The organism is Pseudomonas sp. DCB_AW, from assembly GCF_026240895.1.
Taxonomy (GTDB): domain Bacteria; phylum Pseudomonadota; class Gammaproteobacteria; order Pseudomonadales; family Pseudomonadaceae; genus Aquipseudomonas; species Aquipseudomonas kermanshahensis.
On the sequence record NZ_JAPFCE010000025.1, the window covers coordinates 1 to 57,671 of the forward strand.

Here is a 57,671-nt window from a genome sequence, read left to right on the forward strand (position 1 = left end):
TCAACCGCTGACGATCTTTCGATCGAAGCCCTTACAACACTACCTGAATCGATTAACTCGTTGATACTCAAGGAGTTTCTCGTTCCAATCACGCTGGAAGTGGGGCGCATTATAAGGGGATTCGAAATCCCGTCAACCCTTTATTTCAACAATGTTTCACACCACCCTCCCCCGCTTGCTGATCACCCGAGGAACACGCCGTGCAACTGCAGGAATACGCAGCGCCATCAACACGGCACCAATGCCGGCATAGATAGCCCACTCGCGCAGATCTGAGCGCACGATCCACAGGAAATGCAGCAGCCCCAGGCCGAGAATCACATACACCAGCTTATGCAGCTTCTTCCACCGCGCACCCAGCCGGCGCTGGCTATACCGATTCGAGGTTACCGCCAGCGCCAACAACCCGAGGAAGCCAAGCGCCCCCACAATAATGTAGGGCCGCTTACGCAGCTCGACAGCGAACTGCCCCCAGTCCAGCCCCAGAATAAAGAAGAGGTAACAAAGGATGTGCAGCACGATGTAGGCAAAACACCACAACCCCAGTTGGCGGCGCACGACGATCCAGCCCGACCACCCTGTCAGCCGCTGCAACGGCGTCATGCTCAAGGTCACCAGCAGGTACGTCAGCGCGCCCAACCCCAGCCGGTCCATCAGGATCTTCCCTGGGTCCGGCCCCAGCAGGTTCATCGCAGCCTCATACAACCACCAGAGTGGCAGCACACACCCCACTATAAAGATGGCCAGGCGCAACCAGGGATAGCGCATCAATAGTTCTTCCGCAGGTCGAGGCCGGCATACAGCGAAGCCACCTCGTCGGCGTAGCCGTTGAACATTTGCGTTGGGCGTACGTTGGGGCTGAACAGACCACTTGGCAGGCGCCGCTCACGCGCTTGGGTCCAACGCGGGTGATCGACCTCGGGGTTAACGTTGGCATAGAAGCCATACTCATCTGGCGCCAGCCCCTCCCAGGTCGTTTGCGGGCGCTCGGCCACCAGGCTGATCCGCACGATCGACTTGATGCTCTTGAACCCGTACTTCCATGGCACCACCAAGCGCAACGGCGCGCCATTCTGGTTGGCCAGCTCGCGGCCATACATACCCACCGCCAGAATCGCCAACGGGTGCATGGCCTCATCCAGGCGCAGCCCTTCTCTATAGGGCCAGTCGATCAAGGCGAAGCCTGAGCGTTGCCCTGGCATATGCTGTGGGTCTTTCAATGTTTCGAAGCGCACGTAGCGCGCGTTGGATGTCGGTTCCACTTGCTTGAGTACTTGCGCCAGCGGGAAGCCAAGCCAGGGGATGACCATCGACCACGCCTCGACACAGCGCAACCGGTAGATGCGCTCTTCGAGCTGATAAGGTTTGACGAAGTCTTCCAGGGCATAGCGCCCGGGCTTGCCGACCTCACCATCGATCACCACAGACCAAGGCTCGGTCTGCAAGCTGCCGCCATTGGCAGCCGGGTCACCCTTGTCGGGCCCGAACTCATAGAAGTTGTTGTAGTGGGTCGCGTCCTTGAAGGGGGTAATCGCCTCATCCTTGACCGTTACCGCCTGCCACCGCGTCGCCGCAAGCTTGTCACTGAACCAGGCGGGTGCAGCGCCCGCCTCGACATCGGCGTAGCGACTGACCTCGGCGGCATGCCCCAGGCTCGGTAGCGCGCCCAGGGCAAGGCCCGCCAGCGAGCCACCGAGCACGGTGCGACGAGAAAGATAGAGACCTTCGGGCGTGATCTCCGACGCCTTGCACTCGGATGACCTGGGAAGCTTGATGAGCATGGACGGCTCCATAGCACTGGATAACGGATGTACCAGTAAGACTATGGAGCCGGAGGGTTATTCCATCATTAAATCATTGTCACGACTTGCGACGGCGAGACCGCAGCAAGAACTGGATCGGCCCCGAAGCCGCGTAGGCAAGGAAGATCAGCAGCAGGATGCGGGGCGGGTCGCTGAATACCACCGCGAACACCAGGACCACCGCCAGGATGGCCACGAACGGCACACGCCCTTTGAGGTCGAGTTCCTTGAAGCTGTTGTACTTGATGTTGCTGACCATCAACATGCCAGCCGCCGCTACCAGCAGCGCCACCAGGAACGACAGCTTGGAGCCCTGGATACCGTAGTCACTGAAGGCCCACACGGTGCCCGCGACCACACCTGCAGCCGCCGGGCTGGCCAGGCCGATGAAGTAACGCTTGTCGGCGGTGCCCACCTGGGTATTGAAGCGCGCCAGGCGCAAAGCAGCGCCAGCCACATAGATGAAGGCAACCATCCAGCCGACCTTGCCCATGTCACCCAACGCCCAGCCAAAGGCCAGCAACGCCGGGGCAACACCAAAGGCGACCATGTCCGACAGCGAGTCGTACTCGGCCCCGAAGGCGCTTTGGGTATTGGTCATGCGAGCCACACGGCCGTCCAGGCCGTCGAGCACCATGGCGACGAAGATGGCGATGGCGGCAAAGGCGAAGTACTTGCTTGCCTCGCGCGGGTCGCCAGCACTCAACGCGCTCTGCGCGCTCATCGAGTTGATGATGGAGTAGAAGCCGGCGAACAGGTTGGCGGTGGTGAACAGGTTAGGAAGCAGATAGATGCCGCGATGCCGGACCTTGCGCCCTTCGGCGTCATGGCCCTCTTCAATGTGCTCATCGACAGGTAGCAGGCTTTCGGCGTCGGAGGGCTTGTTCGGCTCTTCGGGACGTTCGCTCATGTAGGGTACCTTGCAACAGGGTGGAATATGTTCGACACGGGCCTGCGAAACAGGTTCTGACGGCAGGCCACTGGTCTGCTTTATACCAGATGCCGGCTGCCTAAACGAAAAAACGCGGCCGAAGCCGCGTTTTTCATGTTGCAAGAAACTTAGTTCTTGGCTTTGTCGACGATCTTGTTCGCCGAGATCCAAGGCATCATCGAACGCAGTTGCTCGCCGATGATTTCAATGCCGTGGGCAGCGTTGTTACGACGCTTGGCGGTCATCGATGGGTAGTTGGTAGCACCTTCGGAGATGAACATCTTCGCGTACTCGCCGTCCTGGATGCGCTTCAGAGCGTTGCGCATGGCCTTGCGGGATTCTTCGTTGATGACTTCTGGGCCGGTGACGTACTCACCGTACTCGGCGTTGTTGGAGATCGAGTAGTTCATGTTGGCGATACCGCCTTCGTACATGAGGTCAACGATCAACTTCAGCTCGTGCAGGCACTCGAAGTAGGCCATTTCTGGCGCGTAGCCCGCTTCAACCAGGGTTTCGAAACCGGCTTTGACCAGCTCGACGGTACCGCCGCACAGAACAGCCTGCTCGCCGAACAGGTCGGTTTCAGTCTCGTCCTTGAAGGTGGTTTCGATGATGCCGGTACGGCCGCCGCCCACGCCTGCGGCGTAGGACAGCGCAACGTTCTTGGCGTTGCCCGAAGCGTCCTGGTAGATAGCGATCAGGTCAGGGATGCCGCCGCCTTTGACGAACTCGGAGCGCACGGTGTGGCCCGGGGCTTTCGGCGCGATCATGATCACGTCGAGGTCGGCACGTGGCACGACTTGGTTGTAGTGGATCGAGAAGCCGTGGGAGAAGGCCAGGGTTGCGCCTTTCTTGATGTTCGGCTCGATCTCGTTCTTGTACAGAGCGCCTTGGAACTCGTCCGGAGTCAGGATCATGACCAGGTCGGCAGCAGCGACAGCGGTAGCCACGTCGGCCACTTTCAGGCCGTGGGCTTCTGCCTTGGCAACGGTGGCCGAGCCTTTACGCAGACCGACGGTAACGTCTACACCGGAGTCTTTCAGGTTGCACGCCTGGGCGTGGCCTTGGGAACCGTAACCGATGATGGCGACTTTCTTACCCTGGATGATGGAAAGGTCGCAGTCTTTATCGTAGAAAACTTTCATGAAAATACCCCTGGTTATATCTCGGCCCCTGCGGAGCCATCGCTAATTTTTGAATTTAGATGCTGAGCACTTTGTCGCCACGGGCAATGCCGGTGACGCCACTGCGCACGGTTTCGAGAATCGATGCGGTGCCGATGGCCTGGATGAAGCTGTCCAGTTTGTCGCTGGTGCCGCTCAGTTGCACGGTGTACACACTGGCGGTCACATCGACGATCTGGCCACGGAAAATGTCCGTGGTGCGCTTGATCTCGGCCCGCTGGGCTCCGGTGGCCTTGACCTTGACCAGCATCAGTTCACGCTCGATGTGAGCACTTTCCGACAGGTCGACAAGCTTTACCACTTCGACAAGCTTGTTCAGGTTCTTGGTGATCTGTTCGATCACTTCGTCATGGCCAACGGTGGTCAGCGTCAGACGCGACAAGGTCGGGTCTTCGGTCGGCGCCACGGTCAGGCTTTCAATGTTGTAGTTACGCTGGGAGAACAGGCCAACGACGCGAGACAAGGCACCGGGTTCGTTTTCCAGCAGCAAGGAAATGATGTGCCGCATATCAGGTACGCTCCGTCTTGCTCAGCCACATGTCACGCATCGAGCCATCCTTGATCTGCATCGGATAGACGTGCTCGGTACGGTCAACCGCGATGTCGATGAACACCAGACGGTCTTTCATCGCGAATGCCTCTTCCAGCTTCGGCTTGAGGTCTTTCAGGCTGGTGATGCGGATACCCACATGACCATAGGCCTCGGCCAGCTTGATGAAGTCAGGCAGCGACTCGACATAGGAGTGCGAGTGACGGCCGTTGTACGCCATGTCCTGCCACTGGCGGACCATGCCCAGCACGCCGTTGTTCAGGTTGACGATTTTCACCGGCAGGCCGTACTGCATGCAGGTGGACAGTTCCTGGATGTTCATCTGGATACTGCCTTCGCCGGTCACGCACGCCACGTCCTGGTCCGGGAAGTTGAGCTTGACGCCCATCGCCGCCGGGAAACCGAAGCCCATGGTGCCCAGGCCACCGGAGTTGATCCAGCGGTTCGGCTTGTTGAAGCGGTAGTACTGCGCCGCGAACATCTGGTGCTGGCCCACGTCGGAGGTAACAAAGGCATCGCCTTTGGTCACTTCGCACAGGGTTTCGATCACGGTCTGCGGCTTGATGACGCTGCCATCACCTTTGTTGTAAGGGAACAGGTCGCCGTCGCCACGCCATTCATCGATCTGCTTCCACCAGGCTTCTGCGGCGGCCTTGTCAGGCTGCTCGCCGATTTCCTTGAGGATGCCGAGCATCTCGGTCAAGACGCTGTCGACTGGGCCAACGATAGGCACGTCGGCCTTGATCATCTTGGAAATCGACGCAGGGTCGATGTCGATGTGGATGATCTTGGCATTCGGGCAGAACTTGGCCGGGCCGTTGACCACACGGTCATCGAAACGCGCACCGACGGCAAAGATGACGTCAGCATTGTGCATGGCCATGTTGGCCGTGAAGCTGCCGTGCATGCCGAGCATGCCGAGGAACTGACGGTCAGTACCCGGGAAGCCACCCAGACCCATGAGGGTATTGGTAACCGGCAGGTTCAGCGATTTGGCGATTTCGGTCAGGGCTTCGGAGCCGCCACCCAGAATCACGCCGCCGCCGGCGTAAACGATCGGGCGCTTGGCCGCCAGCAGCATCTCGGCGGCCTTGCGGATCTGGCCGGAGTGGCCACGGACCGCCGGACTGTAGGAGCGCAGCTTGACCTTCTTCGGGTAGACGTATTCGAACTTCTCGGCCGGGTTGGTCATATCTTTTGGAATGTCGACCACGACCGGGCCAGGACGGCCGGATTGCGCCAGGTAGAAGGCTTTTTTCAGAACTTCTGGGATCTCGGTGGCGTTTTTGATCATGAAGCTGTGCTTCACGATCGGCCGCGAGATGCCAATCATGTCGGTTTCCTGGAAGGCATCGGTACCCACCATGGTGCTAGGCACCTGGCCGGACAGAATGACCATCGGAATCGAATCCATGTAGGCGGTGGCAATGCCGGTAATGGCATTGGTCGCACCCGGGCCGGAGGTTACCAGCACCACACCGGCCTTGCCGGTGGCACGGGCGTAGCCGTCCGCCATATGGGTTGCAGCCTGTTCGTGACGAACCAGGATGTGTTCGACTTCCGGTTCCTTGAACAGGGCATCGTAAACATGAAGGAGAGCACCGCCAGGGTACCCGTAGATGTGCTTAACGCCTTCGTCACGCAAGAAGCGGACGACCATCTCAGCGCCAGATAAAAGCTCCACGTTGTTCACCTCTAAAACGCCAGAATACCGTCCCTAGTGGACGGGTCTTAATAGGTTTACTGCCAAGCAGAGCATGAGCGAACGTCAGCACTGACTGAGCAAGTATTGGGAGCGCCCCAGAGTGTTGCGGGGTTTTCCCACCCAGCGCGAGGTAACGCGTTGCGGGGTGTAACAGGTCGGCGCGGGTGTGCGCCTCATGATCTGCTTAGCGGGTCTGCTTCTGGCAGTCCCTCTACAGCGGAAGTTGGATTCTTGTGATTTGGCGGCTACAAGTCAAGAAAAATTATTGCCAATTTTTCCTCAAGATGAATTCCTGCCACCACTAAAAAGGATAGCAGCAGCAGAATTAAGAAGATTTCCATAAAAAAGGGCCACAATCTGCGGCCCTTGAAGGAAAAAGAGAAGAAATCAGGCTCCAGAAGCGATCAATTGATCGAACTCTGCTAGCAGGCGCCGTAGCTCGCGACTCTGCTCCGGGCGATCGGTGAACACCGTTTCAGCCATCACCAGGATGCCCGAGGCACTGGGCAGCGGGTGGCCGAGCTCGATGATGATCTTCATGCGGGGCAGGAAGATCCATTGCAGCCACTGCTCCAGGGTCATCGTATCGACCGCGAAGGGCACAGTGCTTTCCAGCGCTTCATCGCTGGGCGGCTCATCGTCCCACCAGCCTTGCACCTTCAACTCACGCTCGATCAGCAGCAGGTGGTCGGCGATGTCCAGAATGCGTTGCTCGATCATCAGGAATTCACTCGGGCCTTCTGCCGCGCCAGCGCCGCACCGGCACTGTCACCTTGCTTTTCACGGCACTGGGCAATGGTGTTCCACAGTTCGGCCTGCAGGTCGGGGCGGCCATTGGCGTAGGTCAGGGCGCGGCGAGCCAACTGCTCGGCCTGCGCTGCATCGCCCTGGGACAAACGCACCTGGGCCAGGCGGAACAGCACCTGCGGCTCGCGCGGGGCGATACGCTGGGCACGCTCCAGGCTAGACGAGGCACCGTTGAAATCACCACTGACCTGCTGTTGCTGGGCAGTGGTCAACAGCGCCAGTACAGGCCCATCCAGCTGCTCGTCGGCCGACAGGCCGCCAGATGCGCCACCGCTGCGCGGGATGCCGGTCGGCGCACTGCTGGCTTTCGGCGTGCTGTTCATCGAGGCGATATCGAACGGCTCGTCGGCGATCGGGTTCGGGTTGGTGGTCATCGGCCCGGTCGAGATCGGGCCCGGGGTAATCGGCGCGGTGCTGATCGGCGCCGCCCCATTACCGGCCGGGAACGTCTGGATGCTCGAGGCACCGGCGCCCTGCGGGATCATCACCGTCACGCCCGAATCCTCAGGCAGCGACTGCGCTTGTGAGGTGCCGCTGTTCATGCCAGCCGCCGAGCGGTTGGCCGTTACGCGTTCACTGTTGGACACGCGGGTGCTCGAGTCGACCACCGGGATATTGCCACGCTGGACGCTGGAGCAACCCTGGAGCACAACCAACGCCGTCAAGGCAGGAAACAGCCACTTATTCACTTCACACCTCATCAATGCAGCTCGTGCTTAATTCATCCAGCCTTTGACCCAGTCCATGACCGATTCTGCCGGATTCTGCTCACCGCCACAGGCTGCGCCGGCGGGCGGTTCGCTTCCGCGAATATACGGCATCTGCACGGCTCCCGGACAGCTACCGTCAGAGCCTTGGCCGCTGTACGGGTCGATCCAGGCTTGCACGACGTTGTCCGGTTGCGGCATGTCCAGCGGCAGCGGGTCGGCCTTCTTCATGAAGCTGGTCCACACCTGCAGGGCGCCGGTGGCACCGGTGAACGGCGTCTTGCCGTTATCGTCGCGGCCCATCCACACCACGGCCAGCAGGTCCTGGCTAAAGCCGGAGAACCAGCTGTCGCGCGAGTCGTTACTGGTACCGGTCTTGCCGGCCAGGGTCAGCGAACGCGGCAACACGTTGTACACCGAACGGCCGGTACCTTCGCGCATCACCCGCTGCATGGCGTTTTGCACCAGGTAGATGGACCCTGGGTCGAAGGTCTGCTGGATCTGGAACGGGTAGCGCTTGAGCGGCTCACCCTCGGCCGTCAACACGCTGCGGATACCGCGCATCGGCGTGTTGAAGCCACCATTGGCAATGGTCTGGTACATGGTCGCGACCTGCATCGGCGACATGCCACCTGCCCCCAGCAGCATCGCTGGGAAGGCTGGCCAGTCGACATTCACCCCCAGCCGACCGATGGTCTTGATCACGTTGGGCACACCCACTTCCAGGCCGAGCTTGGCGGTCGACAGGTTGTAGGAGTTGGCCAGGCCTTGATACAGGTAAATGGTGCCATGCGGACGACGGTCGTAGTTCTGCGGGCGCCAGATCTGGCCGTTGGCGCCTTTGACCGAGAACGGCTCGTCCTGCACCCAGCTGGTCAGGGTGTACTTGCTCGGCTGTTCCAGCGCGGTCAGGTACACCGCCGGCTTGACCAGCGAGCCAATCGGCCGCACCGCGTCGATGGCGCGGTTGAAGCCGGCAAAGCCCGACTGGCGGCTGCCGATCAGCGCTTGCACCTCGCCGGTTTCCGGGTTGGTCACGACCATCGCCGACTCGACCTCGTCAGCGCCCTTGCGCCCGGCCAGGCGCTTGAACGTCTCGTTCATGGAGGTTTCGGCCTTCATCTGCAGGATCGGGTCGAAACTGGTGAAGATGCGCAGGCCTTCTTCGGTCAAGTCTTCGTCGCGGTAGTCTTGGCGCAACTGGCGTTTGACCAAGTCGAGGAAGGCTGGGAACGAGCTGTCCGCCAGGCTGCCGCGCTTGGTCACACCCAATGGCATCTTCTTCGCCGCCTCGATCACGTCCTTGCTCGCCACGCCCTGCTCGGCCAGCAGGTCGAGCACCAGGTTACGGCGGGCCAGGGCGCGGTCAGGATAACGCCGCGGGTTGTAGTAGGACGGCCCCTTGACCATGCCCACCAGCAAGGCGATCTGGTGCAGCTTGAGCTCCGACAGCGGCTGGCTGAAGAAGAACTGGCTGGCCAGGCCGAAGCCATGCACCGCGCGTTGGCCGTCCTGGCCGACGAACACCTCGTTGAGGTAGGCCTCGAGGATTTCACGCTTGTCGTAATGCAGCTCCAGCAGCACAGCCATCATGGCCTCGGTCAGCTTGCGGCTGAGGCTGCGTTCGCTGGTGAGGTAGAAGTTCTTCACCAACTGCTGGGTCAGGGTACTGCCGCCTTGGCGCATGGAGCCGGCCGAGGTGTTGACCCATACGGCACGGGCGATGGACTTGGGCGACACGCCAAAGTGGCTGTAGAAGTCGCGGTCTTCGGTCGCGACCAAGGTTTCGAGCAGGTACGGTGGCACCTGATCGATTTTGATCAGGATCCGGTCCTCGAGGTTTTTCGGGTAGATACCGCCGATCATCAGCGGCTCCAGGCGCACCACGTCGAGCTTGCCGCCATTGGCACCGGCCAGCCCCGCCACGTAATCGCCAGAGAAGCGCACGCGGACGAACTGCGCGGGTTCCATCCCCTCGTAGAACTGGAAGCCACGGGTGTTGAGGTCGACGGTATTACCGTTGACCGCGGCCGCACCTGGGCCGTTGGCCGCGCTTTCACGGCGATAGCCCAGGGCATCGAGTTCGGTGAGGAAGTCGTTCTTGCTCAGCTTCTGGCCGACGAACAGCTCCAGTGGCCGGGCGTATACCTTGGCCGGGATGGTCCAACGCTTGCCAGAGAACTTCTCTTGGACGACAGCATCGAGGTAAACCGCGAAGCCGGCGAGGATCACCAGGCCGACCAGGCTGAGCTTCAAAGCCCAGCCCAGCCAGGCGCGAGAGCGGCCGGTCGGGCGTTTCTGAGGGGTACGAGCGTTTCGAGTTCGAGTCATGGCGGCGGATTATACGCACTTTGTAAAGGCTGGGCAGGCGCCCTCGGCGGTATGCAGGGACGGCACCATTGACCATAATGGCGCATTCGAATTCCCTGCCCCCGGAAGGATTTCCCGTGAGCCAAGCTCTTATCACTGCGTTGCAGAACCCGGCCCTCTACCCTCACCCCGTGGATGGGTTCCAACTCATCGAGACGCATATCTCATGGGTCCTGCTCACTGGCGAGTACGCCTACAAGGTCAAGAAGCCGATGAACTTCGGCTTCCTCGACTTCACCCAGCTGGATCAGCGCGAGCATTTCTGTAACGAAGAATTGCGCCTGAACCAGCGCCTGACCGACGGCCTGTACCTCGACGTGCTGCCGATCACCGGTAGCGCCGAAGCGCCGCAAATCGGCGGTGAGGGTGTAGCAATCGAATACGCCCTGAAAATGCGCCAGTTCCCCCAGGGGCAGATGCTCAGCACCCTGCAAGCCAATGGCGAGCTCAACGCCGAGCACATCGACCAGATGGCCCGGCAGATCGCCGAATTCCATCTGCAGACCCCCAAGGTCCCGGCAGCGCAACCTTACGGCTCGCCTGAAAGCGTGATGGCCCCGGTCGAGCAGAACTTCGAGCAGATCCGTCCGTTCCTCAGCGACAAGGCCGACCTGCTGCAACTGGATAACCTCCAGGCATGGGCGCGCAGCAGTTTCGAGCGCCTCAAAGGCCTGTTCGAAGCGCGCAAAGCCAACGGTTTCACCCGCGAATGCCACGGTGACATTCACCTGGGCAACGCCACCCTGATCGACGGCAAAGTGGTGATCTTCGACTGCATCGAGTTCAACGAGCCGTTCCGCATGACCGATGTCTGGGCCGATACCGGCTTCCTGGCCATGGACCTGGAAGACCGCGGCCTCAAGTGCCTGGCGCACCGCTTCGTCAGCCAGTACCTGGAGCTGACCGGCGACTACGAGGGCCTGGAAGTGCTCAACTTCTACAAGGCCTACCGCGCCCTGGTGCGCGCCAAGGTCGCCCTGTTCAGCATGCCCGCCGATGCCGATGGCGTGCAGCGCGCCACCACCCTGCGCACCTACCGCAACTATGCCAACCTGGCAGAAAGCTACAGCGCCATCCCTTCGCGCCTGCTGGCCATAACCCACGGCGTCTCGGCGGTGGGCAAGAGCCACGTGGCGATGCGCCTGGTCGAAGCCCTGGGCGCCGTGCGTGTGCGTTCGGACGTGGAGCGCAAGCGCCTGTTCGGCGAGCAGCAGGCAACGCTATCTGGGCAGCAAGATGCCGGCATCTATGACCAGGATGCCAGCGCCGCGACCTATCAGCGCCTGCACGACCTGGCCGGCACCATCCTGCGCGCCGGCTTCCCGGTGGTGCTCGATGCCACCTACCTGAAACATGCTCAACGCCAAGCGGCGGCAGAGGTCGCCAGCGCGACCGGCGTGCCGTTCCTGGTCCTCGACTGCCAAGCCCCGGAGGCGGTGATCGCCAGTTGGCTGGCGCAGCGCCAGGCGGAAAAAACCGACCCATCGGACGCTACCCTAGAGGTGGTCAAGGCTCAGCAGGCCAGCCGTGAGCCGCTGGATGCCACAGAACTGCAGCACGCCACCCGTGTCGATACGCAGGAAAGCGCCAGCATGGACCAGGTGATCGACCAGATCCGCCAGCGCTTGCCGGGCCTGTAAGGTCAGCATTGCAGCTTATCGCCGGCAAGCCGGCTCCCACAGGAGTTCCACAAGCCTCAAGGGCAGTGGTGTCCCTGTGGGAGCTGGCTTGCCGGCGATAGAGCCGTAAAAGGCGGCTCCCCTCCCCAATCGTCGCACCCGATGGCAAAAGGCCGCGCATTTTCCAACCCCCGCTACACTCCTCTCTGACCTGCTCGCGATTTATCCCCCAACACCCGTTCAGCCATCGCAAGGAGGCTCGATGAACGATGAATTGCAGCATCTGAAGAATCTTGGCAAGACTTCTGCGCAATGGTTGCATGCGGCCGGCATCCACAGCGCGTCGGATTTGCGCCGGCTCGGTGCGGTGGGTGCGTACCAAGCTGTGAAAACGCGAGGGTTCCGGGCCTCCAAAGTGCTGTTGTACGCCATTGAAGGTGCCTTGCTCGACATGCACTGGAACGATTTGCCGACCGAACGCAAGGAAGCGCTCAATCAACAGTTGGACGCGAAGAACCCGGCGCAAAAAAACGCGAAATAAACCGACGAAGGGGATTGACTCCGAAATGAGAATCGTTATGATTATCACAACTGGTCGCGAGACTGGTTGGATAAACTGAAAGCCCCTGGTTCGGACTCTCAGATTATCTCCTCATCAGGCTAATCACGGTTATTGACCCGGCTCTTTGCCGGGTCTTTTTTTGCCTGACGGTTCTGCACCGCGTGCGCGGTGACAACGCCGATACCCGTAACGTTACTTGCGCAGTTGAGCGCAGTAGTCCTGCTCCGGCATCGCCGCCGTGTACCACACATAATCGGCCATGCCCGCCTCGGCTTCCTCGCCGACCTCGGCCAACAACACGACCACGCTACGGCCCTGCGCGCCCAGGTCAACCAAGTGCAATGGCACACCCAGGTCCTTGCGGACGTGGTATGCGCCAGCCAATAGCAGGGCTGGCTGCGGCGCCTTCAGCAACTGCTCTGCCATTTGCCGGTCGCGCTGCTGTTGAACGGCAAGCATGGCCGGCAATTGGCTTTCCGGCAGCAAGCCGCAGTGCCCGGCACGCACCTGTTCAAGCAACGCGGCCTTGACCCTAGGCGCATTGGACTGTGCGCCCGGTAACGAAGCTGGGTGCCGGTAGGCGTGGCGCATCTGCCCAGGTGAAAGGTTGGCGGCCAGCAGCGGGATGCCGTGCTGCAAGGCCTGCGTGACCAACGGCCCGTACAACTGCCAGTCCCAGCCTTCTTCCCACGCTAACGCCTTGGGCAAGTCCGCGGGCAACGGTGGCTGAGCCTCAAGTTTGTCGACCAGCGGCTGCTGCTCAGGCTGCAGCATCTCCATCAACAGGCTGCCCTGAGCGCGCCGGCCCTGCAGGGCCTGCAACAACCACAACTGCAGTGCGTGGTGGTCAGGGTTGTCGTGCTTCTCCCCTACCAACACACGCGGGGCAGCGGCCAGCTGCGTGACCAGTTGTTCCGGGCTGATGAGCTGGCCGCTGGCCAGATCCTTGATGTGCCCCAACTGCGCGTGTTCGCGCCCTTCAGTACTCTGCCAGCCCGGTAACGGCGGCAGGCTGGCCTGGCATCCGCCCAGCGCCAGCACCAGGCACAGCGATAAACCGGACAGCAGTGGATGGCGCATCGGCAATGCCTCCTAGCGGGTGATGATCAGCGGGTGGCCACGCTCCGGGTGAGCCTGTACCAGCACATCGATACCGAACACCGCCTTCAATGCCCCAGGCGTCAGCACTTCGTCGGGGGAGGCCAAGGCATGGCAGCGGCCCTGCTCAAGCAACAGGATACGGTCACAGTAGCGTGCCGCCAGGTTCAGGTCATGCAGGATCACCAGCACCGCAGCGCCTCGGTCGGCAAAGCGGCGCACCGCTTGCAGGGTCGTGTGCTGATGCAGTGGGTCGAGCATCGACGTCGGCTCATCAAGCAACAGCGTAGTCCCCTGCTCACCTGGCCACAGCTGGGCCAGCACGCGCGCCAGGTGCACCCGCTGCCGCTCACCGCCCGACAGCGCCAGGTAGCTGCGCCCCTGCAGGTGCCAGGCATCCGCGGCACGCAAGGCTGCTTCGACGATCTCGGCGTCGCGCACCTGGCCACTGCCATGCGGCATCCGCCCCATGCCCACCACTTCCTCGACCCTGAACGAGAAGCCCAGGCTGGACACTTGCGGCAACACCGCCAGGCGCCTGGCCCGCTCCTGGCCAGCCCAATCGGCCAACGGCCGGCCCTGCAAGGTCACATGCCCCTGGCCGGGCGCCAGCTCGCCACACAGCACCCCCAGCAAGCTGCTCTTGCCCGCGCCGTTGGGGCCGAGCACGCCCACCACCTGCCCTGGGGCCAATTGCAGGTGGATGTCGTGGAGTACCTCGTTGCTTCCCCGCCGCAGGTGCAGGCCCTCGACTTGCAACATCAGCTGCGCCCTCGCATCAGCAGAAACAGGAAAAACGGCGCACCGATAAACGCAGTGACAATGCCGATCGGCAGTTCGGCTGGCGCCAGCACCAGCCGTGCCGCCAGGTCGGCAAACAGCATCAGTACGCCGCCCGCCAACAGCGAGGCCGGCAACACCACACGGTGATCAGGCCCTGCCAGCAAGCGCACCAGGTGCGGCACCACCAGCCCGATGAAGCCGATCAGCCCCGCCGCCGCCACCGCCGCGCCGACACCCAGCGCGGTACAGAACACCAATTCGCGCTTGAGCCGCTCTACCTCGATACCCAGGTGCCGCGCCTCCGGCTCCCCCAGCAGCAAGGCATTCAGCGCCCGCGCGCGCCGCGGCAACCACAGCGCCACGCCGGTAGCCACCATCAACAGCGGCCACAGCCGCTCGTAACTGGCACCGTTGAGGCTGCCCAGGTTCCAAAACGTCAGGGTGCGCAAGGTGGCGTCATCGGCCAGGTAGGAGAACAGCCCCACCGCCGCGCCGCCCAGCGCGGTCATGGCCACGCCGGCCAGCAGCATCGTGGCGACATTGGTCTGGCCATCGCGCCGTCCCAGGCGATAGACCAGCGCGGTCACCCCAAGCCCGCCAATGAAGGCGCACAGCGACAGCAGATAAGGCGCCAGCACCTCCGGCATTCCGCCAAACCAGCTGCCGCCGACAATGGCCACTGCAGCGCCCATTGCCGCCCCGGCGGCGACGCCTACCAGCCCTGGGTCGGCCAACGGGTTGCGGAACAGCCCCTGCATGGCCACGCCGGACAGCGCCAGCACCGCCCCCACCGCCAGCCCCAGCAAGGTGCGCGGCAGGCGAATCTGGCCGAGGATCATTTCCGCCTGCTGCAGGCCATCACCGGCGATCGGCAGCCCCAACAAGCGCAGCCCAGCGCGCAAGGTATCGAACAGCGGCAGGCTGACCGGCCCCAGGGCCAGGGACAGCCACACCGCCAACAGGCACAGCAAGCTCAGGCAGATGATCAATGTGCGTGGCTGAACGCGTTGTCTCATTGAGCGAAACTGCCCTTGGCTGCCGGGTAGAAGGTGGCAGCCAACGAGCGCAGGGTCGCTGGCAGGCGTGGCCCAAGGCCGCCAACCAGCAGCGTCGGGTCGAGCGACACCAGGCGCTGTTCACGCACGGCGCGGGAGGCCGCCAGCGCTGGGTTTTCCTTCAGCAGCGCTTGCAGCGCCTGCTCGTCGGCCAACGCACGGTCGGAGAACACCACTACATCCGGGTCCAGCGCCGCCAGTGCCTCATTGGAGAAGTTCTTGTAACCCTGATGCTCGGCCAGGTTGTGCGCCCCGGCCTGGCGTAGCAGCCAATCGCCGGCAGTGCCTTGCCCAGCAATCAGCGGCTTGGCACCGGCATGGCCCACCAGCAGCAACACCCCGGGCGCCTTCTGGCCTGCCTGAGCGTGTTTGACCTGAGCCTGCAACGCATCCAACTGCTGACGATAGCCCGCCGCCAACGCGGTGGCTTGTGGCTCGGCACCCAGCAACTGGCCCAGGTGCTTGAGGTTCTGATCGACCGCATCCAGTTCGGCCTTGCTGGAGAACAACTCCACCCGCACACCCGCCTTGCGAATCTGCGCCAACACCGGCGGCGGGCCCATTTCTTCGGTGCCCACCAGTACGTCTGGGCGCAGGCTGAGAATACCTTCGGCAGACAACTGGCGCTGATAGCCGACGCTCGGCAGCGCCTTCAGCGATGCGGGGTGCTGGCTGGTGGTATCGACGCCGACCAGGCGTGATTCGCCGCCCAGCGCAGTGACCCACTCGCTCAGCGCACCACCGGCGCTGACCCATCGCTGCGGCAGTTCGGCAGCCAGGGCCTGGGTAGACAGCACAAGGCCTGCGCACAGGGCGATCAGGGCAGCGGGACGGCGCATCATCGGATTTCCTTCTGAAGGCGGGCCGCGCGCCTTGTGGCGGGCGGCGGAACTGCGCACCATAGACAGCCGGGCGCATCGAATGCGGGCAATTTGATAATTATTCGCATTGAAGCGTCAAGCCATCACGTGTTTCACGAGTCGTCCTTGCCATGCACTTCCTTTGTACCTCCAGCTCATTGGCCGAGGGCCACAGCCGCGCCTTCAGCGTAGACGGCGTCGACCTGTTCGGCGTGCGCCGCCAGGGCCAGGTGTACCTCTATCGCAACCGCTGCCCACACCGCAGCATCCCACTGAACTGGGCTGCAGATGCCTTTCTTGATGACAGCGCCAGCCTGATTCACTGCGCCCATCATGGCGCTTTGTTCCTGATAGAAAGCGGCGAATGCGTGGCCGGGCCGTGCGAGGGCGACAGCCTGCAGGCCCTGGGCTGCCATGAAGACAGCCAGGGCATCTGGCTCAAGAATTGAGCAGTACAGGCAAGGGGCGGTCGATGACGATACGCTCGGCATCCAGGTAGGTGCCGTACGCCAGCACCTCCACGCCTTCAGCCACGGCGGCGCGCAAGGCCTGGGCGTAGCCCGCGTCGATTTCCTCGGCCGGGCGCACGGCGTCAACGCCGGTCAGGTTCACGCAGTACAACTGCACCGCACGCACACCTTGGCGAGCCAGCGTCGCCAGTTCACGCAGGTGCTTGGCACCGCGCTGGGTGACGGCGTCGGGGAAGGCCGCGACCGCGGTGTCCGGGTAGCCAAGGGTCACGCTCTTGACTTCGACATAGGCCGGGCCGGTGTCGAACTCCAGGCGAAAATCGATGCGGCTGCCTTCTTCGCCATACGCCACTTCACGCCTGAGTGCGGTGAAACCGGCCAGCTCACTGATAACCCCGGCACGCAGCGCCTCTTCAACCAATGCGTTGGCGCGCCCGGTGTTCACGCAGGCCAGGCGGCCCTGGGGCGTTTCACTGATCTCCCAGGTGCCTGGCAGCTTGCGCTTGGGGTCGTTGGAGCGGCTGAACCACACCTGCCCGCCTTCGCGCATGCAATTGAGCATGGACCCGGTGTTCGGGCAATGGATGGTCATGTGCTCGCCATTGGCCAGCTCGATGTCCGCCAAAAACCGTTTGTAGCGCCGCAGTAGGCGCCCCTGCTCGAGTGGAGGAAAAAACGCCATCAGCCTTGCCAGCTCCGCAAGCCGCGGGCGATACGCTGCACGGCCTGTTCCAGGCGCGGCAGGCTCTGGGTGTAGGCAAAACGCACATGATGCCCCGCCAGGTGGCGACCAAAATCCAGGCCGGGAGTAAAGGCCACGTGCTCGGTTTCGAGGAAGTGCCGGCAGAACGCAAAGGCATCGCCGCCGAAGGCGCTGATGTCGGCGTACAAGTAGAAAGCCCCCTCGGGCTCGACGGCGATGCCAAAGCCCAGCTCGCGCAGGGCTGGCAACAGGTAGTCGCGGCGACGGGCGAATTCGGCGCGGCGCTCTTCCAGAATCGCCAGGGTTTGCGGCTGGAAGCACGCCAGCGCAGCATGCTGGGCCATGCTGGGGGCGCTGATGTACAGGTTCTGTGCGAGTTTTTCCAGGTCTGCCACGGCGCCGGGCGGTGCCACCAGCCACCCCAGGCGCCAGCCGGTCATGCCGAAATACTTCGAAAAACTATTCAGGACAAACGCCCCATCGTCCACTTCCAGCACGCTGGGCGCGTCCATGCCGTAGGTCAGCCCGTGGTAAATCTCGTCCACCACCAAGTGGCCATGGCGCTCACGGGTAGCGCGCGACAGGCTGGCCAGCTCGTCACGGCTCAGCACCGCCCCGGTCGGGTTGGCTGGCGAGGCGACCAGCGCCCCGACCGTGTCTTTGTCCCAATAGCGGTCAACCAGGTCGGCGGTGAGTTGGTAGTTGACCTCGGGCCCCACCGGCACCAACTGCGCGCCGCCTTCGACCAGGCGCAGGAAGTGGCGATTGCAGGGGTAGCCCGGGTCAGCCAGCAGCCAGTGCTTGCCTGGGTCTACCAACAGGCTGCTGGCCAACAACAGTGCGCCAGAACCGCCCGGCGTAATCAGAATGCGCTCAGGATCGACACTGACGCCGTATCGCTGCCCATAGAAGCCGGCGATCGCCTCGCGCAGCGCCGGCAGGCCACGGGCGGCGGTATAGCGGGTGTGGCCCGCGGCCAATGCGGCCTGGCCGGCCTCGACAATCGGCGCGGCCGTGGTGAAGTCCGGTTCGCCGATTTCCAGGTGGATCACATCATGGCCGGCCGCCTGCAGCTCGTTGGCCCGCGCCAGCAACGCCATGACGTGAAAGGGTTCGATGGCGCGGCTGCGCGCACTGTAAGGGTGGGCCATGACCTTCTCTCAATTGGGTCTAAACTGGAGATTCTACCTCTGCACGCTACCGAACGTGTGGCTCGCGCCGCTGTCAATTAGCAGGATCGGGCGGGGTAGCGCACCCCCGATCTATCTGGTAAGTTCGGCGGCTCGCAGTCGCAGGGCCGGCGGGTGCCGGAGATGGAGCATCCTGCGCATTGGATCAGATGAGTGAGAGGCGGTCTATTCATGTCCACCGTAGAAAAGCAAAAAACCAGTCAGTCCATGTACGGTGTAGAGCCCTATAAAGAAAGCAAGGGCGAGGAGTACATGGGGGAGCCCATGCGCAAGCATTTCACCAAACTTCTGGGTGCCTGGAAGCTTGAGTTGATGACGAGCGTGGATCAGACCGTGACCCACATGAAGGACGAAGCGGCCAACTTCCCAGACCCGGCCGACCGTGCCAGCCAGGAAGAAGAGTTCGCCCTGGAGCTGCGTAACCGCGATCGCGAGCGCAAGCTGATCAAGAAGATCGACAAGACCCTGCAGAAGATCCAGGACGAAGAGTACGGCTGGTGTGAGTCCTGCGGCATCGAGATCGGCCTGCGTCGCCTCGAAGCCCGCCCAACCGCCGACCTGTGCTTCGACTGCAAGGAAATCGCGGAGAAAAAGGAAAAAACAGTCGGCAAAGGCTGATCCTTTTCCCACCCAAACGGGGCGCATCTTGCGCCCCGTTTCATTTTCAGACGCACGACCGCCATGAACGACTCGAGCTACATCGGGCGCTTCGCCCCTACCCCCAGCGGCTTTCTGCATTTCGGCTCGCTGGTCGCCGCACTCGCCTCCTGGCTCGACGCCCGCGCCGTCAACGGCCGCTGGCTGCTGCGCATGGAAGACACCGACCCGCCGCGGGAAATGCCCGGGGCCCGCGACGCTATCTTGCAGACCCTTGAGCGTTACGGCCTGGAGTGGGATGGCGAGGTGGTGTTCCAGAGCCAGCGCCATGAGGCTTATGCAGCAGTGGTCGACCGCCTGTTCAACATGGGCCTGGCCTACGCCTGCACCTGCTCGCGCAAACAGCTGGAAGGGCACAACGGCATTTACCCAGGCTTGTGCCGCAACGCCGGGCATGCACGCGAGGGCGCGGCGATCCGTCTGCGGGTGCCAGAGTTGATCTACCGGTTCACCGACCGGGTCCAGGGTGAGTTCCAGCAACACCTGGGGCGCGAGGTGGGTGATTTCGTCATCCAGCGCCGTGACGGGCTGTATGCGTATCAGCTGGCGGTGGTGCTGGATGATGCCTGGCAAGGGGTTACCGATATCGTGCGCGGGGCCGACCTGCTCGACAACACACCGCGCCAACTGTACCTGCAAGAGCTGCTGGGGTTCTCACAGCCGCGTTACCTGCATATTCCGCTGATCGTGCAGCCAGATGGGCACAAGCTGGGCAAGTCGTACCGCTCGCCGCCCTTACAGGCGGAGCATGCTACCCCCCTGCTGTTGCGGGCATTGCGGGCGCTGGGGCAAGAAGCAAACCCCGAGTTGCTGCTGGCAACGCCGGCTGAAGTGTTGGCGGTAGCCCGCAAGCAGTGGCGGCCGGAGGCGATTGCGCAGCGGACTACCGTGCCAGAGGCTGATTTGCGCTGAGCCCTCAACGGCCTCGTCGCGGCCAAGCCCGCGAAGAGGCCCGCACAGGCAACCTACCGCTCAAAAACAAAAGCCCAATAATTTCAAACCCTTGGCTAACCCTACCGATTCCCGCTAGCATCCGCCCACTCTTTTGCGCCAATAATAAGTCCAAGCCCGCAGCGCCCAACCATCGAGGCCAGCATGTACATCTATCGTTTGGTCCTGCTTCTGGTCGTGGGGATCTACCTGTTCTCCCCGGCCATCATGGACTGGTGGATCGAACCGACCGGAGCCTGGTACCGCCCCTACCTGCTCTGGCTGATCCTGATCGTCGTCACCTTCATCCTGCAGAGCCAACGAGATGCCGATGAGCTTTAGCCTGACCCAGATGATCCTGATCAGCGCCGCGTACCTCATGGTGCTGTTCGGCGTGGCCTGGATCAGCGAGCGTGGGCTGATACCCCGCTCAATTATTCGCCACCCGCTGACCTACACCCTGTCGCTGGGCGTCTATGCCAGTGCCTGGGCCTTCTATGGCTCGGTCGGCCTGGCCTACCAGTACGGCTATGGCTTCCTGGCCTGCTACCTGGGGGTCTCCGGGGCCTTCCTGCTGGCGCCGGTGCTGCTTTACCCGATCCTCAAGATCACCCGCACCTATCAGCTGTCGTCGCTGGCCGACCTGCTGGCGTTTCGTTTCCGCAGCACCTGGGCCGGCGCGCTGACCACCCTGATCATGCTGATCGGGGTACTGCCGTTGCTGGCCCTGCAGATCCAGGCGGTGGCCGACTCGATCAGCATCCTGACCGGCGAGCCGGTCAAGGCCAGGGTGGCATTCGCCTTCTGTGCGCTGATCATTCTGTTCACCATCTTCTTCGGCTCGCGGCACATCGCCACGCGCGAGAAGCATGAAGGGCTGGTGTTCGCCATTGCCTTCGAATCGGTGATCAAGCTGCTGGCGCTGGGCGGCATCGGCCTGTACGCCTTGTACGGTGTGTTTGGCGGCCCGCATGGGCTGGAAGTGTGGCTGCTGCAGAACCAGACCGCCCTGGCCGCGCTGCACACACCGCTGCAGGAAGGGCCATGGCGCACCCTGCTGCTGGTGTTCTTCGCCTCGGCCATCGTCATGCCGCACATGTACCACATGGCCTTCACCGAAAACCTCAACCCACGCTCGCTGGTCAGCGCCAGCTGGGGCCTGCCGCTGTTCCTGCTGCTGATGAGCCTGGCCGTGCCGCTGGTGCTGTGGGCCGGCCTGCGCCTGGGCGCCAGCACCAACCCCGAATACTTCACGCTAGGGCTGGGCATCGCTGCCAATAACAAAGCGCTGGCGCTGCTGGCTTATATCGGCGGGTTGTCTGCGGCCAGCGGGTTGATCATCGTCACCACCCTGGCGCTGTCGGGCATGGCCCTCAACCACCTGGTGCTGCCGCTGTACCAGCCGCCGGCCGAAGGCAACATCTACCGCTGGCTGAAATGGACCCGCCGCGCGCTGATCGTCGCCATCATCACCGCCGGCTTCATGTTCTACCTGACCCAGAACAACCACCAGAGCCTGGCCAACCTGGGCATCGTCGCCTTCGTCGCCACCTTGCAGTTCCTGCCGGGCGTGTTGTCGGTGCTGTACTGGCCTACCGCCAATCGCCGCGGCTTCATCGCGGGCCTGCTGGCCGGCACCCTGGTGTGGCTGGTGACCATGCTGCTGCCGCTGCTGGGCAACCTGCAGGGCTTCTACATTCCGCTGCTGGACATGATCTACGTCCTCGACGACACCAGCTGGCACATGGCGGCCATCGCCTCGCTGGCGGCAAACGTCTTGCTGTTCACCCTGATTTCGCTGTTCACCAATGCCAGCAGTGAAGAAGCCAGCGCCGCCGAAGCGTGCGCGGTGGACAACGTGCGCCGCCCGCAGCGCCGCGAGCTGCACGCGGCATCGCCACAGGAATTTGCCACCCAGCTGGCCAAGCCACTGGGCGCCAAGGCTGCGCAGAAAGAAGTCGAACAAGCCCTGCGCGACCTCTACCTGCCCTTTGACGAGCGCCGCCCCTATGCGTTGCGCCGCCTGCGCGACCGCATCGAGGCCAACCTGTCGGGCCTGATGGGGCCGAGCGTGGCCCAGGACATGGTCGAGACCTTCCTGCCCTACAAATCCGGCAACGAAAACTATGTCACTGAAGACATCCACTTCATTGAAAGCCGCCTGGAAGACTATCACTCGCGCCTGACCGGCCTTGCCGCCGAACTCGACGCCCTGCGCCGCTACCACCGCCAGACCCTGCAGGAACTGCCCATGGGCGTCTGCTCCCTGGCCAAGGACCAAGAGATCCTGATGTGGAACAAGGCCATGGAAGAGCTGACCGGCATCGCCGCCAAGCACGTGGTCGGCTCGCGCCTGGTGACCATCGGCGAACCTTGGCGCGGCCTGCTGCAGGGCTTCATCGACGTGCCCGACGAACACCTGCACAAACAACGCCTGGCCCTCGACGGGCAGCCTCGCTGGCTGAACCTGCACAAGGCCGCCATCGACGAGCCCTTGGCGCCGGGTAACAGTGGCCTGGTGCTGCTGGTCGAGGACCTGACCGAAACCCAGGCCCTGGAAGACAAGCTGGTGCACTCCGAGCGCCTGGCCAGCATTGGCCGCCTGGCGGCCGGCGTGGCCCACGAAATCGGCAACCCGATCACCGGCATCGCCTGTCTGGCGCAGAACCTGCGCGAGGAACGCGAGGGCGATGGCGAGATCACCGAGCTGTCGAGCCAGATTCTTGAACAGACCAAACGGGTGTCGCGCATCGTCCAGTCGTTGATGAGCTTCGCCCATGCCGGTGGCAGCCATCAGAACAGCGAAGAGCCGGTGTGCCTGGCCGAAGTGGCGCAGGATGCCATTGGGCTGCTGGCACTGAACCGGCGCAATTTCGAAGTCCAGTTCTTCAACCTCTGCGACCCGGAACACTGGGCCGAAGGGGACCCGCAGCGCCTGGCCCAGGTGCTGATCAACCTGCTCTCCAACGCCCGCGACGCCTCACCGCCCGGCAGTGCCGTGCGTGTGCGCAGCTCCGTCTTCGAGCACACCGTCGACTTGATTGTCGAAGACGAAGGCAGCGGGATCCCGAAGAGCATCATGGACCGCCTGTTCGAGCCCTTCTTCACCACCAAAGACCCGGGCGAAGGAACCGGACTGGGGCTCGCTCTGGTCTATTCCATCGTGGAAGAGCATTATGGGCAAATCACCATCGACAGCCCTGCCGACATCGAACGGCAACGTGGCACCCGGATCCGCGTGACCCTGCCCCGGCATGTCGTAGCGACGTCCCCTGAAATTCGAGACCGTCGAGAGAATTGAATCAATGCCGCATATTCTGATCGTCGAAGACGAAACCATCATCCGCTCGGCCCTGCGTCGCCTGCTCGAGCGGAACCAGTACCAGGTCAGCGAAGCCGGCTCGGTGCAGGAAGCCCAGGAACGCTTCAGCATTGCCACCTTCGACCTGATCGTCAGCGACCTGCGCCTGCCAGGCGCGCCTGGTACCGAGCTGATCAAGCTCGGCCAGGGCACCCCAGTGCTGATCATGACCAGCTACGCCAGCCTGCGCTCGGCGGTGGACTCGATGAAAATGGGCGCGGTGGACTACATCGCCAAGCCCTTCGACCACGACGAGATGCTCCAGGCCGTGGCGCGCATCCTGCGCGACCGGCAAAACGCGCCTGCTGCCGCACCGGCTGCAGAACCGCGGGGCAACGGCAAGGCGGCCGCGGCCGACAAAGGCAATAGCGCGTCTGCCAACGGCGAGATCGGCATCATCGGCTCGTGCCCGCCCATGCAGGACATGTACAGCAAGATCCGCAAGGTCGCACCGACCGATTCCAATGTCTTGATCCAGGGCGAATCGGGTACCGGTAAAGAGCTGGTCGCCCGTGCCCTGCACAACCTGTCACGCCGGGCCAAGGCACCGATGATCTCGGTGAACTGCGCGGCCATCCCCGAGACCCTGATCGAGTCCGAGCTGTTCGGTCACGAAAAAGGTGCCTTCACCGGCGCCAGCGCAGGGCGCGCCGGGCTGGTCGAAGCGGCGGACGGCGGCACCTTGTTCCTCGACGAAATCGGCGAATTGCCCCTCGAAGCCCAGGCGCGCCTGTTGCGCGTGTTGCAGGAAGGCGAAATCCGCCGGGTGGGCTCGGTGCAATCGCAGAAGGTCGATGTGCGCCTGATTGCGGCCACCCACCGCGACCTGAAAAACCTGGCCAAGGCCGGCCAGTTCCGTGAAGACCTTTATTACCGCCTGCACGTGATTGCCCTGAAGTTGCCTGCCCTGCGCGAGCGCGGCAGCGACGTCAACGAGATCGCCAGTGCCTTCCTGGCCCGTCAGAGCGCACGGATTGGCCGGGATGACCTGCATTTTTCCGCCGATGCCGAGCAAGCGATTCGTCATTACAGCTGGCCGGGTAACGTGCGCGAGCTGGAAAACGCCGTGGAGCGTGCGGTGATTCTGAGCGAGAGCGCAGAAATTTCCGCCGACCTGCTGGGTATCGACATCGAGCTGAGCGACCTGGAAGACGACGACATCCTCGACAACGCCCTGGCCGTGGCCAGTGCGGGCAATGCCAGCCATGAGCCTACCGAGGACTTGTCGCTGGAGGATTACTTCCAGCACTTCGTGCTCGAACACCAGGACCACATGACCGAGACCGAGCTTGCCCGCAAGCTTGGCGTCAGCCGCAAATGCCTGTGGGAACGCCGCCAGCGCCTGGGTATCCCGCGGCGCAAGAGCAACGCCACCAGCGAGTAAAAGATCGCGTGGGCAGGCGGGCCTTTCCTGCCTTGATATTTCTTTTTCGGGCTGCCGGCCTCTTCGCGGGTGAACCCGCTCCCACAAGGATCTCACTGCCCGCAAGGGCAATGCGGTACCTGTGGGAGCGGGTTCACCCGCGAAAGGGCCGACAAAAACCACTACGCACACCCCAGGTAACACATCAGTACCCGCGAAAATCTGTTACCCAAGCTTTCAGGCGTAACAGTTCCCGAGGTGTACGGTAACGAAACCCCGCCATTTTCGGCCTGCCAAAAACCTGCGAAAACCTCCAAACCCTTGATTTCATTGGGTTTCGAAAAGTTGGCACGGCACCTGCTATATGCTTAGTACAAAAACAATAACAAGCACTGCAACTCAGAATAAGAACAAGACGAAACGGCTCACGCACAATAAAAACAAGACGGCGGAGGCGCAGCTAACTGATTCTTTTGGAGAGGATGCGTGTTTGGGGCTTGCCCCACGACCAGGCAGAGAACAACAAAAACTGCACTAAAAAGCAGCGCCTGAACTGGTTGGATCGACAGATCAACGTGACATCAGCGGCCAAAGCAATCCGTTTGCTCTTTACCCCTGGATTAGGGGTCGTCCACAAGCTTTGCGATTTGTGGACAGGGCACTCAACAAAAACAAGAAGCCCAGCAAAAAAATAATAAGAGCACGCAACGACTTCTTGGGGAGCTTAGGCTCCCCTTGTCGTTTCTCCCTTCTGGCAGGCATCCTGCTACCCGCCTACACCATTCCTTGAGTAAATGCTAGAATCCCCGCCCATCATGCGGCCATTCTCCTATTCTTGGCCGAACATTCCTTCAAACAGTGCATCCCATGCTGAAGAAGCTGTTCCAGTCGTTCCGCCCTCCCGTACCGGGCCAGCACCACAGGCGCACCACGCCTGAGGTGATCAACAAGAGCCAACACTCGCTGCAACGCCACCAGTTCAGCCGCCACGCGGTGAACATCGTAGAGCGCCTGCAGAGTGCGGGCTACCAGGCTTACCTGGTCGGTGGCTGTGTCCGCGACCTGATGCTTGGCATCACCCCAAAAGACTTCGACGTCGCCACCAGCGCCACCCCTGAACAGGTCCGTGCCGAGTTCCGCAACGCGCGTATCATTGGTCGCCGCTTCAAGTTGGTCCACGTGCATTTCGGCCGTGAGATCATCGAAGTCGCCACCTTCCGCGCCCACCACTCGGAAGACGATCAAGGTGATACCCACCGTTCGTCGCACAATGCCAGTGGTCGCATCCTGCGTGACAACGTGTACGGCACCTTGGAAGAAGACGCGCAACGCCGCGACTTCACCATCAATGCCCTCTACTACGATCCGGTCAGCGAACGCATCCTCGATTACGCCAACGGCGTGCACGATGTGCGTAACCGCCTGCTGCGCCTGATCGGTGACCCGACCCATCGCTACCAGGAAGACCCGGTGCGCATGCTGCGGGCCGTGCGTTTCGCCGCCAAGCTCGACTTCGGCATCGAAAAGCACACGGTCCAGCCGATCCGCGAACTGGCCCCGATGCTGCGCGAAATCCCCCCGGCACGCCTGTTCGAGGAAAGCCTCAAGCTGTTCCTCTCCGGCCAAGGTGCGATGGCCTTCGAAATGCTGGTCGACCTGCAGCTGTTCGAGCCGTTGTTCCCGGCCAGCGCGCATGCCCTGGACGAGCGCCCCACCTACACCCACACCCTGATCAGCCAGGCGCTGAACAACACCGATCTGCGTGTGAAGCAGGGCAAGCCGGTCACCCCGGCCTTCCTCTTCGCTGCGCTGCTCTGGCCCGCCCTGCCGGCCCGTGTGCTGCACCTGCAAAACCAAGGTGTGCCACCGATCCCGGCCATGAACGGCGCGGCTCACGACCTGATCGCCGAACAGTGCGCACGCATTGCCATCCCGAAGCGTTTCACCCTGCCGATCCGCGAAATCTGGGACATGCAGGAACGCCTGCCACGCCGCAGCGGCAAACGTGCCGACCAGTTGCTCGACAACCCGCGCTTCCGTGCCGGTTACGACTTCCTGCTGCTGCGTGAAAGCGCGGGTGAAGAAACCGACGACCTCGGCCAATGGTGGACTGACTACCAGGATGCCAATGACAGCGAGCGCCGCGAGATGATTCGCGAGCTGGGCAGCCGTGACGAAGGCACCGGCGCTGGCCCACGCAAGCGCAAACGTAGCGCCAGCAAGCGTAAGCGTGGTGGCGAAGAGGCGTTCGAGTGACCACGCGCGCTTACATCGGCCTGGGCAGCAACCTGGATGAGCCTGCAGAACAACTGCAGAACGCTTTCCAGGCGCTCGACCAGGCCACCGGCACCTGCCTGGTGGCCACCTCCAGCCTGTTCACCAGTGACTCGCTGCTGCCTGGCCAGCCGCGCTACACCAATGCCGTGGCTGCGCTCGACACCTCGCTCGAGCCGCTGGCGCTGCTGGATGCCCTGCAGGCCATCGAAAATGACCAGGGCCGTGTGCGCAAAGAGCGTTGGGGCCCGCGCACGCTCGACCTGGATATCCTGCTGTTCGGCGACCACCTGATCGACGTGCCGCGCCTGCAAGTGCCGCACTACCATATGCACGCCCGCGCCTTCGTGCTCTACCCATTGGCCGAACTGGTGCCCGCAGGCTTCTGCCTGCCCGATGGCCGCGACCTCGCCCAACTCATCAGCGCCTGCCCGTTCGTCGGCCTCGAGCGCCTGTAATTCGGGCGCTGCAGACGGCGGTAACGCCAGTAACACCCTGATCGTAACAATGCGGTAACAGGGTGATTGACTTCCCCCACCTCGCTCACGACTATAGGCGTCCCGTGTGGCACCCAAGTGCCGCATACCCGTATTTAGGCCCGGACGGACCTGTGCCCGAACATCACGCGCGATGATGTGCCGCTCCGGAAGATGACTACACGCGTTGTATGCAGTCGTTTTAACAGCGCCTGAACGAGGATTTTCCTACATGCCTGAAGTAACCCTGACCACCCTGCATGGCCTGAAGGCCAAGGGTGAAAAAATCACCATGCTGACCTGCTACGACGCGACCTTCGCCAAGGTTGCCAGCCAGGCCGGTGTCGAAGTGTTGCTGGTGGGCGACTCGCTGGGGATGGTCCTGCAGGGCCATGACAGCACGCTGCCTGTCACCACCCAGGAAATGGCCTACCACACTGCCTGCGTCAAACGTGGCAACGATGGCGCGCTGATTCTGGCCGACCTGCCGTTCATGGCCCACGCCACCCCCGAACTGGCCTTTGCCAACTGCGCCACGCTGATGCAGGCCGGTGCCCACATGATCAAGCTCGAAGGCGCTGCCTGGCTGGCCGAGACCATTCGCCTGCTGGCTGAACGTGGCGTGCCGGTGTGCGCGCACATGGGCCTGACCCCACAAACCGTCAATGTGCTGGGCGGTTACAAGGTGCAGGGCCGTCAGGAAGCCCAGGCGCGGCAGATGCGTGCCGACGCCATTGCCCTGGAACAGGCCGGCGCGGCCATGCTGCTGCTGGAGTGCGTACCGAGCGAACTGGCAGCAGAAATCACCCAGGCCGTGAACATTCCGGTCATCGGCATTGGCGCCGGTAGCGCCACCGACGGCCAGGTGCTGGTCCTGCACGACATGCTTGGCCTGTCGCTGAGCGGCCGGGTGCCGAAGTTCGTGAAAAACTTCATGGCCGGCCAGCCGGACATCGAAAGCGCCCTCGCCGCCTACGTGACGGCGGTCAAGGACGTAAGCTTCCCTGCCAGTGAACACGGGTTCAGCGCATGAACACAGTCAAGACTGTCCGTGAACTGCGCGCCGCCGTTGGCCGCGCGCGTGGCGAAGGCAAGCGCATCGCGTTCGTGCCGACCATGGGCAACCTGCACAGCGGCCATGCCGCGCTGGTGACCAAGGCCGCCCAGCGGGCCGACTTTGTCGTTGCCAGTATCTTCGTCAACCCGCTGCAGTTCGGCGCCAACGAAGACCTCGCCACCTACCCACGTACCCTTGCAGCCGACCAGGAGCGTTTGCTCCAGGCCGGCTGCAACCTGCTGTTCGCGCCAACCGTCGAAGAGATGTACCCCGACGGCATGAGCGTGCAAACCCGGGTCAGCGTCCCCCACCTTTCCGAAGGCCTGTGCGGCGCCAGCCGGCCAGGGCATTTCGAGGGTGTGGCGACAGTGGTCAGCAAGCTGTTCAACATGGTCCAGCCAGACTTGGCCGTGTTCGGCGAAAAAGACTTCCAGCAGCTGGCAGTGATCCGCGCCATGGTGCGCGACCTGAACATGCCCATCCAGATCATCGGTGAGCCGACCGTGCGCGCCGACGATGGCCTGGCGCTGTCGTCACGCAATGGTTACCTCACCCCCGAGCAGCGTGTTACCGCACCTGCGCTGTACCGCACCCTGCAGCACATCGGGGCGGCCATTGGCCGTGGCCAGCGTGATTTTGCCGCGCTGGTGGCCGACGGCCAAGCGCAACTGACCGCCGCCGGGTTCCGCCCGGATTACCTGGAAGTGCGCCATGCCGTGAGCCTGCGCCCGGCCATGATCGATGATCGCGACCTGGTGGTGATTGCCGCCGCTTACCTGGGTAACACCCGGTTGATCGACAACCTGTACCTGCACGTGGAAGACAAGACCGCGTAAACCTTCGGGGGCTGCCTCGCGGCCCCTCATAACCCCTCACGCCCCCATTCCCCCCGCGCCGCCAATGCCTATAATGACTGCCTGCAACTGACAGCCGTGGCCAATGTCCAAGGCCTCACAACGCACCAAGGAACCCTGAGCAATGGCGTATTACCGTACTCCCCATGATGTGACGGCCCTGCCCGCCTGGCAGGCGCTTCAGCAACACCGCGACGCCATGCAAGACTTCAGCATGCGTGAAGCCTTCGCCGCCGATGCCAAGCGTTTTGATCAGTTCTCCCTGAGCAGCTGCGGCCTGTTCCTCGACTACTCGAAAAACCTGATCACCGAGCAAAGCCGTGACCTGCTGGTGAACCTGGCCAACGAAGTCGGCCTGCAGGATGCGATCAAGTCGATGTTCAGCGGCGAGATCATCAACGCCTCCGAAGGCCGCCCGGTGCTGCACACCGCCCTGCGCCGCCCAGTGGGCGACAAGCTCAGCGTCAACGGCGTCAACGTGATGCCGGAAGTGCACAAGGTGCTCAACCAGATCACCGAGCTGGTCGGGCGTATCCACGATGGCCTGTGGCGCGGTTACAGCGAAAAGCCGATCACCGACGTGGTCAACATCGGCATCGGCGGCTCGTTCCTCGGCCCGGAACTGGTCTCCGAAGCACTGCTGCCCTACGCACAACGCGGCGTACGCTGCCATTACCTGGCGAACATCGACGGCAGTGAGTTCCACGAACTGTCGGCCAACCTGCGCGCCGAAACCACCCTGTTCATTGTTTCGTCGAAATCGTTCAACACCCTCGAAACACTGAAGAACGCCATGGCCGCGCGCACCTGGTACCTGGCCCAGGGCGGCTCGGAAGCAGAGCTGTATCGCCACTTCATCGCCGTTTCCAGCAACAAGGCCGCCGCCGTCGCCTTCGGTATCCGTGAAGAGAACATCTTCCCGATGTGGGACTGGGTGGGTGGGCGCTATTCGCTGTGGTCGGCCATCGGCCTGCCGATCGCCTTGGCCATCGGCACCGCCAACTTCAAGGAGCTGCTGTCGGGTGCCTACACCATGGACCAGCACTTCCAGACCGCGCCGTTCGACAAGAACATGCCGGTGCTGCTGGCCCTGCTGGGCGTCTGGTATGGCAACTTCTGGGGCGCCCGCAGCCACGCGATCCTGCCGTACGACCACTACCTGCGCAACATCACCAAGCACTTGCAACAGCTGGACATGGAGTCCAACGGCAAGAGCGTGCTGCAGGACGGCACGCCGGTGCATACCGAAACCGGCCCGGTGATCTGGGGTGGCGTGGGCTGTAACGGCCAGCACGCCTACCACCAGTTGCTGCACCAGGGTACCCACCTTATTCCTGCTGACTTCATCGTGCCGGTGGTGAGCTTCAACCCGGTGGCCGACCACCATCAGTGGCTGTACGCCAACTGCCTGTCGCAGAGCCAGGCGCTGATGCTCGGCAAAACCCGCGATGAAGCCGAGACCGAGCTGCGCGCCAAAGGCCTGAACGAAGCCGATATCGAGAAGCTGGCCCCGCACAAGGTGATCCCGGGCAACCGCCCGAGCAACACCCTGGTGGTCGAGCGCATCAGCCCACGCCGCTTGGGCGCACTGGTGGCGATGTATGAGCACAAGGTCTTCGTGCAGAGCGTGATCTGGGGCATCAACGCCTTCGACCAATGGGGCGTGGAGCTGGGCAAAGAGCTGGGCAAAGGTGTCTACCAGCGCCTTGTCGGCAGCCAGGAAGACAGCGCCGAAGATGGCTCTACCCAGGGCCTGATCAACTACTTCCGCGGCCGTCACCGCGGTTGACCCACCCGCCACACGGTCGCTCTTTGTAGGAGCGGCCTTGTGCCGCGATGGGCCGCAGAGCGGCCCCAAAAATGGATGCATCACCGCTGAATGATGCTTCATCGCTGAAATCCTGGGGCCGCTTTGCGGCCCATCGCGGCACAAGGCCGCTCCTACAAGGCCAGCGTCGACCTTAAGGAACACCACCTCTAGCTACACTGTCCAATCGAATAGCCGTTGCAGTCCATCGCCCCCGACAAGCGCAAGGACCACCCGCCATGTTCGATATCCGCGACTACCCCCAGGCCCTGGCCGTCAGCCAGTCCGCCACCCTCACTGACGACGATTACCGCCGCCTCTACCGCCAATCGGTGGAAGACCCCGACACCTTCTGGGCCGAACAGGCCAAACGCCTGGACTGGATCAAACCCTGGTCGAGCGTGCAACAGTGCGACCTGAAAACCGGCCAGGCACGCTGGTTCGACGGTGGCCAGTTGAACGTGAGCTACAACTGCATCGATCGCCATCTGGCCAAGCGTGATGAACAGACTGCCCTGCTCTGGGAGGGCGACGACCCGCAAGACGCCAAAGCCATCACCTACCGCGAACTGCACCGCCAGGTCTGCCGCTTGGCCAACGCCCTGAAGGCACGCGGCGTGAAGAAAGGCGACCGGGTGTGCATCTACATGCCGATGATTCCCGAGGCCGCCTTCGCCATGCTCGCCTGCACCCGGCTGGGCGCCGTGCACTCGGTGGTGTTCGGCGGCTTCTCGCCCGATGCCCTGCGTGACCGCATCCTCGATGCCGACTGCCGTACCGTGATCACCGCCGATGAAGGCATCCGCGGTGGCAAGCGCATTCCACTGAAGCTGAACGTCGATAAGGCCCTGGCCAGTTGCCCGAATGTCAGCAGTGTATTCGTTGTCCGGCGGACGGGGGGGGATGTGGCCTGGAGCGAGGGCCGCGACCTCTGGTACCACCAGGTAACGGAACACGCTGGCGACGACTGCCCACCTGAACCGATGGCAGCCGAAGACCCACTGTTCATCCTCTACACCTCCGGCAGCACCGGCAAACCCAAGGGCGTCCTGCACACCACTGCCGGCTACCTGCTGCAGGCCACCATGACCTTCAAGGTGGTGTTCGATTACCGCGAGGGCGAAGTGTTCTGGTGCACCGCCGATGTAGGCTGGGTCACCGGCCACAGCTACATCGTCTATGGCCCGCTGGCCAATGGCGCGATTTCGCTGATGTTCGAAGGGGTACCCAACTACCCCGACACCTCGCGCTTCTGGCAGGTGGTCGACAAGCATCAGGTCAACATCTTCTACACCGCGCCAACGGCCTTGCGCGCCCTGATGCGCGAAGGCTCCGGGCCACTCCAGAGCACCTCACGCAAAAGCCTGCGCCTGCTCGGCAGCGTCGGCGAGCCGATCAACCCGGAAGCGTGGGAATGGTACTTCGAAGAAGTCGGCCAAAAGCGCTGCCCGATCGTCGATACCTGGTGGCAGACCGAAACCGGCGGCATCATGCTCACGCCCCTGCCCAGCACGCAACGGCTCAAACCGGGCTGCGCGACCCAACCGATGTTCGGCGTACAGCCGGTGCTGCTGGATGAAAAAGGCACCCCCATTGAAGGCCCTGGCGCTGGCGTGCTGGCCATCAAGGCCAGCTGGCCCGGGCAGATTCGCAGCGTCTATGGTGACCACCAGCGCATGGTCGAAACCTATTTCAAACCCATGCCCGGCTACTACTTCACCGGCGACGGCGCACGCCGCGATGCCGACGGCGACTACTGGATCACCGGGCGCATCGACGACGTGATCAACGTCTCCGGCCACCGCATCGGCACCGCCGAAGTGGAAAGTGCACTGGTGTTGCACGACAGCGTCGCCGAGGCCGCAGTGGTCGGCTACCCCCATGACCTCAAGGGCCAGGGTGTGTATGCCTTTGTCACCCCCATGAACGGCGTCGACCCCAGCGACGCGCTCAAGGCCGAACTGCTGGCCTTGGTCAGCAAGGAAATCGGCAGCTTCGCCAAACCGGAACTGATCCAGTGGGCACCGGCGCTGCCCAAAACCCGCTCGGGCAAGATCATGCGGCGTATACTGCGCAAAATCGCCTGCAACGAGCTGGAAAACCTGGGCGATACCTCGACCCTGGCCGACCCGAGTGTGGTTCAGGGCTTGATCGACACACGTCTCAACCACTAGCTGGCGGCCCCTTGCATGGCCGCCCTGAACGACAGGTCGCCATGGAAGCCCTTCGCCGCCGCATCGAAACCCAGGTCATGAGCCTTACCGGGCTGGCCCTCGGCCAGCTCGACCTGGAATCGCCCAAGGGCGACCCTGGGCTGTTTGGCCCGCAGAGCATCAGCTGGCAAGTGCACGGCGATTTCCCAAGCATGCTGGTCGGCGGTATCAGTGCCCTCATGCTGCAACTGCTGCACCCGCTGGCGTTGGCCGGCGTGTGGGACCATTCGAACTTTCGCCAAGACCTGCTCGGCCGCTTGCGTCGCACCAGCCAGTTCATCTCCGGCACCACCTTTGGCTCGACCCGCGACGCCGAGTGGCTGATCGAAAAAGTCCGCACCATCCACCTGCAAGTCACTGGCACTGCCGCCGATGGCCGCCCCTATGCCGCCAGCGACCCGGGGTTGCTGACCTGGGTGCATGTGGCCGAAGTCAGCAGCTTCCTCGCGGCCCACTTGCGTTACCGCAACCCGCACCTGCCCCGCGCCGAGCAGGATGCCTACTACAACGAGATTGCCCTGATCGCCGAACGCCTGGGCGCGCGCGATGTGCCGCGCTCCTGCCAGCAGGTCGAGGACTACCTCAGGCACATGCGCCCGCAGTTGCAGTGCGATGCCCGCAGCCATGAGGTGGTCGACATCCTGCTTGCCGCCCCGGCGCCCAGCCGCCTGGCACAACCTGTCGGCAAGCTCATGCTGAACGCTGGCATCGACCTGCTGCCCGACTGGGCCCAAGCCATGCTCGGGCTGCAGCACGGGCCATTGCAGCGGCGCCTGATCCGCCTCGGCCTGCAACGCACTGCGCCGGTTTTGCGCTGGGCCATGCGCGATGGCTCGGCGCACCGGGCGAAACGGCGCATGGGTATCGAATGAGGCGAATCGGTCGCCTCAGCGGAACTGATTTAACCTGCCATACTCCAAGCACTCCTGCTTAGACAGACGAAGCGACACATGTACAAAGGATTGATTCGCGCCCTCGGCGCCATGGTGGCTCTCGTAGCCCTCTACAGCCTGCTCGGCTTCCTCATTCTCCCCGGTGTCGCACTGCGCATTGCCAATCAGCAATTGGCGCAATATGCCACCGTGCCTGCTCACCTGCAGCGCATCGAGCTCAACCCCTTCAGCCTCGAACTGACGCTGTGGGGCCTGCAAATTGGCGAACCTGGCAAGGAACAGGTCGGCTTCGAGCGGCTCTATGCCAACCTTGCGCTCGACAGCGTGTGGAATGGCGCCTTGCACCTGACGGCGGTAGAGCTCGACAAACCGCGCAGCGAAGTGCTGTTCGCCAAGGGCGGGCAGCTCAACCTGACCCAGTTGTTCAAGCTGCCGCCCAGCGAGGCCAAGCCCGAGCAGCCGCCCAGCGACCCATTCCCGCTGCGCATCGGCAGCATCAAGCTCAAGGAAGGTTACCTGCACTTCCAGGACGAGCGCCCGAGCGAGCCGATCGAGTTTCTGTACGACAACATGAACCTGGAGCTGAAAAACCTCAGCACGCTCCCGGACGACAATGCCGACATGACCCTGGTAGCGAAGGGCCCGTACGGCGGGCAGATCGACTGGAGTGGCACCCTCAGCCTGTCGCCCATTGCCTCAGAAGGCACCCTGAAGGTCACCGACGGCAAGATGAAGGCGTTCTGGCCGTATGTGCGTGACGCCGTTCCACTGGTGCTGGAAGAAGGCGTCATCAGCCTCGACACTCATTACACCTTCAACCTGTCCAAAGAGACCGAGCTGCTGCTGGACAACACCTCGGTAAAAGTGGCGCCGTTCGCCATCAAGGCTCCGGATGGCCGCCAACTGGTACGCCTGGCCAACCTGGAGGTCAGTGACACCTCTATCGACCTGGCCAAGCAAAAAGTCATCGTCGGCAAGATCCGCAGCGACAAGCTCGAAACCTGGGCCGCGTTGGAAAAAGACGGCCAGCTCGACTGGCAGAAGCTGTTCGCCAGCCAACCGGCCAAGGCCACGCCAAAAGAAAAGGCCGAGCCCGCCGCCGCCGAACCTACGCCTGCAGAAAAAGCCGCCCAAGCGCCGAGCAAGCCGTGGCAAGTGCTGCTCAAGGACGTCCAGCTGCGCAACTACAACGTGCACCTGGCAGACCGTAGCCAGAAAGAACCGGTGGCACTGGATGTCGGCCCGCTCAATGTCGACCTGCAAGGCTTCGACAGCCTCAACCAGTCGCCTTTCACGCTCAAACTCGACACCGGTGTGGGCAAACAAGGCAAATTGCAGGCTGCCGGCCAAGTGAATCTGGCGCCTGTCTGGGCCAAGCTGGATGTCAGCACACGCGACATCGACTTGCGTGTGGCCCAGGCCTACATCAGCCCGTTCATTCTGCTGGAGCTGCGCAGCGGCATGCTTGCCAGCGACCTCAAGGTCGACCTGAAAAGCACCGAGCCACTGGCCTTCAACGTCACCGGCAAGGCCCAGGTCAACCAGTTGCATACCCTCGACACGATCAAGAGCCGCGACTTCGTGAAATGGCAGCAGGTGAACGTCGATGGCCTGTCCTATGTGCACGGTGATGCCCTGTCGATCGACAAGGTGACCTTGCTGCAGCCCTATGCCCGCTTCATCATCAACGAAGACCGCACCACCAACGTCAACGACCTGCTAATCCCGCAGCCGGCCGATGCGCCGGCAGCCAAGGCCGCGAAACCGGCCAGCAGCGACAAGCCGTTGGGCATCCATATTGGCCAGATCGACATCAATGACGGCTCGGCCAACTTCGCCGACCTGTCCCTTACGCCCAACTTCGCCACCGCCGTGCAGCAGCTCAACGGCCAGATCGGCACCATCGACAACCGCAAGCCGAACCCGGCCAAGGTGGACATCAAGGGCAAGGTCGACCGCTATGCGCCGGTCACCATCAAAGGCGCGCTCAACCCGTTCAACCCGCTGGCCAGCCTGGATATCGCCACCAGCTTCAAGCGGGTCGAACTGACCACGCTGACGCCCTACTCCGGCAAGTTCGCGGGCTTCCGTATCCGCAAGGGGCGGCTCAACCTCGACCTGCATTACTTGATCACCAACGGCCAGCTCAAGGCCGAGAACAAAGTGGTGGTTGAGCAACTGCAGTTGGGCGAGAAGGTCGACAGCCCAGATGCCGTGGACCTGCCGATCCGCCTGGCGGTCGCGCTGCTCAAGGACACCGAGGGCAAGATTTCCATCGAGTTGCCGGTGACCGGTGACCTCAACAACCCGCAGTTCAGCGTCATGCCGATCGTCTGGCAAACCCTGCGCAACCTGGTGCTGCGCGCGGCCCAGGCGCCGTTCAAGTTTATCGGCGGGCTGATTGCTGGCGGGGGTTCCGAAGACCTTGGCACTGTCGCGTTCGCCCCGGGCTCGAGTGAGCTCACGGGCGATGCCCAGTCCTCCCTGGACAAACTGGCCTCGGCGCTCAAAGAGCGCCCGGAACTGCGTCTGGAAATCGAAGGCACCAGTGCGCAGACCAGCGACGGCCCGCTGATCGCCCAGCAGCGCCTGGACCGCGAATACCAGGCCACCTGGTACAAGATCCTGCAACGTCGTGGCGACAAGGTGCCTGCCAATGCTTCGATGCTGGTGGTCGACGACAGCGACAAGCCGGCGATGCTCGAAGGCATCTACCGCACCCGCCTGAAGCAGCAACCACCGGCCGAGTGGGAACAGCTTGGCCGCGACGAGCGCACTGCCAAGTTGCGCGAGGCGGTGATCAAGTCCTGGGCCGAAAGTGCCGCGTTGCTACGCACGCTGGGCCAGGAGCGGGCCAGCAGCATCAAGGACTACCTGGTGGACAAAGGCAAGCTGGAAGATGACCGGGTGTACTTCATCGACACGACCCTGGGCAAGGCCGAGAGTGATGGCCGGGTAATTACACCGATGCACCTGGATGCCGAATGAGCCAGTGCTCGCCCCTTCGCGGGTAAACCCGCTCCCACAGGATCTGCGCTAGATTTGGAGGCTACACAGTTCGGGTGGGAGCGGGTTCACCCGCGAAGAGGCCAGTACAGTCACCGCAAGGCCATGCATTCAAACCAGCCGCTGCCCCGACACTGCCGGGTGATACAGCGGTTGCACCTTGTTCCCCGCCGGGTCCAGCAAATGGAAGCTGCGCGCCCCGTCACCGTGGTTGAACGGGCGGTCCAGCAGGGTCACCCCGTGCGCCTTGAAGTACTGGTACCAAGCCTCCAGCTCCTCCACGCTGTCGACGATGAAGCCGTAGTGATCGAGCGTCTGCAACCCATTAGCGGCCCCGGCGCCGCGCCCCAATGACAGGTTGTCATTACCGCAAGTCAGGTAGACCAGGTCTTCATTGGCGCGGTTGAGCACCTCCATGCCCAGCACGTCGACGTAAAAGCGCTCGCACTCCTCAAGGTTGGGTACCAACAAGGCAATGTGGCGCAAGCCGTTAAAGCGACCAGGGCGTTCAGGCAATTCAGACATTGGCGCGACTCCATTTTTGTATACAATTCACATTAGAATGTAAAACAAAAGGAGTGACATGTGTATAGCCTGTTTATCAAGACACGCGTCAAGCCCGGTTGCGCCGAGGCTTTTCTGACGGCCATCAAGGTCAATGCCGCTGCATCAGTGGCCAACGAGCCAGGGTGCCTGGTGTTCGACGTCTCCCAGGACCGCCTAGACCCCGAGGTCATCTATCTCTACGAGATCTACCAGGACGACGCCGCCTATGAAGCACACACCCAGACCGCACACTTTCGCGACAGCCGCCCACTGGTTGAGCCGCTGATCGCCGAGCAGGACTGCTTCGAAAGCGATGTAATCGCCCGCAACCCGGGCTTTTAAAGCAGCCAAAGAAAAGCCCCGGCAAGTTGCCGAGGCTTTTTGTGTTGGTGGCCAAATCCTTTTGGCCGACGGGACGTCCCTTATTCGGACTTCAGGCCATCAGCCGAAACGGCCTGAACACCTTTGATCTTCTTGGCGATGGCAACTGCCATCTCTTTCTGCGCGTCAGTCACTGCCACATCAGAGGACAGCGAAACGACACCCTTGTTGGTTTCAACCTTGATGTCGCTGCCAGGTACACCTTTCTCGGTCATCAGGTCAGCCTTCACCTTGGTGGTGATCCAAGTATCGGAAGTAGCTTCCTTGGCTTTGGTCACCTCACCGGCCGCCAGCGTCATAGGGGCCTGGGTGGACTGTTGGGCAAATGCCGCATTAGCCATGGTCAGGGTCAGAGCGGTAGCAGTAGCGGCAGCAATGGCGAACTTCTTCATGTGAGTCACTCCTGTTTTTCGAAAGGTCTGCGCCGTTGTTCCTGGCTGCAGGTATGAAGGTAGTTGCATGTGCTGTGCCAGCTTTTCCGCTTCGCTTAAACGCTTATAAATCAATGACTTAGCATTTTCATCCAGTTGCATGAGTCGTGCATTTTGCAACCTGCGAGGTAAACCTGCGTGCAAGATGCAACTGTACAAAAGGTTCCCGTCAGGCGAAAAAAAAGAGCCCCGAAGGGCTCTTTTTTCTATTGCGCGTCAGTCGCTTAGACGCCGGAGGCCTTGGCCGCGGCAACGTCTTTGATCGACAGCTTGATACGGCCGCGGTTGTCCACGTCCAGTACCAGCACTTCGACTTCCTGACCTTCTTTCAGAATGTCGGTGACTTTCTCGACGCGAGCATCGCTCAGCATGGAGATGTGCACCAGGCCATCTTTGCCAGGCAGGATGTTGACGAAGGCACCGAAGTCAACGATGCGCTCGACCTTACCCACATAGATCTTGCCGATTTCGGCCTCGGCAGTGATGCCCAGGATGCGCTGACGGGCTGCTTCAGCTGCTTCCTTGGTTTCGCCGAAGATCTTGATCGAGCCGTCGTCTTCGATGTCGATCGAAGCCTTGGTCTCTTCGCAGATGGCGCGAATGGTGGCGCCGCCTTTGCCGATGACGTCACGGATCTTGTCGGTGTCGATCTTCATCGCGATCATGGTCGGAGCGTTAGCCGACAGCTCGGTACGCGACTGGCCGATGATCTGGTTCATCTGACCGAGGATGTTCAGGCGCGCTTCCAGGGCTTGGCCCAGGGCGATTTCCATGATCTCTTCGGTGATGCCGTTGATCTTGATGTCCATCTGCAGTGCAGTAACGCCTTTGGCGGTACCGGCAACCTTGAAGTCCATGTCGCCCAGGTGGTCTTCGTCACCCAGGATGTCGGTCAGGACCGCGAATTTCTCGCCTTCCTTGACCAGGCCCATGGCGATACCGGCAACCGGCGCCTTCATCGGCACACCTGCGTCCATCAGTGCCAGGGAAGCACCGCAGACCGAAGCCATCGAGCTCGAACCGTTGGACTCGGTGATTTCCGAAACCACACGGATGGTGTACGGGAACACGTCAGCGGCAGGCAGCATGGCCTGGACCGAGCGACGGGCCAGACGGCCGTGGCCGATTTCGCGACGGCCAGCACCGCCCATACGACCACACTCGCCAACCGAGAACGGCGGGAAGTTGTAGTGCAGCATGAAGGGGTCTTTCTTCTCGCCTTCGAGGGTGTCCAGCAGTTGGGCGTCACGGGCAGTACCCAGGGTCGCAACGACCAGGGCCTGGGTTTCGCCACGGGTGAACAGCGCCGAACCGTGAGTCTTCGGCAGGACGCCGACTTCGATGTTCAGCGGGCGAACGGTCTTGGTGTCACGGCCATCGATACGCGGCTTGCCGTTGACGATGTTCTCGCGAACGGTGCGGTATTCGATTTCGCCGAAGATTTCTTTGACTTCGGAAGCCGATGGCTGGCCTTCTTCACCGGAGAACTTGGCGATCGCCTGATCGCGCAGCTCGCCCAGGCGCGCGTAGCGGTCGGCCTTGACGGTGATGGTGTAGCCCTGCGAAACGCCTTCGCCGAATTCGGCGCGGATAGCGTTGAACAGCTCGGTGTTGGCAACGGCAGGTTTCCAGTCCCAGGTCGGCTTAGCAGCTTCGGCGGCCAGCTCTTTGACAGCCTGGATAACAGCCTGGAATTCGTCGTGGGCGAACAGAACAGCGCCCAGCATCTGGTCTTCGGTCAGCTCTTGGGCTTCCGATTCAACCATCAGAACGGCGTCGGAGGTACCGGCAACGACCATGTCCAGGCTCGAGGCAGCCAGTTGCTCGTAGGTCGGGTTCAGCAGGTAGCCGGTGCTTTCGTGGAAAGCAACGCGGGCGGCGCCGATCGGGCCTTCGAACGGAATGCCGGAGATTGCCAGGGCAGCCGAGGTACCGATCATCGCAGCGATGTCCGGATCGGTCTTCTTGCTGGTGGAAACCACGGTGCAGACGACCTGGACTTCGTTCATGAAGCCTTCAGGGAACAGCGGACGGATCGGACGGTCGATCAGGCGCGAGGTCAGGGTCTCTTTCTCGGAAGGACGGCCTTCACGCTTGAAGAAACCACCTGGGATCTTGCCGGCGGCGTAGGTCTTTTCCTGGTAGTGGACCGACAGAGGGAAGAAACCCTTGCCTGGATCGGCTTGCTTGGCACCGACCACGGTCACCAGCACGGTGACGTCGTTGTCTACAGTGACCAGCACTGCGCCGGTGGCCTGACGGGCAATACGGCCCGTTTCGAGAGTAACGGTCGATTGACCGAACTGGAATGTCTTGATTACCGGGTTCACGGTTTCCTACCTTTTCAGTGGCTCTTGGGGGAACTGGTTTCTTGCGAATTCTTGGGCAGAACGGGGAATCGGCCCCATTGACCGTCCAGATACAACACGAGGCTGGGAGCCTGGCCGAAGCGCGGAAAACCGCACAACGTAACCAGGCTGCCAGCCTCGGAGATACGCATGGCGCGCCCAAAGACAACGCTGCCAGGCAGCGTTGCCAATGCATGAGACGCCATGCACACCACTGACCAGGCCGCTATTAGCGACGCAGGCCCAGGCGACCAATCAGGGCGCTGTAACGAGTGGTGTCTTTGCCCTTCAGGTAGTCCAGCAGCTTACGACGCTGGTTAACCATACGGATCAGGCCACGACGCGAGTGGTGGTCTTTACCGTTGGCCTTGAAGTGGCCTTGCAGCTTGTTGATGTTCGCGGTCAGCAGAGCAACCTGAACTTCCGGGCTACCAGTGTCGCCAGCTGCTTGCTGGAAGTCGGTAACGATTTGAGCTTTTTCTTCAACGCTGAGGGCCATTTGGCTTCTCCTGATAACGGATCCCGCGAACGGGGTCCAATAGGCCAGGGACAAATCCCTGTATTAATAAGAAAGGTGTGACCGTGCCTACTGACAGCCACCCTTGATTCCGTAGGGTTCAGCCGAAGCCTCGCCCTGCGGTTTCGGTCATTCCGACCGAATCAACCGACGTGGCGCAATGCGCCCGTCTTCACTCACTTCACCGATACCGATGAAGCGCGCGTTGTGATCTTGTACCCGGACCATGCCAAACTGCGGCGCATCCGGCGCGCGTACTGCCTGCCCATGCAGCCAGTAGAACGCACTGTGTTCAGACAGGCTGACCATTGGCCAGTCCTGCAACCCGCTGTCGGAAGGCATCAGGAAGCGATCAAGCGCTTCGTTGCCGCCTTCGGCATGGGCCTGTTCGAGTGCTTCGAGGGTCACCGTCTGTGCCAGTGCGAAGGGCCCGGCCTGGGTCCTGCGCAACTCTGCGACATAGGCGCCACAGCCAAGGGCTTCGCCGATATCCTCCACCAGGGTGCGGATATAGGTGCCTTTGCTGCATCCTACACTGAGCCGTGCACGGGTGCCTTCGCACTCGAGCAACTCCAAGCGGTTAATAGTAACAGAACGCGCCTCGCGCTCCACTACCTCTCCAGCACGTGCCAGTTTGTACAGCGGCTGGCCATCGCGCTTGAGTGCCGAGTACATCGGCGGTATCTGGCTGATCGGGCCGCGAAAACGTGGCAGCAGGGCCTCGATGTCGGCACGACCAACGGTCACCTCACGGGTCTGCAAAACCTCGCCTTCAGCATCGGCAGTATTGGTAGTCTGCCCCATCTGCATGACGGTTTCGTAGCCCTTGTCGGAATCGAGCAAGTACTGCGAAAACTTGGTCGCTTCGCCGAAGCACAGTGGCAGCACGCCGGTGGCCAGCGGATCGAGGCTGCCGGTGTGGCCAGCCTTCTCCGCATTGAGCAACCAGCGGACCTTCTGCAGTGCCGCGTTGGAGGTAAAGCCGAGCGGCTTGTCGAGCAGGATGATGCCGCTGACGTTGCGGCGAATACGTTTGACCTGGGCCACCGCTTACTCCTTGGTGTCCAGCTCGTCGGTATCCTTGTGCAGGCGGTCTTCGGCCACTGCACGCTCGATCAGCGCCGACAGGTGTACACCGCGGCTGACGCTTTCATCGAAGTGGAAATGCAGCTGGGGCACGCTGCGCAGTTGCATCGAACGCCCCAGGTGCAGACGCAGGAAGCTGGCAGCGCTGTTCAGCGCCTTCAGCGACTGCTTCACGGCGTCTGGCGTTTCCTCGCCCATGACGGTGATGTACACCTTGGCATGGCCCAGGTCGCGGCTGACGTCCACGGCAGTGATGGTCACCAGACCCACACGTGGGTCCTTGACTTCGCGGCGGATCAGTTCAGCCAGCTCGCGCTGCATCTGATCGCCGATACGTTGGGTACGGCTATATTCTTTGGCCATTCTTGCTACCTGTAACTTAAAGCGGCAAACGCCCGGTCAGGCTGATGCCTGACCGGGCGCTACCTATAAAGGCGCCGCCAACCGCCCTGCAGCGGGGGCTTGCGGCAAGCTCGCCCTTAGAGGGTACGAGCCACCTGGACTTTCTCGAAGACTTCGATCTTGTCGCCGACCTTGACGTCGTTGTAGCTCTTGACGCCAATACCGCACTCCATGCCCGAACGTACTTCGGCAGCGTCGTCCTTGAAGCGACGCAGCGATTCCAGCTCGCCTTCGAAGATCACAACGTCTTCGCGCAGTACGCGGATCGGACGGTTGCGGTACACGGTACCTTCGATGACCATACAGCCAGCGATGGCGCCGAACTTCGGCGAACGGAACACGTCACGTACTTCGGCGACACCCAGGATGTTCTCGCGAACATCGCTGCCGAGCATGCCGGTCAGGGCTTTCTTGACGTCTTCGATGATGTCGTAGATCACGTTGTAGTAACGCATATCCAGACCTTCCTGCTCGACGATCTTGCGCGCACCGGCATCGGCACGCACGTTGAAGCCGAACAGCACCGCGTTGGACGCCAGCGCCAGGTTGGCGTCGCTCTCGGTGATACCACCTACGCCGCCACCGATCACGCGAACCTGAACTTCGTCGTTGCCCAGGCCGCCGAGCGAACCCTGCAGTGCCTCCAGGGAACCACGTACGTCGGTCTTGAGGACGATGTTGAGGGTCTTCTTCTCTTCTTGACCCATGGTCTCGAAGATGTTTTCCAGCTTGCCAGCGTGAGCACGGGCCAGCTTGACCTCGCGGTACTTGCCTTGACGGAACAGGGCAACTTCGCGGGCTTTCTTCTCGTCAGCCACCACCGACAGCTCGTCACCGGCTTCCGGGGTACCGTCCAGGCCAAGGATCTCGACCGGGATCGACGGGCCAGCTTCCTTCACAGGCTTGCCGTTCTCGTCGAGCATGGCACGTACGCGGCCATAGTTGGAGCCGCACAGGACCATGTCGCCCTGACGCAGCGTACCGTCCTGAACCAGGATGGTCGCCACTGGGCCGCGGCCCTTGTCCAGGCGCGATTCGACGACGACACCACGACCTGGAGCGGTCGGGGTAGCGGTCAGTTCGAGGATCTCGGCCTGCAGCAGAACGGCTTCGAGCAGTTCGTCAACGCCGGTACCCATCTTGGCCGAAACCTTGACGAACGGCGTGTCACCACCCCAGTCCTCGGAGGTTACGCCTTCAACGGACAGCTCGTTGCGAATGCGGTCGAGGTCAGCACCTGGCTTGTCGATCTTGTTCACTGCGACAACCAGTGGGACGCCAGCAGCCTTGGCATGCTGAACGGCTTCACGGGTTTGCGGCATCACGCCGTCGTCCGCCGCCACCACCAGGATGACGATGTCGGTCGCCTTGGCACCACGAGCACGCATCTGAGTGAACGCAGCGTGGCCCGGGGTATCGAGGAAGGTGACCATGCCGCGGTCGGTTTCCACGTGGTAGGCGCCGATGTGCTGGGTGATACCGCCGGCTTCGCCAGCAGCAACCTTGGCACGACGGATGTAGTCGAGCAGCGAGGTCTTACCGTGGTCAACGTGGCCCATGACGGTAACGACCGGGGCACGCGATTCGGTTTGGCCTTCGAACTTCAGCGATTCGGCCAGGGAGTCTTCCAGGGCAGTATCGCTGACCAGGGTCACCTTGTGGCCCAGCTCTTCTGCGATCAGCTGAGCGGTTTCCTGGTCGAGCACCTGGTTGATGGTAACCGGGGTGCCCATCTTGAACATGAACTTGACCACTTCAGCGCCCTTGACGGACATCTGGTTGGCCAGTTCCGAGACCGTGATGGTCTCGCCGATGGTCACGTCACGGATGACGGGGCCGGTCGGGTTCTGGAAGCCGTGAGCATTACGCTTCTTCAGCTTGCCCTTGCCACCACGACCACGACGAGCGCCATCGCTCTCTTCGTCGGTGGTACGCGGAGCAGCACGCGGAGTCGGCGCCTTTTCCTTTTCCTTGACCTTGACCTTGATCGACACACGAGGCGCTTCGCCACGACGACGGTCGTCATCGCGAGTGCGGCTTTCGTTGCGACGGGTCTCGTCTTTTTTGCGTTCGGCGGCACGTGCGGCGGCATCTTCCGATGCAGGCGCGTCAGCGACTACAGGTGCCGGGGCAGGTGCAGCAGCGCTAGCAGCGGCAGCCGGTTTGGCAGCTGGGGCCGCAGGGGCGGCATCAGCGTGACGACGGGCCTGCTCTTCGTTGCGCTGGCGAACTTCGGCGTCAACCTTGTCGCGCGCAGCGTTTTCGGCCGCACGGCGCTCGTCCTGCTCGCGTTTTTGCTCAGCCTGGATTTCTTCCGGGCTGCGCTGAACGAATACTTTCTTCTTGCGTACTTCTACGCTGATGCTTTTGCTACCGGCGACACGCAGCGTGCTGGTGGTCTTGCGCTGCAAGGTAATCTTGCGCGGCTCTTCCGCCTTGCTCTTGTGGCTGCTTTTCAAATGAGTCAGCAGGGTCTGCTTCTCATTGTCGGTCACTACCTGACCGGCGTCGGTGTGCGGCAGACCTGCCTCACGCATCTGCTGCAGCAGGCGCTCTACCGGTGCCTCGACCTCTTGGGCCAGTTCTTTCACCGTGACTTGCGTCATGCACTTCTCTCCTCAGGCCGCGCCTAATTACTCGAACCAGTGGGCTCGGGCGGCCATGATCAACTTGCCGGCACGCTCTTCGTCGATGCCGTCGATGTCGAGCAGGTCGTCAATCGACTGCTCGGCCAGGTCTTCGCGGTTAACCACGCCGCGCACCGCCAGTTCCGCCGCCAGGTCCTTGTCCATGCCCTCAAGGGAGAGCAGGTCTTCGGCCGGATGGGCGTCTGCCAGTTTTTCTTCGGTAGCGATGGCCTTGGTCAACAAACGGTCCTTGGCTCGAGCGCGGAGCTCATTGACGATATCTTCGTCAAAGCCATCGATGTTGAGCATTTCTTCCAACGGTACGTAGGCAATTTCTTCGAGGCTGGTAAAGCCTTCGTCGACCAGCACTTGGGCCAGCTCCTCGTCGACTTCCAGTTCATCGATGAAATTGCGCAGGATGTCACCGGTTTCTGCTTGCTGCTTGGCCTGGATGTCCTTTTCGGTCATCACGTTCAAGGTCCAGCCGGTCAACTGACTGGCCAAACGAACGTTCTGACCGCCACGACCAATGGCCTGGGCAAGGTTGTCTTCGGCGACGGCGATGTCCATGGCATGGGCATCCTCGTCAACGATAATCGCCGCGACTTCAGCCGGCGACATAGCGTTGATGACGAACTGCGCCGGGTTATCGTCCCAGAGGACGATATCCACACGCTCACCACCCAACTCTCCGGATACGGCTTGGACGCGCGAACCGCGCATGCCGATACAGGCACCTTGCGGGTCGATACGCTTGTCCTTGGAGCGGACGGCGATCTTGGCTCGCGACCCCGGATCACGGGATGCAGCCATGACTTCAATGAGACCCTCGGCAATTTCCGGCACTTCGATGCGGAACAGCTCGATCAGCATCTGTGGCGCAGTGCGCGACAGGATCAACTGAGGGCCACGGTTTTCAGTGCGGATTTCCTTGAGCAGTGCACGCAGGCGCACACCTACACGGAAAGTCTCGCGGGGAATGATGTCTTCGCGAGCCAACAAGGCCTCGGCGTTGTTGCCCAGGTCAACGATGACGTTGTCGCGGGTAACTTTTTTGACGGTACCGGAGATGATCTCACCCACGCGTTCGCGGTAGGCATCGACCACCTGGGCGCGCTCGGCCTCACGGACCTTCTGCACGATGACCTGCTTGGCGGTCTGGGCGGCGATACGACCGAACTCGATAGACTCGATCTTCTCCTCGATCACGTCACCGACCTTGGCTTCAGGGTGGGTCTCGTGGATCTTGCTCAACCAGGTCTCGATCGCCGGATCATCAAGATCGGCTTCATCGACCACGGTCCAGCGACGGAAGGTCTCGTAGCTACCGGTGTGGCGGTTGATTTCCACACGCAGGTCGACTTCGTCCTCAAAACGTTTTTTGGTTGCAGTGGCCAGGGCCACTTCCAGCGCTTCGAAAATGACGCCGGGCGGTACACCTTTTTCGTTGGATACCGATTCAACAACCAGCAGTACTTCTTTGCTCATCGTACGCCTCGCCTTGCGCAAGCCATTGGGCCCGGATAGTCCGCCGGGCCCGGCACGTCTCAGTCAAAACTGGGAATAATATTGGCCTTGTCGATCGAGTCGATCGGCAACAGGAACTCTTGATTGTCCACCTGGACCACCACATCCTGCTCCTCCACACCGCGGAGAAGGCCCTGGAAGTTACGACGACCCTCGAAGGGTGAGCGCAGCTTGATCTTCACTTGTTCGCCGGCATGCGAGGCAAACTGTTCCAGAGTGAACAGCGGGCGATCCATGCCTGGAGACGACACTTCAAGGGTATATTCACTGCTGATCGGATCTTCCACATCAAGAATGGCGCTGGCCTGACGGCTGACCGCTTCGCAGTCGTCAACCAGGATCCCGTCTTCCTTATCGATGTAGATGCGCAGTACCGAATGCTTACCCTGGGAAACGTACTCGATCCCCCAGCACTGATAGCCCAGACCCTCGACAACCGGGGCCAACAAGGCCTGCAACTGTTCTAGCTTGCTCGACACCTGAACCCCCTCGTGCATGCTGTGCAAATAAAAAATGGGCGAAGCGCCCATCCCTGAAAGCGCCGTTGGACAACGACGCCGAAAACTGTTCGGCTAGCAAAAAGCCCCTGAAAAGGGGCTCCGCTGAAGCTGGTTGCGGGGGCTGGATTTGAACCAACGACCTTCGGGTTATGAGCCCGACGAGCTACCAAGCTGCTCCACCCCGCGACAAAGCTGGGGCGAAAGTATAAGACTGAACCCAGTGCTGGGTCAATCCGACCTCCACCTACAAGAAAGCCCGCATAAAGCGGGCTCTCTTGCTTCAATTGGTACCGAGAAGGGGACTCGAACCCCTACACCCTATGGGCACAACCACCTCAAGGTTGCGTGTCTACCAATTCCACCACCTCGGCAATACTACATTTGAAACCCGTTACTTCTGCTCTTCTGCCGGAGGAGGTACATCACCCGTTGTAGGGGCAGTTTCGCTCTTCTGCTGTTGGAGCACCGGTACATCATCATTTACTGCCGGCTTCTGCTCTTTCACTTCCAATACTGCTGGATCTGGAAGGCCCGCCTGGGTCAGCTTGTGAGCTTGTTCCTTGGCGAAGTATCCTAACCCAAGTGCTGTCAAAAAGAAAGTGGCAGCGAGTATTGCAGTGAATTTACTTAGGAAGGTTGCAGAACCTTGGCTTCCGAACACAGTGTTTGAGGCCCCTGCGCCGAAAGATGCACCTGCTTCCGCACCTTTACCCTGTTGTAACAGTACCAGCACTACTAGCGACAGCGCTGCCAACAGATGAAAAACAACGATGACTGTTTCCAGCATTTGTTCAGTTTCCTGCGGCGCGACAAATTGCACCGAATTCGTCTGCGTTCAGGGACGCTCCACCAATGAGCCCCCCATCGATATCCGGCATGCCGAACAGTTCGGCCGCATTGGCCGCCTTCACGCTGCCGCCGTAGAGCAGCTGCACCTTCGCAGCCACTTCAGCATCTTCTGCCGCCAGCTGACTACGGATGGCGGCGTGCACATCCTGAGCCTGCTGTGGCGTGGCCGTTAAGCCAGTGCCGATGGCCCATACAGGCTCATAAGCAATTACTGCATTGGCAAAAGCCTTAACACCGAACGCTTCGATGATACTGCTTAGTTGACGCCCGACAACTTCGAGTGTCTTGCCAGCCTCGCGCTCTTCAAGGGTTTCCCCTATGCACAGCACCGGCTTCAAACCTTTAGCCTGTGCGGCTGCAAACTTGCGGTTAAGCACTTCGTCGGTTTCACCAATGATCTGGCGACGCTCCGAATGCCCAACCAACACCAACTTGCAGCCCACTTCGGCCAGCTGTTCCGGACAAACTTCGCCGGTCAGCGCACCCTGTTCGGGTTGTACAGCAGAATTCTGTGCGCCGACAGTTATTTCTTTACCTGCCAGGCCATCAATCACTTGATTGATGAACAAGGCCGGCGGAAATACCGCGACTTCCACTCCGCTCGGCAGGGCGAGATTGCTCAAGCCCTCGGTCAGCTCAGCGACGCTGGCGCGGGTACCGTGCATCTTCCAGTTACCAGCTACCATAGGGCGACGCATGCTTTACCTCGTCGGTCAAAGTGGGCGCAGATCTTACCCAACCAGATCTGCGCTGGCAAGCGCCTTCAGACACAAACTTCGCCGACCAGTTTCGCCAGCGCTTCGGCATGGGCGCGAACCTGACTTTCGTCATCGCCTTCGACCATGACGCGCACCAAGGGCTCGGTACCGGACTTGCGCAGCAACACACGCCCGCGACCGGCCATCGCCTCGGTCACCTTGGCACTGGCTTCCTTGACTGCAGGGTGCTCCAGCGGGTCGACCTTGCTTGCCCCGTAGCGCACGTTGATCAGCACCTGTGGGCACTTGCGCAGGGCCTGACGGGCCTGGGCCAGGGTCTCGCCGCGACGCTTGAGCGCCATCAGCACCTGCAGCGCGGCAATGATCGCATCACCGGTGGTGGTGTGGTTGCAGCACACGACATGCCCGGAGTTTTCGCCACCGATCAGCCACTCGCGCTCGAGCAGTTCGGCCATGACGTAACGGTCGCCGACCTTGGCCCGCACAAACGGGATATCCAGATCCTTGAGCGCGAGCTCAAGGCCCAGGTTGCTCATCAGCGTACCCACTACCCCGCCCTGCAGCTTGCCGCGGTCGTGCAGATCACGGGCGATGATGAACAGCAGTTCGTCACCGTCGATGATGGCACCGGTGTGGTCGACCATCAGCACCCGATCGCCGTCGCCGTCAAAGGCGATGCCCAGGTCAGCATGACCGACCAGCACGGCCGCCTGCAGCGACTCGATATGGGTCGAACCGCACCCTTCGTTGATGTTCAGGCCATCTGGCTGAGCATGCAGAATGGTAACGTCAGCACCCAGCTCGCGGAACACGCTCGGCGCGACCTTGTAGGTGGCACCATGGGCACAATCGACCACCAGCTTGAGGCCTTCGAAGCTGGTGCTGGAGGGCACACTGCTCTTGCAGAACTCGATGTAGCGGCCGGCTGCGTCGTTGATGCGCGAAACCTTGCCCAGCTTGCTCGACTCGACCACCGTCATGGGCTGATCGAGCAATTCCTCGATCATCAACTCGACTTCGTCAGGCAGCTTGGTGCCTTGCCCGGAGAAGAACTTGATGCCGTTGTCGTCGTGCGGGTTGTGCGAGGCACTGATGACGATACCGGCTTCGGCGTGGAACGTACGCGTGAGGTAGGCGATGGCCGGCGTCGGCATCGGCCCGAGCAGCATCACGTCGGCACCGGCTGCAGACAGCCCCGCCTCAAGTGCGGACTCGAACATGTAACCGGAAATACGCGTGTCCTTGCCCACCAGCACACGGCAATGACCCTGCTTGCGGAAGGCCATGCCGGCGGCCCAGCCGAGTTTCAGCATGAAGTCCGGCGTGATCGGGTATTCGCCGACGCGGCCACGAATGCCGTCGGTACCAAAGTATTTTCTGCTCATAGCGGCTCCAATGTTCTTATTCGGCGTTTTGTACCGCAGCGATCATGCGCACTACATCGACAGTTTCGGCCACATCATGGACGCGAAGGATGCTCGCGCCCTTGGTCATGGCCAACGCTGCCAGCGCCAGGCTGCCGTACAGACGCTCGCCGACCGGACGATCCAGCGTCAGGCCGATCATGCTCTTTCGTGAAACACCCACCAGCAGTGGGCGCCCAAGGCGATAGAGCGCTTCCATGTGTTTGAACAGGCTTAGGTTATGCGCCAATGTCTTGGCGAAACCGAAGCCCGGGTCAAGAATGATTTTGTCTGCAGGGATGCCCGCCGCAGCACAGGCGGCCATCCGCTGTTCAAGATATCGCGTTACGTCGGCCGTCACATCATCGTAATGCGGGTCGTCCTGCATATTGCCCGGCTCACCGCGCATATGCATCAGGCACACCGGCAGGCCGGTGTCCGCCGCCGCATCCAGGGCGCCATCGCGCTCCAGGGCACGAACGTCGTTGATCAGGCCAGCCCCCAGCCGTGCGGATTCACGAATGACCGCAGGCGTGGAGGTATCGACCGAAATGACCACGTCCAGACGACTGTTGATCGCCTCGACCATCGGTGCCACGCGTTCGATTTCTTCGATCACGGACACCGCACGCGCGCCAGGGCGCGTCGATTCGCCACCGATGTCGATCAGCGTGGCGCCCGCGGCAACCATGGCTTCGGCATGGCGCAGCGCAGCGTCGCGCTGGCTGAAGCGCCCGCCATCGGAGAATGAGTCGGGGGTGATATTGAGAATACCCATGACATGGGTACGCGACAAATCAAGAACCCGGTTGCCGCAAGGCAACCGGGTTGGGTACTGCACTGAACTCATAGATGCCCTTAGTGTTGAGCCGCTGGGCCGCCGATTGGCGATTCCGGGCGGTCACCCTGAGCTGCAGGGTTGCCCGAAGCCGAGTCACCATCCCAGTCCCGCGGTTCGCGAGGGGTACGACCCGACATGATGTCGTCGATCTGGTCGGCGTCAATGGTCTCGTACTTCATCAGCGCTTCGGCCATGGCATCGAGCTTGTCGCGGTTGTCGGTGAGCAGCTGCTTGGCCGTGGCGTAGCACTGGTCGATGATGCTGCGCACTTCCGAGTCGATCAGCTTGGCGGTTTCACCCGAGACGCTGGCGTGCTGGCTGCCGGCGCTACGGCCGAGGAACACCTCGCCCTCTTCTTCGGCATACATCAGCGGGCCGAGTTTCTCGGAAAGGCCCCACTTGGTGACCATGTTCCGGGCAATCTGGCTGGCGCGCATGATGTCGTTGGAGGCACCGGTGGTGACGCCATCGAAGCCCAGGGTCATTTCTTCGGCGATACGGCCGCCGTACAGCGAGCAGATCTGGCTGATCAGCGCGCGCTTGGACAGGCTGTAACGGTCTTCCTCAGGCAGGAACATGGTGACACCCAGGGCACGACCACGCGGGATGATCGACACCTTGTAGACCGGGTCATGCTCAGGCACCAGACGACCGACGATGGCGTGACCGGCTTCGTGGTAGGCGGTGTTCTGTTTTTCTTTCTCGGACATGACCATGGTCTTGCGCTCGGCGCCCATCATGATCTTGTCTTTGGCCAGCTCGAACTCTTTCATTTCGACCAGGCGCTTGTTGGAGCGCGCGGCAAACAGCGAAGCTTCGTTGACCAGGTTGGCCAGGTCTGCACCGGAGAAGCCTGGGGTACCACGGGCAATGACCGCCGGGTTGACGTTCTCGCCAATCGGCACCTTGCGCATGTGGACTTTAAGAATCTGCTCACGGCCACGGATGTCCGGCAGGCCCACAACGACCTGACGGTCGAAGCGACCAGGACGCAGCAGTGCAGGGTCCAGCACGTCCGGACGGTTGGTGGCGGCAATGACGATGATGCCATCGTTCATTTCGAAGCCGTCCATCTCTACCAGCAACTGGTTGAGGGTTTGCTCGCGCTCATCGTGACCACCGCCCATGCCGGCGCCACGGTGGCGACCAACGGCGTCGATTTCGTCGATGAAGATGATGCACGGGGCGTGCTTCTTGGCCTGCTCGAACATGTCACGCACACGGCTGGCACCGACACCGACGAACATTTCGACGAAGTCCGAACCGGAAATGGTGAAGAACGGCACTTTCGCCTCACCTGCGATGGCCTTGGCCAACAGGGTCTTACCGGTACCGGGTGGGCCAACCATCAGCACGCCGCGCGGAATACGACCGCCGAGGCGCTGGAATTTGCCCGGGTCGCGCAGGAACTCGACCAGCTCGCCGACTTCTTCCTTGGCTTCGTCGCAACCGGCGACGTCAGCCAGGGTGGTCTTGACCTGGTCTTCGGACAGCAGGCGCGCCTTGCTCTTGCCGAAACTCATCGGCCCGCCCTTGCCGCCCGCGCCACCTTGCATCTGGCGCATGAAGAACATGAACACGGCAATGATCACCAGGATCGGGAAGCTGGCGACCAGCAACTGCGTCCAGATGCTCTGCTGCTCAGGCTGCTTGCCTTCGACGACCACGTGGTTGTCGACCAGGTCGCCGATCAGGCCGTTGTCGGTAATGGCCGGGCGCACGGTCTTGAAGTTGTCGCCGTCGGCACGCTTGCCGGTAATGATGTAGCCGTCGACGGTCACGCGCTCGACTTTCCCGTCTTTAACCTGCTGGATGAAGTCGGAGTAGTTGAGGGTCTGCGGCTCGTTAGGGCTGGAGAAGTTGTTCATCACTGTCACCAGGACAGCTGCGATGATCAACCACAGGATCAGATTCTTTGCCATGTCGTTCAATTCGCTACCCTCTGAGGCCGGCGCACGACGCAGCCGTGCCTCGCATGATATTCATCGCCCTAACTTACTACATTACCTACGCATCCGCAGGCACCGTCTGTAACCCTTTGTGAAACCTAGACTACACGAAGTTCGGACGATACAGACGGGGCGGCCGATTGGAATTAACTATCGACCACCCCGTGGCACGCCTTTCACACGCCTTTGAAACCTTTACCCAGCAGGTACTGCTCACGCGAACGATCCCGCGAAGACGACGGCTTACGCATCTGTACCTTGTCGAACTTGGTGCGCACGTCCTTCAGGTACATGTCGAAGCCTTCGCCCTGGAAAATCTTGATGAGGAAGTCACCACCAGGCTTGAGCACGCGGGTTGCCAGGTCCAGTGCCAATTCGCACAGGAACATGGCGCGCGGCATATCCACTTCAGGCGTACCACTCATATTGGGGGCCATGTCGGAAATCACAAGGTCTACGTGAGAATCACCGACTGCGTCGAGGATCTGCTGCAGGACTGCATCCTGGGTGAAGTCGCCTTGAATGAAGGTAACGTCAGGGATCGAGTCCATTTCCAGGATGTCGGAGGCGATCAGGCGCCCTTGGCCACCAATCAGACGACTGGTCACCTGCGACCAGCCACCCGGGGCTGCGCCGAGGTCGATCACACTCATGCCAGGACGGATCAAACGGTCCTTTTCCTGGATCTCAAGCAGTTTGTAGCTCGCACGCGAGCGGTAGCCATCCTTCTGCGCTTGCTTCACAAAAGGGTCGTTAAAATGCTCTCGCAGCCAGTTAGCGCTGCTTTTGGAACGTTGTACCACGGGGCACCTCGATGATATGCGTCGTGATTGACTGGGCGGAGCCAGGGGCCCTCGGGTAAAATGCCTGTCAATTTTACAGAATCAGACGGAAAGGGTCAGATTATGCCGCTCAATAACGAGCAGAAGAAGCAATACAAGTCCATTGGTCATGACCTGAAGCCGGTCCTGATCGTTGCTGGCAACGGTGTTAACGAAGGCGTTGCCGCCGAACTGGAACGCGCACTCGCCGATCATGAACTGATCAAAGTCGAGATTCGCTCCGAAGATCGTGAAGAACGTGCCGCCGCCATTGCCGAATTGTGCAAGGTTGGCCGCGCCGAACTGGTGCAGACCATCGGCAAGAAAGCGCTGATCTACCGGAAGAACCCACAGCCGAACAAACAGCTGTCCAACATCCACCGCTTCAAATAATAGCGGCTCCGATCAGTGGCGCGCCTGGCGCGCCCTGACCGGTACGGGTTGGGCCACCAGCACGATGCCGGAAAAGCCCAGTACCAGGAAACAAAACATCTGCCAGCGCTCGCCCACTGAAATGCCGTAGCGCAAGGTGTAATACCCCACGCAAGCACCGAAGCCGAGCAACAGCATCTGGCCACGGAACTGCCGCCACCAGGCAGACAGCCCCTCTACCCTCGCCAATACCGCCAGCTGGGTCAACAAGCCTAGCAAGGCCACGCCAATCAACCAGCGGTCGATCTGCCCAGCGACATCCTGCACCAGCAGGGGCGCCAGGCCAGTGACCTTGAGCGCGGGCACCAGCCCCACATGAAACACCCACAAGCCGCCGACCCAGAATACCTGGGCCAGCTGCCAGAGGATCCCTTCAAGGGATGGCGCCCGCAGGCGCCGATCAGATGTGTTTGACTTCGACAATCTCGTACTCGACCGTGCCACTTGGCGTCTTGACGACGACGGTATCACCTTCTTCCTTGCCGATGATGGCACGGGCAATGGGTGCGCCGCTCGAAAGCTTGCCCTGTTTCACGTCGGCTTCATCCTCGCCGACGATCTGGTAGGTCACTTCATCATCGGTTTCGGTGTTGGCCAGCACCACGGTGGTGCCGAAAATCACCTTGCCGGTGTGAGGGATCGTGGTCACGTCGATCACGACCGAGTTCTGCAGGCGGCCTTCGATGTCGCGGATACGCGCCTCGACCATGCCCTGCTCCTCACGGGCGGCATGGTATTCGGCGTTTTCCTTGAGATCGCCCAGCTCGCGCGCCTCACCAATCGCCTGGCTCAGGCGCGGGCGTTCGGTCTTGCTCAGGAACAGGTGCTCTTCTTCCAGGGCGCGAGCGCCCTGGACGGTCATCGGGTACTTGGTAATGCTCATGCTTTAAGTCCTGCATGCAGATCTTGCAAGCGACGAACGGTCTTCTCAGGACCAAACTTCAACGCTTCGCAGATGGCTTCACCGGCCGCAATGGTGGTGGTGCAGTAAATCTTGTGCTGCAGCGCATTGCGACGAATCGAGTAGGAATCAGCGATCGACTGACGGCCTTCGGTGGTGTTGATGATCAGCGACACTTCGTCGTTCTTGATCATGTCGACCACGTGCGGGCGACCTTCGGTCACTTTGTTCACACGGCGCACTTTCAGGCCAGCCGCCTCGATAACCTTGGCGGTGCCGGCAGTGGCAACCACTTCGAAGCCCAGGGCGATCAGGTCGCGGGCAACGCCAGCCACTTGTGGCTTGTCGTCGTCACGCACGCTGATGAACGCAGTACCGCCGGTCGGCAGCACTTCGCTGGCACCCATCTGGGCCTTGGCGAAGGCTTCACCGAAGCTGTCACCGACGCCCATGACTTCACCGGTCGATTTCATCTCAGGGCCGAGGATCGGGTCAACCCCTGGGAACTTGGCGAACGGGAAGACGGCTTCCTTGACGCTGTAGAAGTTCGGGATGATTTCTTTGGTGAAACCGATCTCTTTCAGGGTTTTGCCAGCCATGACGCGGGCCGCGATCATCGCCAGCGAAGTGCCGATGCACTTGGAGACGAACGGTACGGTACGCGAGGCGCGCGGGTTGACTTCGATCACGTAGATCTTGTCGCCCTGCAGGGCCAGCTGCACGTTCATCAGGCCGACCACGCCCAGCTCCAGGGCCATTTTCTTGACCTGTTCGCGGACTTCGTCCTGCACGTGAGCCGGCAGCGAGTACGGTGGCAGCGAGCACGCCGAGTCACCGGAGTGAACACCCGCCTGCTCAATGTGCTGCATGATCGCGCCGATCACCACGTCGGTGCCGTCGCAGACCGCATCCACGTCCATCTCGATGGCGCAGTTGAGGAAGTGGTCGAGCAGCACCGGGCTGTCGTTGGACACTTGTACCGCTTCACGCAGGTAGCGCTTGAGTTCGTCCAGCTCGTAGACGATTTCCATGGCGCGACCACCCAGTACGTACGACGGGCGCACGACCAGTGGGTAACCGATGCCGCCCGCAGCGCGGATCGCTTCTTCTTCGCTGCGCACGGTAGCGTTTGGCGGCTGCAGCAGGTTCAGGCGCTGAACCATCTGCTGGAAACGCTCACGGTCTTCGGCACGGTCGATGGCGTCCGGGCTGGTACCGATGATCGGTACGCCGGCTTCTTCCAGGGCGCGGGCCAGTTTCAGCGGGGTTTGGCCGCCGTAGTGCACGATGACGCCTTTCGGCTTCTCGACGCGGCAGACTTCCAGCACGTCTTCCAGGGTCAGCGGCTCGAAGTACAGGCGGTCGGAGGTGTCGTAGTCGGTGGAGACGGTTTCTGGGTTGCAGTTGACCATGATGGTCTCGTAACCGTCTTCACGCAGGGCCAGTGCCGCGTGTACGCAGCAGTAGTCGAACTCGATGCCTTGGCCGATACGGTTAGGGCCGCCACCCAAGATCATGATCTTGTCGCGGGTCGACGGGTTGGCCTCGCACTCTTCCTCGTAGGTCGAATACAGGTAGGCGGTGTCGGTGGCGAACTCGGCGGCGCAGGTGTCGACGCGCTTGTAGACCGGGAACACTTCCAGCTTGTGACGGTGGCGACGCAGGTTCTTGTCGGTGATACCGAGCAGTACGGCCAGGCGCTGGTCCGAGAAGCCTTTGCGCTTGAGGCGCAGCATCAGGTTCTTGTCGATGGCCGACAGGGCCAAGGTCTTGACCTTCTCTTCTTCCTTGATCAGGTCTTCCATCTGAACCAGGAACCACATGTCGATGCCGGTCAGGGCAAAGATTTCTTCGCAGGTCATGCCCGAACGCATGGCGTCAGCGACGTACCAGATACGCTCGGCACCCGGCACGGTCAGTTCGCGCTTGAGGATGCTGGCAGCTTCTGGGCTGGCCAGGTCGACTTTCGGGTCCAGGCCGCAGGCACCGACTTCCAGGCCGCGCAGGGCTTTCTGCAGGGATTCCTGGAAGGTACGGCCGATGGCCATGACTTCACCCACAGATTTCATCTGGGTGGTCAGGCGGGCGTCGGCTTTCGGGAATT

The 57,671-nt window shown here is 61.7% G+C and carries 51 protein-coding genes and 2 tRNA genes (1 of these 53 running past the window's edge); 18 read left to right on the plus strand and 35 right to left on the minus strand.

Annotation, left to right across the window (positions count from 1 at the left end; all coding sequences use genetic code 11):
- Positions 1-156: 156 nt before the first annotated feature.
- The 9 genes from msrQ to mrcB form a co-directional block, all read right to left on the minus strand.
- Positions 157-768 carry a protein-methionine-sulfoxide reductase heme-binding subunit MsrQ gene (msrQ, locus tag OO306_RS15270; RefSeq protein WP_027594989.1) on the minus strand — a complete coding sequence of 204 codons (612 nt, stop codon included), beginning with the start codon at positions 766-768 and terminating at the stop codon, positions 157-159.
- Positions 768-1,781 carry a protein-methionine-sulfoxide reductase catalytic subunit MsrP gene (gene msrP, locus OO306_RS15275; RefSeq protein ID WP_265969256.1) on the minus strand — a complete coding sequence of 338 codons (1,014 nt, stop codon included), beginning with the start codon at positions 1,779-1,781 and terminating at the stop codon, positions 768-770. The genes msrQ and msrP overlap by 1 nt, the downstream gene beginning before the upstream one ends.
- 79 nt (positions 1,782-1,860) lie before the next feature.
- The gene (gene pssA, locus OO306_RS15280) at positions 1,861-2,712 is read right to left on the minus strand and encodes a CDP-diacylglycerol--serine O-phosphatidyltransferase (RefSeq protein ID WP_027594991.1); all 852 of its coding nucleotides are present in this window, start codon (positions 2,710-2,712) and stop codon (positions 1,861-1,863) included.
- Positions 2,713-2,861: 149 nt separating this feature from the next.
- Positions 2,862-3,878, minus strand: coding sequence for a ketol-acid reductoisomerase (gene ilvC / locus OO306_RS15285; protein WP_027594992.1), 1,017 nt, complete (start codon positions 3,876-3,878; stop codon positions 2,862-2,864).
- A gap of 55 nt (positions 3,879-3,933) precedes the next feature.
- Positions 3,934-4,425, minus strand: coding sequence for an acetolactate synthase small subunit (ilvN, locus tag OO306_RS15290; protein ID WP_003250040.1), 492 nt, complete (start codon positions 4,423-4,425; stop codon positions 3,934-3,936).
- 1 nt (position 4,426) lies between these two features.
- Complete coding sequence (locus tag OO306_RS15295; protein ID WP_027594993.1) at positions 4,427-6,151, minus strand: acetolactate synthase 3 large subunit; 1,725 nt, start codon at positions 6,149-6,151, stop codon at positions 4,427-4,429.
- A gap of 408 nt (positions 6,152-6,559) precedes the next feature.
- Positions 6,560-6,892 carry a YqcC family protein gene (locus OO306_RS15300; protein ID WP_027594994.1) on the minus strand — a complete coding sequence of 111 codons (333 nt, stop codon included), beginning with the start codon at positions 6,890-6,892 and terminating at the stop codon, positions 6,560-6,562.
- Positions 6,892-7,680 (minus strand): M48 family metallopeptidase, encoded by a 789-nt coding sequence (locus OO306_RS15305; protein ID WP_085274228.1) that lies wholly within the window; start codon positions 7,678-7,680, stop codon positions 6,892-6,894. Before OO306_RS15305 ends, OO306_RS15300 begins: the two co-directional genes overlap by 1 nt.
- A gap of 15 nt (positions 7,681-7,695) precedes the next feature.
- A complete protein-coding gene (mrcB, locus tag OO306_RS15310) occupies positions 7,696-10,017 on the minus strand; it encodes a penicillin-binding protein 1B (RefSeq protein ID WP_027594996.1) in 2,322 nt (773 codons plus the stop codon).
- A 116-nt stretch (positions 10,018-10,133) separates the two neighbouring features.
- Here mrcB and OO306_RS15315 point away from each other — a divergent pair, with 116 nt between their 5' ends.
- A complete protein-coding gene (locus OO306_RS15315) occupies positions 10,134-11,696 on the plus strand; it encodes a bifunctional aminoglycoside phosphotransferase/ATP-binding protein (protein WP_265969258.1) in 1,563 nt (520 codons plus the stop codon).
- 241 nt (positions 11,697-11,937) lie between these two features.
- Positions 11,938-12,216 (plus strand): TfoX/Sxy family protein, encoded by a 279-nt coding sequence (locus OO306_RS15320; protein WP_027594998.1) that lies wholly within the window; start codon positions 11,938-11,940, stop codon positions 12,214-12,216.
- Between the two features lie 213 nt (positions 12,217-12,429).
- On the opposite strand, the gene OO306_RS15325 is transcribed toward OO306_RS15320, so the two are convergent.
- From OO306_RS15325 to OO306_RS15340, 4 genes are read right to left on the minus strand one after another with little or no spacing between them, the layout of a single operon-like run.
- Positions 12,430-13,317, minus strand: coding sequence for a ChaN family lipoprotein (locus OO306_RS15325; protein ID WP_265969259.1), 888 nt, complete (start codon positions 13,315-13,317; stop codon positions 12,430-12,432).
- A 12-nt stretch (positions 13,318-13,329) separates the two neighbouring features.
- Positions 13,330-14,097: a heme ABC transporter ATP-binding protein gene (locus OO306_RS15330; protein WP_099430469.1), complete on the minus strand. Its 768-nt coding sequence runs from the start codon at positions 14,095-14,097 to the stop codon at positions 13,330-13,332.
- Positions 14,097-15,080 (minus strand): iron ABC transporter permease, encoded by a 984-nt coding sequence (locus OO306_RS15335; RefSeq protein ID WP_265969279.1) that lies wholly within the window; start codon positions 15,078-15,080, stop codon positions 14,097-14,099. Before OO306_RS15335 ends, OO306_RS15330 begins: the two co-directional genes overlap by 1 nt.
- A 50-nt stretch (positions 15,081-15,130) precedes the next feature.
- Positions 15,131-16,015: a hemin ABC transporter substrate-binding protein gene (locus tag OO306_RS15340; RefSeq protein ID WP_085274230.1), complete on the minus strand. Its 885-nt coding sequence runs from the start codon at positions 16,013-16,015 to the stop codon at positions 15,131-15,133.
- Between the two features lie 149 nt (positions 16,016-16,164).
- Between OO306_RS15340 and OO306_RS15345 the strand changes: the two genes are divergently transcribed.
- On the plus strand, positions 16,165-16,482 hold the full coding sequence (locus OO306_RS15345) for a Rieske (2Fe-2S) protein (protein ID WP_027595003.1): 318 nt from the start codon (positions 16,165-16,167) through the stop codon (positions 16,480-16,482).
- On the opposite strand, the gene sfsA is transcribed toward OO306_RS15345, so the two are convergent.
- Together sfsA and OO306_RS15355 are read right to left on the minus strand one after the other, a co-directional pair.
- Entirely contained in the window at positions 16,472-17,185 is a 714-nt protein-coding gene (gene sfsA / locus OO306_RS15350; protein WP_265969261.1) for a DNA/RNA nuclease SfsA, read from the minus strand. The genes OO306_RS15345 and sfsA overlap by 11 nt on opposite strands.
- The gene (locus tag OO306_RS15355; RefSeq protein WP_265969262.1) at positions 17,185-18,357 is read right to left on the minus strand and encodes a pyridoxal phosphate-dependent aminotransferase; all 1,173 of its coding nucleotides are present in this window, start codon (positions 18,355-18,357) and stop codon (positions 17,185-17,187) included. Before OO306_RS15355 ends, sfsA begins: the two co-directional genes overlap by 1 nt.
- 210 nt (positions 18,358-18,567) lie before the next feature.
- On the opposite strand from OO306_RS15355, the gene dksA reads away from it, so the two are divergent.
- The 13 genes from dksA (at position 18,568) to OO306_RS15420 (ending at position 37,269) form a co-directional block, all read left to right on the plus strand.
- Positions 18,568-19,014 (plus strand): RNA polymerase-binding protein DksA, encoded by a 447-nt coding sequence (dksA, locus tag OO306_RS15360; protein ID WP_027595006.1) that lies wholly within the window; start codon positions 18,568-18,570, stop codon positions 19,012-19,014.
- A gap of 63 nt (positions 19,015-19,077) precedes the next feature.
- Positions 19,078-19,965: a tRNA glutamyl-Q(34) synthetase GluQRS gene (gene gluQRS, locus OO306_RS15365; RefSeq protein WP_238215294.1), complete on the plus strand. Its 888-nt coding sequence runs from the start codon at positions 19,078-19,080 to the stop codon at positions 19,963-19,965.
- A 183-nt stretch (positions 19,966-20,148) separates the two neighbouring features.
- The gene (locus OO306_RS15370; RefSeq protein WP_003250005.1) at positions 20,149-20,325 is read left to right on the plus strand and encodes a hypothetical protein; all 177 of its coding nucleotides are present in this window, start codon (positions 20,149-20,151) and stop codon (positions 20,323-20,325) included.
- Positions 20,309-23,284: a sensor histidine kinase gene (locus OO306_RS15375; RefSeq protein WP_027595008.1), complete on the plus strand. Its 2,976-nt coding sequence runs from the start codon at positions 20,309-20,311 to the stop codon at positions 23,282-23,284. Before OO306_RS15370 ends, OO306_RS15375 begins: the two co-directional genes overlap by 17 nt.
- Positions 23,285-23,288: 4 nt before the next feature.
- Positions 23,289-24,728, plus strand: coding sequence for a sigma-54 dependent transcriptional regulator (locus OO306_RS15380; RefSeq protein ID WP_027595009.1), 1,440 nt, complete (start codon positions 23,289-23,291; stop codon positions 24,726-24,728).
- Positions 24,729-25,574: 846 nt separating this feature from the next.
- Positions 25,575-26,963 (plus strand): polynucleotide adenylyltransferase PcnB, encoded by a 1,389-nt coding sequence (locus OO306_RS15385; RefSeq protein ID WP_027595010.1) that lies wholly within the window; start codon positions 25,575-25,577, stop codon positions 26,961-26,963.
- Positions 26,960-27,439: a 2-amino-4-hydroxy-6-hydroxymethyldihydropteridine diphosphokinase gene (gene folK / locus OO306_RS15390; RefSeq protein ID WP_265969263.1), complete on the plus strand. Its 480-nt coding sequence runs from the start codon at positions 26,960-26,962 to the stop codon at positions 27,437-27,439. Before OO306_RS15385 ends, folK begins: the two co-directional genes overlap by 4 nt.
- Before the next feature lie 250 nt (positions 27,440-27,689).
- Entirely contained in the window at positions 27,690-28,490 is an 801-nt protein-coding gene (panB, locus tag OO306_RS15395; RefSeq protein WP_085274233.1) for a 3-methyl-2-oxobutanoate hydroxymethyltransferase, read from the plus strand.
- On the plus strand, positions 28,487-29,350 hold the full coding sequence (gene panC, locus OO306_RS15400) for a pantoate--beta-alanine ligase (RefSeq protein ID WP_027595013.1): 864 nt from the start codon (positions 28,487-28,489) through the stop codon (positions 29,348-29,350). Before panB ends, panC begins: the two co-directional genes overlap by 4 nt.
- A gap of 142 nt (positions 29,351-29,492) precedes the next feature.
- Positions 29,493-31,157 carry a glucose-6-phosphate isomerase gene (gene pgi, locus OO306_RS15405; RefSeq protein WP_027595014.1) on the plus strand — a complete coding sequence of 555 codons (1,665 nt, stop codon included), beginning with the start codon at positions 29,493-29,495 and terminating at the stop codon, positions 31,155-31,157.
- Between the two features lie 257 nt (positions 31,158-31,414).
- Positions 31,415-33,349 (plus strand): acetate--CoA ligase, encoded by a 1,935-nt coding sequence (acs, locus tag OO306_RS15410; RefSeq protein ID WP_265969265.1) that lies wholly within the window; start codon positions 31,415-31,417, stop codon positions 33,347-33,349.
- A 41-nt stretch (positions 33,350-33,390) separates the two neighbouring features.
- On the plus strand, positions 33,391-34,260 hold the full coding sequence (locus OO306_RS15415) for an oxygenase MpaB family protein (protein WP_099455344.1): 870 nt from the start codon (positions 33,391-33,393) through the stop codon (positions 34,258-34,260).
- A gap of 78 nt (positions 34,261-34,338) precedes the next feature.
- Positions 34,339-37,269 carry a DUF748 domain-containing protein gene (locus tag OO306_RS15420; protein WP_265969268.1) on the plus strand — a complete coding sequence of 977 codons (2,931 nt, stop codon included), beginning with the start codon at positions 34,339-34,341 and terminating at the stop codon, positions 37,267-37,269.
- Positions 37,270-37,398: 129 nt separating this feature from the next.
- On the opposite strand, the gene OO306_RS15425 is transcribed toward OO306_RS15420, so the two are convergent.
- Positions 37,399-37,812, minus strand: a complete 414-nt coding sequence (locus OO306_RS15425; RefSeq protein WP_186683020.1) for a VOC family protein — start codon at positions 37,810-37,812, stop codon at positions 37,399-37,401.
- Positions 37,813-37,872: 60 nt separating this feature from the next.
- On the opposite strand from OO306_RS15425, the gene OO306_RS15430 reads away from it, so the two are divergent.
- On the plus strand, positions 37,873-38,175 hold the full coding sequence (locus OO306_RS15430) for a putative quinol monooxygenase (RefSeq protein ID WP_027595019.1): 303 nt from the start codon (positions 37,873-37,875) through the stop codon (positions 38,173-38,175).
- Between the two features lie 80 nt (positions 38,176-38,255).
- Here the strand turns inward: OO306_RS15430 and OO306_RS15435 are convergent, their stop codons facing one another.
- The 16 genes from OO306_RS15435 to rlmE all read right to left on the minus strand — a co-directional run bounded on the left by OO306_RS15435 (position 38,256) and on the right by rlmE (position 54,216).
- Complete coding sequence (locus OO306_RS15435; RefSeq protein ID WP_012274238.1) at positions 38,256-38,606, minus strand: BON domain-containing protein; 351 nt, start codon at positions 38,604-38,606, stop codon at positions 38,256-38,258.
- A gap of 263 nt (positions 38,607-38,869) precedes the next feature.
- A complete protein-coding gene (pnp, locus tag OO306_RS15440; RefSeq protein WP_264311527.1) occupies positions 38,870-40,975 on the minus strand; it encodes a polyribonucleotide nucleotidyltransferase in 2,106 nt (701 codons plus the stop codon).
- A 247-nt stretch (positions 40,976-41,222) separates the two neighbouring features.
- The gene (gene rpsO / locus OO306_RS15445) at positions 41,223-41,492 is read right to left on the minus strand and encodes a 30S ribosomal protein S15 (RefSeq protein WP_012274241.1); all 270 of its coding nucleotides are present in this window, start codon (positions 41,490-41,492) and stop codon (positions 41,223-41,225) included.
- Positions 41,493-41,639: 147 nt separating this feature from the next.
- The gene (gene truB, locus OO306_RS15450) at positions 41,640-42,557 is read right to left on the minus strand and encodes a tRNA pseudouridine(55) synthase TruB (protein ID WP_027595021.1); all 918 of its coding nucleotides are present in this window, start codon (positions 42,555-42,557) and stop codon (positions 41,640-41,642) included.
- 3 nt (positions 42,558-42,560) lie between these two features.
- Positions 42,561-42,959, minus strand: a complete 399-nt coding sequence (gene rbfA, locus OO306_RS15455; RefSeq protein ID WP_027595022.1) for a 30S ribosome-binding factor RbfA — start codon at positions 42,957-42,959, stop codon at positions 42,561-42,563.
- A gap of 116 nt (positions 42,960-43,075) precedes the next feature.
- Positions 43,076-45,604 (minus strand): translation initiation factor IF-2, encoded by a 2,529-nt coding sequence (infB, locus tag OO306_RS15460; RefSeq protein ID WP_085274238.1) that lies wholly within the window; start codon positions 45,602-45,604, stop codon positions 43,076-43,078.
- Positions 45,605-45,631: 27 nt separating this feature from the next.
- Positions 45,632-47,113, minus strand: coding sequence for a transcription termination factor NusA (gene nusA, locus OO306_RS15465; protein WP_027595024.1), 1,482 nt, complete (start codon positions 47,111-47,113; stop codon positions 45,632-45,634).
- A gap of 59 nt (positions 47,114-47,172) precedes the next feature.
- Positions 47,173-47,631 carry a ribosome maturation factor RimP gene (gene rimP, locus OO306_RS15470; RefSeq protein WP_033694237.1) on the minus strand — a complete coding sequence of 153 codons (459 nt, stop codon included), beginning with the start codon at positions 47,629-47,631 and terminating at the stop codon, positions 47,173-47,175.
- A 130-nt stretch (positions 47,632-47,761) separates the two neighbouring features.
- Positions 47,762-47,838: transfer RNA gene (locus tag OO306_RS15475), tRNA-Met, on the minus strand.
- Positions 47,839-47,937: 99 nt separating this feature from the next.
- Positions 47,938-48,023: transfer RNA gene (locus OO306_RS15480), tRNA-Leu, on the minus strand.
- A gap of 20 nt (positions 48,024-48,043) precedes the next feature.
- Positions 48,044-48,439: a preprotein translocase subunit SecG gene (secG, locus tag OO306_RS15485; protein WP_027595026.1), complete on the minus strand. Its 396-nt coding sequence runs from the start codon at positions 48,437-48,439 to the stop codon at positions 48,044-48,046.
- Between the two features lie 4 nt (positions 48,440-48,443).
- Positions 48,444-49,199, minus strand: a complete 756-nt coding sequence (gene tpiA, locus OO306_RS15490) for a triose-phosphate isomerase (RefSeq protein WP_027595027.1) — start codon at positions 49,197-49,199, stop codon at positions 48,444-48,446.
- Positions 49,200-49,264: 65 nt separating this feature from the next.
- The gene (glmM, locus tag OO306_RS15495; protein ID WP_027595028.1) at positions 49,265-50,605 is read right to left on the minus strand and encodes a phosphoglucosamine mutase; all 1,341 of its coding nucleotides are present in this window, start codon (positions 50,603-50,605) and stop codon (positions 49,265-49,267) included.
- Positions 50,606-50,621: 16 nt separating this feature from the next.
- Positions 50,622-51,473 carry a dihydropteroate synthase gene (gene folP / locus OO306_RS15500; protein WP_027595029.1) on the minus strand — a complete coding sequence of 284 codons (852 nt, stop codon included), beginning with the start codon at positions 51,471-51,473 and terminating at the stop codon, positions 50,622-50,624.
- 8 nt (positions 51,474-51,481) lie between these two features.
- On the minus strand, positions 51,482-53,386 hold the full coding sequence (ftsH, locus tag OO306_RS15505) for an ATP-dependent zinc metalloprotease FtsH (protein ID WP_027595030.1): 1,905 nt from the start codon (positions 53,384-53,386) through the stop codon (positions 51,482-51,484).
- Positions 53,387-53,589: 203 nt separating this feature from the next.
- Positions 53,590-54,216, minus strand: coding sequence for a 23S rRNA (uridine(2552)-2'-O)-methyltransferase RlmE (gene rlmE, locus OO306_RS15510; RefSeq protein WP_027595031.1), 627 nt, complete (start codon positions 54,214-54,216; stop codon positions 53,590-53,592).
- Between the two features lie 102 nt (positions 54,217-54,318).
- Between rlmE and OO306_RS15515 the strand changes: the two genes are divergently transcribed.
- Positions 54,319-54,627 carry a YhbY family RNA-binding protein gene (locus OO306_RS15515; RefSeq protein ID WP_027595032.1) on the plus strand — a complete coding sequence of 103 codons (309 nt, stop codon included), beginning with the start codon at positions 54,319-54,321 and terminating at the stop codon, positions 54,625-54,627.
- A 12-nt stretch (positions 54,628-54,639) separates the two neighbouring features.
- On the opposite strand, the gene OO306_RS15520 is transcribed toward OO306_RS15515, so the two are convergent.
- The 3 genes in view from OO306_RS15520 to carB are tightly spaced (each overlapping or abutting the next) and all read right to left on the minus strand, a layout consistent with a single transcriptional unit that may run on beyond the window.
- Complete coding sequence (locus OO306_RS15520; protein WP_081717511.1) at positions 54,640-55,089, minus strand: MFS transporter; 450 nt, start codon at positions 55,087-55,089, stop codon at positions 54,640-54,642.
- On the minus strand, positions 55,067-55,549 hold the full coding sequence (gene greA / locus OO306_RS15525; protein ID WP_008098898.1) for a transcription elongation factor GreA: 483 nt from the start codon (positions 55,547-55,549) through the stop codon (positions 55,067-55,069). Before greA ends, OO306_RS15520 begins: the two co-directional genes overlap by 23 nt.
- Positions 55,546-57,671 carry the 3' portion of a carbamoyl-phosphate synthase large subunit gene (gene carB, locus OO306_RS15530; RefSeq protein WP_099430479.1) on the minus strand. Its footprint extends 1,096 nt past the window's final position, so the window shows 2,126 of its 3,222 coding nt (coding positions 1,097-3,222); the start codon falls outside the window, past its right edge; the stop codon is at positions 55,546-55,548. Before carB ends, greA begins: the two co-directional genes overlap by 4 nt.

Bases quoted from the DNA above. Each gene is read 5' to 3' on its own strand.
- msrQ (WP_027594989.1), bottom strand. From the start codon at position 768: ATGCGCTATCCCTGGTTGCGCCTGGCCATCTTTATAGTGGGGTGTGTG.
- msrP (WP_265969256.1), bottom strand. From the start codon at position 1,781: ATGCTCATCAAGCTTCCCAGGTCATCCGAGTGCAAGGCGTCGGAGATC.
- pssA (WP_027594991.1), bottom strand. From the start codon at position 2,712: ATGAGCGAACGTCCCGAAGAGCCGAACAAGCCCTCCGACGCCGAAAGC.
- ilvC (WP_027594992.1), bottom strand. From the start codon at position 3,878: ATGAAAGTTTTCTACGATAAAGACTGCGACCTTTCCATCATCCAGGGT.
- ilvN (WP_003250040.1), bottom strand. From the start codon at position 4,425: ATGCGGCACATCATTTCCTTGCTGCTGGAAAACGAACCCGGTGCCTTG.
- OO306_RS15300 (WP_027594994.1), bottom strand. From the start codon at position 6,892: ATGATCGAGCAACGCATTCTGGACATCGCCGACCACCTGCTGCTGATC.
- OO306_RS15305 (WP_085274228.1), bottom strand. From the start codon at position 7,680: ATGAGGTGTGAAGTGAATAAGTGGCTGTTTCCTGCCTTGACGGCGTTG.
- mrcB (WP_027594996.1), bottom strand. From the start codon at position 10,017: ATGACTCGAACTCGAAACGCTCGTACCCCTCAGAAACGCCCGACCGGC.
- OO306_RS15320 (WP_027594998.1), top strand. From the start codon at position 11,938: ATGAACGATGAATTGCAGCATCTGAAGAATCTTGGCAAGACTTCTGCG.
- OO306_RS15325 (WP_265969259.1), bottom strand. From the start codon at position 13,317: ATGCGCCATCCACTGCTGTCCGGTTTATCGCTGTGCCTGGTGCTGGCG.
- OO306_RS15330 (WP_099430469.1), bottom strand. From the start codon at position 14,097: ATGTTGCAAGTCGAGGGCCTGCACCTGCGGCGGGGAAGCAACGAGGTA.
- OO306_RS15340 (WP_085274230.1), bottom strand. From the start codon at position 16,015: ATGATGCGCCGTCCCGCTGCCCTGATCGCCCTGTGCGCAGGCCTTGTG.
- OO306_RS15345 (WP_027595003.1), top strand. From the start codon at position 16,165: ATGCACTTCCTTTGTACCTCCAGCTCATTGGCCGAGGGCCACAGCCGC.
- sfsA (WP_265969261.1), bottom strand. From the start codon at position 17,185: ATGGCGTTTTTTCCTCCACTCGAGCAGGGGCGCCTACTGCGGCGCTAC.
- OO306_RS15355 (WP_265969262.1), bottom strand. From the start codon at position 18,357: ATGGCCCACCCTTACAGTGCGCGCAGCCGCGCCATCGAACCCTTTCAC.
- dksA (WP_027595006.1), top strand. From the start codon at position 18,568: ATGTCCACCGTAGAAAAGCAAAAAACCAGTCAGTCCATGTACGGTGTA.
- gluQRS (WP_238215294.1), top strand. From the start codon at position 19,078: ATGAACGACTCGAGCTACATCGGGCGCTTCGCCCCTACCCCCAGCGGC.
- OO306_RS15370 (WP_003250005.1), top strand. From the start codon at position 20,149: ATGTACATCTATCGTTTGGTCCTGCTTCTGGTCGTGGGGATCTACCTG.
- OO306_RS15375 (WP_027595008.1), top strand. From the start codon at position 20,309: ATGCCGATGAGCTTTAGCCTGACCCAGATGATCCTGATCAGCGCCGCG.
- OO306_RS15380 (WP_027595009.1), top strand. From the start codon at position 23,289: ATGCCGCATATTCTGATCGTCGAAGACGAAACCATCATCCGCTCGGCC.
- OO306_RS15385 (WP_027595010.1), top strand. From the start codon at position 25,575: ATGCTGAAGAAGCTGTTCCAGTCGTTCCGCCCTCCCGTACCGGGCCAG.
- panB (WP_085274233.1), top strand. From the start codon at position 27,690: ATGCCTGAAGTAACCCTGACCACCCTGCATGGCCTGAAGGCCAAGGGT.
- panC (WP_027595013.1), top strand. From the start codon at position 28,487: ATGAACACAGTCAAGACTGTCCGTGAACTGCGCGCCGCCGTTGGCCGC.
- pgi (WP_027595014.1), top strand. From the start codon at position 29,493: ATGGCGTATTACCGTACTCCCCATGATGTGACGGCCCTGCCCGCCTGG.
- acs (WP_265969265.1), top strand. From the start codon at position 31,415: ATGTTCGATATCCGCGACTACCCCCAGGCCCTGGCCGTCAGCCAGTCC.
- OO306_RS15415 (WP_099455344.1), top strand. From the start codon at position 33,391: ATGGAAGCCCTTCGCCGCCGCATCGAAACCCAGGTCATGAGCCTTACC.
- OO306_RS15420 (WP_265969268.1), top strand. From the start codon at position 34,339: ATGTACAAAGGATTGATTCGCGCCCTCGGCGCCATGGTGGCTCTCGTA.
- OO306_RS15425 (WP_186683020.1), bottom strand. From the start codon at position 37,812: ATGTCTGAATTGCCTGAACGCCCTGGTCGCTTTAACGGCTTGCGCCAC.
- OO306_RS15435 (WP_012274238.1), bottom strand. From the start codon at position 38,606: ATGAAGAAGTTCGCCATTGCTGCCGCTACTGCTACCGCTCTGACCCTG.
- rpsO (WP_012274241.1), bottom strand. From the start codon at position 41,492: ATGGCCCTCAGCGTTGAAGAAAAAGCTCAAATCGTTACCGACTTCCAG.
- rbfA (WP_027595022.1), bottom strand. From the start codon at position 42,959: ATGGCCAAAGAATATAGCCGTACCCAACGTATCGGCGATCAGATGCAG.
- infB (WP_085274238.1), bottom strand. From the start codon at position 45,604: ATGACGCAAGTCACGGTGAAAGAACTGGCCCAAGAGGTCGAGGCACCG.
- nusA (WP_027595024.1), bottom strand. From the start codon at position 47,113: ATGAGCAAAGAAGTACTGCTGGTTGTTGAATCGGTATCCAACGAAAAA.
- secG (WP_027595026.1), bottom strand. From the start codon at position 48,439: ATGCTGGAAACAGTCATCGTTGTTTTTCATCTGTTGGCAGCGCTGTCG.
- tpiA (WP_027595027.1), bottom strand. From the start codon at position 49,199: ATGCGTCGCCCTATGGTAGCTGGTAACTGGAAGATGCACGGTACCCGC.
- glmM (WP_027595028.1), bottom strand. From the start codon at position 50,605: ATGAGCAGAAAATACTTTGGTACCGACGGCATTCGTGGCCGCGTCGGC.
- folP (WP_027595029.1), bottom strand. From the start codon at position 51,473: ATGAGTTCAGTGCAGTACCCAACCCGGTTGCCTTGCGGCAACCGGGTT.
- ftsH (WP_027595030.1), bottom strand. From the start codon at position 53,386: ATGGCAAAGAATCTGATCCTGTGGTTGATCATCGCAGCTGTCCTGGTG.
- OO306_RS15515 (WP_027595032.1), top strand. From the start codon at position 54,319: ATGCCGCTCAATAACGAGCAGAAGAAGCAATACAAGTCCATTGGTCAT.
- greA (WP_008098898.1), bottom strand. From the start codon at position 55,549: ATGAGCATTACCAAGTACCCGATGACCGTCCAGGGCGCTCGCGCCCTG.